Below are 44,436 nucleotides of genomic sequence, written 5' to 3' on the forward strand. Positions count from 1 at the left end.
GCGGCGGGGGCGCAGGCGGCCGGCGGCGGGGCGCCCCCCCCCCCCCCCCCCCCCCCCCCCCCCCCCCCCCCCCCCCCCCCCCCCCCCCCCCCCCCCCCCCCCCCCCCCCCCCCCGGGAGTCGGGGCGGGGCCTCCCGCTAGGCGAGCCGGCTCTCGAGGATGGCGAGCTCGTCCCACATGGTGCTGGGGAGCTTGTCCCCGAACTTCTCGAACCACTCGGTGATCTGCGGGACCTCCGCGCGCCACTCGTCCCGGTCGACGGCGAGCGCCTTGCGCACCCGGTCCTCGGTCAGGTCCAGCCCGGAGACGTCGAGGGAGTCCGGCGTCGGGACGTGGCCGACCGGGGTCTCCTCGGCGGCGGCGGTGCCCTCGATGCGCTCGACGACCCACTTGAGGACCCGGCTGTTCTCGCCGAAGCCCGGCCACAGGAAGCCGCCGTCCTCGTCGCGGCGGAACCAGTTCACGTAGAAGATCCGCGGCAGCTTGGTGGCGTCGTGGGCCTTGCCGGTCTCGACCCAGTGCCGGAAGTAGTCGCCGGCGTTGTAGCCGATGAACGGCAGCATGGCGAACGGGTCGCGGCGCACGACCCCGACCGCGCCGGTGGCCGCCGCCGTCGTCTCCGACGACAGCGTGGCGCCCATGAAGACGCCGTGGTTCCAGTCACGCGCCTCGGTGACCAGCGGGATCGTGGTCTTGCGGCGGCCGCCGAAGAGGATGGCCGAGATCGGCACGCCCCGCGGGTCCTCGTACTCCGGGGCGAGGATCGGGCACTGGGTGATCGGCGTGCAGAACCGCGAGTTCGGGTGCGAGGAGGGCTCGTCGGAGTCCGGCGTCCAGTCCTGCTTCTTCCAGCTGGTCAGGTGGGCCGGGGGCTCCTCGGTCATGCCCTCCCACCAGACGTCGCCGTCGTCGGTGAGCGCGACGTTGGTGAACACCGAGTTGCCCCGGTCGATGGTGCGCATCGCGTTGGGGTTGGTGTCCCAGCCGGTGCCGGGCGCGACGCCGAACAGGCCGTACTCGGGGTTGAGCGCGTAGAGCCGGCCGTCCTCGCCGAACCGCATCCAGGCGATGTCGTCGCCGAGGGTCTCGACCTGCCAGCCGGGGATGGTCGGCTCGAGCATCGCCAGGTTGGTCTTGCCGCAGGCGCTCGGGAAGGCGGCCGCGATGTAGTACGTGCGCTGCTGGGGGCTGGTCAGCTTCAGGATGAGCATGTGCTCGGCGAGCCAGCCCTCGTCACGGGCCATCGCCGAGGCGATCCGCAGCGAGTAGCACTTCTTGCCCAGCAGGGCGTTGCCGCCGTAGCCCGAGCCGTAGGACCAGATGGCCCGCTCCTCGGGGAAGTGCACGATGTACTTGGTCTGGCTGCAGGGCCAGGGCACGTCCTCCTGGCCCGGCTCCAGCGGCGCGCCGAGGGAGTGCATGGCCGGCACGAACGGCCGGTCGGTGCCCATCGCCTCGAGGATCCGGCTGCCGATCCGGGCCATGACCCGCATGGAGACGACGACGTACTCGGAGTCGGTGAGCTCGACGCCGAACATGGGGTTCTCGGCCTCGACCGGGCCCATGCAGAACGGGATGACGTACATCGTGCGGCCACGCATCGAGCCCCGGTAGAGCTCGGTCATGATCGCCTTCATCTCGTCGGGGGCCATCCAGTTGTTGGTCGGCCCCGCGTCGGCCTCGTCGACCGAGCAGATGAACGTGCGGTCCTCGACGCGCGCGACGTCGCTGGGGTCGGAGGCGCACCAGAAGGAGTTGGGCTTGCGCTCCAGCCGGGTGAAGGTGCCGGCGTCGACCAGCCGCTGGGTCAGCCGCTCCCACTCCTCGTCACTGCCGTCGACCCACACGACCCGGTCCGGGGTGGTCAGCTCCGCCATCTCCTGCACCCAGGCCAGCAGCCGGGCGTGGGTGGTGGGGGCGTTCTCGAGACCGGGGGTGGCCACGGAAGTCACGGCGTCTCCATCCTGTGGGGCGCACGCCGGGTGCGGGGACACCGGCGCCGGTGCGAGCTGCGTCCCGGGGCGGCGGTGCGGGTCCGGCCGTCCGGGTCGGGTCAGCGTACAAGCGGTGATTGCTCTTCGTAATGGTGAGAGGTGTTACGTCTAGGACGTCTACCCCGGGGTCGGGCGGTGACCGGGAACACCGCAGGTGAGCGCGGTGTTGGCGCCGTGACGTGACCAGTCTCACGAGCGGCTCCGCGCCGTCCCCGGCCCTCCTCACGCCCCTGACCCTGCGCGGCGTGACCCTCCCGAACCGGCTCGTCGTCGCCCCGATGTGCCAGTACTCGGTGACCGACGGGCTGGTCGGCGACTACCACCTCGTGCACCTCGGCCGGTTCGCGCTCGGCGGCTTCGGCGCCGTCCTCGTCGAGGCGACGGCGGTGACGCCCGCGGGGCGGATCAGCCACGGTGACGTGGGCCTGTGGTCCGACGCGCACGTGCCGGGCCTGGCCCGGGTCGCCGCCTTCCTGCGCGCCTCCGGAGCCGTCGCGGGCATCCAGCTGGCCCACGCCGGCGCCAAGGCCAGCAGCCGGCGCCCGTGGGAGGGCGACGGCCCGCTGACGGCGGCCGACGCCCGGCCGGGCGAGGAACCATGGCCGACCGTCTCGGCCAGCCCCGTGCCCGCCGGTCCCGGCCGGCCGGTGCCGCACGAGCTCACCGTCGGGGAGCTGGCGGAGGTGCGCGAGGCGTTCGTCGCGGCCACCCGCCGGTCGCTCGCGGCCGGGTTCGACGTCGTCGAGGTGCACGCCGCGCACGGCTACCTGCTGCACCAGTTCCTCTCCCCGCTGTCCAACCGGCGCACCGACGACTACGGCGGCTCGCGCGAGGCCCGGTGGCGCTTCCCGCTGGAGGTGGTCGAGGCGGTCCGCGCCGCCTGGCCCGCGGACCGGCCCCTGTTCGTGCGGGTCTCGGCCGTCGACGGCACCGCGGACGGGATCACGCTCGAGGACACCGTCGCCTTCGCCCGGGAGGTCCGGGCCCGCGGCGTCGACGTCGTCGACGTCTCCGGCGGTGGCCTGGGCGGCTGGGAGCACCCGCTCGGCTACGGCTACCAGGTGCCCTTCGCCGCCGGCGTCCGCGAGGGAGCCGCGGTCCCCACGATGGCCGTGGGGCTGATCGTCGACGCCCGGCAGGCCGAGGCCGTCGTCGCCGGGGGCCTGGCCGACCTGGTGGCCGTCGGACGGGAGGCGCAGGAGGACCCCAACTTCGCCGTCCACGCCGCGCGCGACCTCACCGGCGCCTACGACGCCTACCCGGTGCAGGCGAGCGAGCGGCTGGACCGGCGCAACGCCTTCCTCGGCCGGCTGGGCCCGTGGACCGGCCCGGCACCGGTGCAGGTCCCCGAGCGGGCCCGGTGACGGGTCGCCGTCGGGCGCTGCTCGCGACCTCCGCCGTCCAGCTGGGGGCGGGCCTGCCCGGCACGATCCTGTCGCTGCGCCGCCGGCACCCGTTCTCCACACCCGTGCTCGCCGGCTCCCCGGCGACGGTCGGCCGCGACGCCTGGTGGGCCGGGACGGCGCTCGGCCCGCCGGCCTGGACCCTGGCGGTCCACGCGCGGGCGCTGGCCCGACTGGCCGCGCGCGACGACCTGCGCGCCCGCCGGGTGCTGGTCGCCACCGGCGCCGCCCTCGTGCCCGGCTACCTGGCCGAGCGGCTCGTGCGCCGGCGGCTGACCCCGGCCGGCGCCGACCCGGTCGAGACCGGGGTGGTCGCCGTCGGGCTCGCCGCGGCCGCCGCGATGGCCGTGCTCGGCGTTCAGCCCTCCGGGGTGCGGCCGTAGTCGGGGCCGGTGCGGGCCAGGAAGGTGTCCCAGTCGCCGGGCGCCGGGCGGCCACCGGCCTCGGCGTCGAACTTGTCGAGGTACCAGTGCCAGCCGAGGGCGAAGTCGGTGACGTCGGCGCCGGCGGCGAAGACCTGCACGAAGTGCAGCGTGGTGCGGCCGCTCTCGACGACGAGGGCCAGCTCCACCCGCCAGTCGGCCTGGTCGACCCACTCGACGACCAGCCGGCGCGGCGGGTCGCACTCGGCGATCCGCACCGGCTCGCCGACCGGCTCGGCCTCGTGCGTCATCGTCAGCGTCCCGCGGCCGCCGGGGCTCCGCTCGCCCTCGTAGGTGCCGAACCAGCGGGCCAGCCGGTCGGGCTCGGTGAGCGCCGCCCAGACGGCGTCGGGACCGTCGGACCAGGAGCGGCGGAACTCCAGCCGGAGACGCCCGTCGGGGAGCTCGGTGACCGCGCCGCGGCGGCCGGTCGGCGGGTCGGCGGGGGTCTGGAGGTCGGTCACGGGGCGTCTCCGTCCGTCGGGGGGTGGGCCCGGGCCCGGCGGCCACGGGTCATCTCGGTGTCGAGGGCGTCCAACCGCTGGGCCCAGAGGTCGCGGTAGGACCCCAGCCAGTCGTCGAGCTCCCGCAGCGGGCGCGGGTCCAGCGCGTAGAGCCGCCGGCGTCCCTCGACCCGGCTGCTCACCAGCCCGGCCTCGCGCAGCACGCGCAGGTGCCGGCTCACCGCCGGGCGGCTGACCGCGAACCGGCCGGCCAGCTCCCCGGCGGGCAGCTCGCCGTCCCGGAGCAGCGCGAGCAGCCGCCGCCGGGTCGGGTCCGCGAGAGCTGCGAGCGCCTCCACGGCGGATGTGTAACACAAGAGTTACGCATCAGGCCAGGGATTGCCGTCCTCGACCGGAGGGCAGGGAGGTCGCATGAGCGTCACCGACCCCGACGTCCCGGACCCGATGAACGACCCCCGGACGACGCAGGCCGACCCCGGCACCTACGGCCAGGGCGCCGACCTCGCCTCGGCCGGGGACGACCCGGTGTCGGCCGGGCAGGACGAGCCGGCCGCCGACGACCCGGAGACGACGGCCGGCCGCACCCTGGCCGACGACGCCGGCGGGGGCGACGTCGCGGGAGGCGCGTTCTCCAACGCGCCGTGACGGACCGGCTCGTTTCGGCCGGGAGGAGCGGGGAACCCGTCCGGACGCCCATCCCCCGACGACGAGGAGGACACCATGGCCACCGGTGAGACCGGATTCGAGGACGTCACCTTCGACCTGATCTCCGTGCAGTACCACTCGCTGAAGGCCGGGCACGACTACGGCCAGTACGTCCGGGACGCCGAGAACGCGGGCCTCGACGACATCGCCGCGTTCTTCCGCGAGGTCATGGAGCAGGACTCGGCGCGCGCCCGGCGCTGCCACGAGCTGCTCCGCAAGATCTCCGGCACCGAGCAGGGCGGCCCGGCCACCCAGTGAGACAGCGGAGGCCCTCCACCCGCGCGGGTGGAGGGCCTCCGTCGTGTCCGACGCGTCAGACGGCGCAGCTGTCGCCCTCGCAGCCCTCGGCGGCGGGGACGGTGGTCAGCGGGTGGGCGTCGGCCCAGGCCCGCTCGAGCAGCTGCAGCAGCAGGTCGGCCGGCTGCGCGCCGGCGGCGCCGTAACGGCGGTCGACGACGAAGAACGGGACGCCGGTGGCCCCCAGCGCCTGCGCGGTGCGGGCGTCCTCGAGCACGGCGGGCCGGTACCGGTGGTCGGCCAGCGCGGCGCGGACCTCGGCCTCGTCGAGCCCCGTCTCGACGGCCAGCGCGGCCAGCGAGTCGACGTCGAAGACCGGGCGGGCCTGCTCGAAGTAGGCGTGCAGCAGCCGCTCCTTCACCTCGCCCTGCCGGCCCCGCTCGGCGGCCAGGTGCAGCAGCTCGTGGGCCAGCAGCGTGTTGCCGCCGACGCCCTCCTCCAGGCGGTAGTGCAGCCCCTCACCGGCGGCGGTCTCCTCGACGTGGCGCATCATCGCCCGCATCTCCTCGACCGGGCGGCCGTACTTGGCGGCCAGCGCCGGGAGGGTCGCGTGGGTCTCGCCCTCGGGGACCGACGGGTCGAGCTGGAAGGAGCGCCACACCACCTCGACCTGGTCGCGGTGCGGGAACCGCTCGAGCGCGGCCTCCAGCCGGCGCTTGCCGATGTAGCACCACGGACAGACGACGTCGGACCAGACCTCGATGCGCACGGCCGGCTCAACCGCGGGCCGGGCGGGGTCATTCCGGACGGTGCGCCTCCGCACGGGCGCGGCCGTCGCCGGGCGTGGGGTCGAGGAAGACGAACCGCACCCCGCTGTGCCGTGCGACGAGGCGCCGCTCGGCCTCGTCGGAGGCCCGCTCGACGTCGGCGACGGTCGCGGTGTCGGCGAAGTCGACCTTGGCCATGACGGCCAGCCGGCCCGGCCCGATGACCGTGGTCAGGAAGACCGGGACGTCGTCGACCTGCGGCAGTCCGAGGAGCTCCTCGCGGAGCTCGTCCTGCAGCCGGCGCGGGATCGACTGGCCGATGAGCAGGGAGACGTTGGCCCGGGCCAGCGAGCCGGCGACAAGCAGCAGGAGGACGCCGATGAGGATCGCCGCGACGCCGTCCCAGACCGGGTCGCCGGTCACCTGCTCGAGGACGAGCCCCAGCGCGGCGAGCACCAGGCCGACCAGCGCGGCGCTGTCCTCGAAGGTCACGGCCTTGACCGTGGTGTCGGTGGTCGCGGCCAGGTAGCGCCGCGGCGTCGTCCCCCACCGGCGCGCCGCGCCGCGCACCTGGCGGACGGCCTTGAGCCAGGAGGCGCCCTCGAGCACGAACGACACCGCCAGGACGACGTACGCCACCAGCGGGGAGCCCTGCTCCTCGCCCTCGACGATGGTCTCGACGCCCTGGTAGAGGGAGAAGCCGGCGCCGAGGGTGAACGTGGCCAGGCAGGCGAGCAGCGCCCAGAAGTAGGTCTCCCGGCCGTAGCCGACCGGGTGGCGGGGGTCGGGCGGCTTGTCACCGCGCTTGAGCGCGACGAACAGCAGCACCTCGGTGACCGTGTCGGCCATCGAGTGTGCCGCCTCGGACAGCATGGCCGAGGAGTGGCTGATCAGGCCGCCGACCAGCTTGGCGACGGCGATGCCCAGGTTGGCCAGGCCCGCGACGACCACGGTGCCGGTGGACTCCCCGCCCGGGTCGCCCTCGGCGGCCGAGGCCAGGGCGTGGTCACGGGTGGGGACCGGCTCGCTCATGCCCGCGTCGGTGCCCCCCGGTTGCCCCGTGCAACCACCACGCGTCCTCGTGCTCTGCCCCCGGTCCGGGGCAGAGCACGAGGAGTGACGGGGACTAGCGGATGCCGACGAGGTCGACGACGAAGACGAGCGTCGCGCCGGGCTTGATCACGCCGCCCGCGCCGCGGTCGCCGTAGGCCTTGTGCGGCGGGATGGTCAGCCGCCGGCGGCCGCCCACGCGCATGCCCTGGATGCCCTCGTCCCAGCCCTGGATGACCATGCCGACGCCGAGGCGGAACTCCAGCGGGTCGCCGCGGTCCCAGGAGGCGTCGAACTGCTCGCCGCCGTCGTGGGTGACGCCGACGTAGTGCGCGCTGACGAGGTCGCCGGCCTTGGCCTCGGGGCCGTCACCCACCACGAGGTCCTCGGCCACCATGTCGTCGGGCGCGGGCCCGGTCGGCGGCTCGACGTCGGGGCGGCTCAGGGGCTGGGCCATCGGTTCTCCTCGGGTCGGTGCCGGGATGGTCCCGACGATCCGGTCCATCCAAACAGCGGTGTCCGCCGCCCGCCCCGCCGGGCCGACCGGGTGCGGCGCCGCGGCGGCCGTGCTGGGGTGGTCGGGTGGATCCCGACCAGCCGCCGTGGTGGACGCGCGCCGTCGTGTACCAGGTCTACCCCCGCTCCTTCCAGGACTCCGACGGCGACGGCATCGGCGACCTCGGCGGGGTGCTGCAGCGGGTCGACCACCTGGCCGACCTCGGCGTCGACGTCGTCTGGCTGTCCCCGGTCTACCCCTCGCCGCAGGCCGACAACGGCTACGACATCAGCGACTACCAGGACGTGGACCCGGTGTTCGGCACGCTGGCCCAGCTCGACGAGCTGGTCGCCGCGCTGCACGGGCGCGGGATGAAGCTGCTCATGGACCTGGTGGTCAACCACACCAGCGACGAGCACCCCTGGTTCGTCGAGAGCCGCTCGTCGCCGGACTCGCCCAAGCGGGACTGGTACTGGTGGCGACCGCCGCGGGAGGGGATGGCGGCCGGGCAGCCGGGCGCCGAGCCGACGAACTGGCACGGCTTCTTCTCCGGCTCCACGTGGGAGCTCGACGAGGCCAGCGGCGAGTACTACCTGCACCTGTTCGACCGCAAGCAGCCCGACCTCAACTGGGAGAACCCCGAGGTCCGGCAGGCGGTCTACGCGATGATGCGGTGGTGGCTCGACCGCGGGGTCGACGGGTTCCGCATGGACGTCATCAACCTGGTCAGCAAGGACGTCGGCCCCGACGGCCGGCTGCACGACGGCCCGCCGCTGCCGGGACTGCCCTACGGCGACGCGACGCCGTCGGTGGTGTGCGGGCCGCGCATCCACGAGTTCCTGCAGGAGATGCACCGCGAGGTGTTCACCGGCCGCCGCGAGCAGCTGCTCCTGGTCGGTGAGACACCCGGCGCGACGGTCGAGGACGCGCTGCTGTTCACCGACCCGGCGCGCGAGGAGCTGGACATGGTCTTCCAGTTCGAGCACGTCGGACTGGACTTCGAGGGCTCGAAGTTCTCCCCGCGGCCGCTGCGGATGCGCGACCTCAAGGCCTCGCTCGGCCGCTGGCAGACCGGCCTGGCCGACGTCGGGTGGAACTCCCTCTACTGGGACAACCACGACCAGCCGCGCGCGGTCTCCCGCTTCGGCGACGACTCGCCCGGGGCCCGCCGGGACTCCGCCACCTGCCTGGCCACGCTGCTGCACCTGCACCGGGGGACGCCCTACGTCTACCAGGGCGAGGAGTTCGGGATGGCCAACGCCCCGTTCGCCACGATCGAGGACTTCCGCGACGTCGAGTCGCTCAACCACTTCGCGCAGGCCGTCGCGCACGGGGAGGACCCGGACGCCGTGCTCGCCGCGCTGCGCCGGATGAGCCGCGACAACGCGCGCACGCCGGTGCAGTGGGACGACTCCCCGAACGCCGGGTTCACCACCGGCACGCCCTGGCTGCCGGTCAACCCCGACCACGTCGAGTGGAACGCCGCGGCGCAGCGGGACGACCCGGCGTCGGTGCTGGCCCACCACCGGGCGCTGATCGCGCTCCGGCACGAGGACCCGGTCGTGGCGCTGGGCGACTTCACCATGCTGCTGCCCGAGCACGACCAGGTGTACGCGTTCACCCGCTGCCTCGACGGGGAGACGCTGCTGGTCGTCTGCAACCTCGGCGGCGCCCCGCAGCCCCTGGGCGACCTGCTGCCCGAGGCCGTGTCCGCCGGGGTCGTCCTCGGCAACCTGCCCGAGGACGACCCCGCGGTGCTCAGGCCCTGGGAGGCCCGAGTCCTGCGCCTTCCGGCTCGCCGACCGACTCGCTGACCGGCTCGCTGCCCGCCGGTTCCCCGGCGGGCAGGTCGAGCGGGTGGGCCAGCTCGTCGACGTGCAGCCGCCAGGCGAGGACCGCGGCGACGGCGAGCACCGGCGGCACCAGCCCGGCCAGCAGGAAGGTGCCGGTCAGCCCGACCGCCTCGCTGACCGGCCCGGCCAGCGCCATCGACAGCGGCATGAACGCCAGCGAGACGAAGAAGTCGAGGCTGGACACCCGTCCCAGCAGCGCCGGGGGGACCCGCCGCTGCAGCAGCGTGCCCCAGATGACCGTGGCCGACTCGAACGCAGCCCCCAGCACCGTGGCCGCCGCGATCATGACCCACAGCGACGAGGTCCAGCCGAAGACGACCAGCGGCAGGCAGCCCGCGCCCCAGAGCAGGTTCATCACCGTCAGGTAGCGCCGCGGCAGCGGGAACGAGGCGACGACGGCCGACCCGACCGCGCCGCCGATCCCGAACGCGGCCAGCACCAGCGCGTGCTCGGCGGGCCCGCCGCCGGCCTGGTCGCGGACGGCGAAGGGCACCAGCACCTCGAACGGGCCGATCACCACGAGGACCATCAGCGAGGCGAACAGCAGCGTCGCCAGCAGCCACGGCGTGCGGACCATGTAGCCCACGCCCTGGCGGACGTCGGCGAGCAGGCCCGAGCCGATCTCCTCGCGGCGCACCGGCAGCGTGGGGAGCGCCGCCACGCAGACGGCCGCGGCGGCCGAGGTGAGCGCCGTGGCGAGCAGGGCGACCCCCGGGGAGAACGCGCCGACCAGCAGGCCGCCGGCCGCCGGCCCGGCCGCCATCGCCAGCGCGGGACGGACGACGCCCTCGAGACCGTTGGCGGCCAGCAGGTCCGCCGGCGGCACGACACCGGGGACGAGCGCGGAGTAGGCGGGGTAGTACAGCCCGGTGGCCACGCCGCCGGCCAGCGAGGCGGCGGCGAGCGGACCGAGCGCGAGGGTGCCGGTCAGCGAGAGGACGGCGACCAGCCCGACCGCCACCGTCTGCAGCAGCGCGACGCCGAGCAGGATCCGCCGCTGCGGCACCCGGTCGGCCAGTGCGCCGCCGAGCAACGTGCTGGCCAGCATCCCGCCGGCCGACAGCGCGGTGGCCACCGACAGCGCCGCGGGGCCGCCGCCGAGGTCGACGACCTGCCAGACCAGCGCCACGGTCCACAGCCCCTGGGCGAGCAGCGACAACCCCATCGAGGCGGCCAGCAGCCGGTAGGAGCGGTGCCGCAGGGGCGCGAGTGCGCGCGGCAGGCCGGACATGTCGGTTCCTCCTCGGGGGGGCGGCGCACCGTCGGCGCCGTCGGCCCATGCTCGCCGACGACACCGACAGGAGCAGCCGGATTTCCTGAGGAGCGCACGAGCGGTCGGCGGGTAGGGTCCCGGCCCCGTGGGCGGGGTCGTGGAGGCGGTGTTCCCGGCGCGGATGGGGATCCCGTTCCGCTGGCTGGTGGCCTCCTCCTGGGCGGGCAACCTCGGTGACGGGATCGCGCTGGCCGCCGGGCCGCTGCTGGTGGCCGGGCTCACCCAGGACCCGCTGCTGGTCGCGCTGGGTGCCCTGCTGCAGCAGCTCCCGTGGCTGCTGTTCGGCCTGCACGCCGGCGTGCTCGCCGACCGGGTGGACCGGCGCCGGCTGCTCGTCGCGGTCGACTGCGCCCGCGCCGTCGTGCTCGCCGTCCTGAGCCTCGCCCTGGCCACCGGCGACGTCGGCCTGCCCGTCGTCCTGGCCACGCTGTTCGTCCTGGGGACCGCCGAGGTCTTCGCCGACACCACCGGCGGCACGCTGCTGCCGATGGTGGTGCCGCGCGCGGACCTGGGCACCGGCAACGCCCGGCTGATGGCCGGCACGCTGACGATGGACCAGTTCGCCGGCCCCGCCCTGGGCGGCCTGCTGTTCGCCGCCGGCACCGCCTGGCCCTTCCTCACCCAGGCGGTGTGCGTCGCGCTGGGGGCGGTGCTGGTCTCGCGGATGCGGCTGCCGGCGCGGACGCCGGTGGAGCGGCACCCGCCGGTCCACCGGTCGATCGCCGAGGGCCTGCGCTGGACCTGGCACGACCCGGCCGTCCGCACGCTGACGCTGACCATCGTGCTGTTCAACGTCACCTGGGGCGCGGCGTGGTCGGTGCTGGTGCTGTGGGCCGACCAGCGGCTGGGCCTCGGCGCGGCCGGGTACGGCCTGCTCACCACCGTCGGCGCGCTCGGCGGCATGGTCGGGACGGCGTCCTACGGCTGGCTCGAGCGGCACGTCCGGCTGGCCACGCTCATGCGGGTGGGCCTGGCCCTCGAGACGCTGACCCACCTCGTGCTGGCCCTCACCACCACCGTGTGGGTGGCGCTGGCGGTGCTGTTCGTCTTCGGGGTGCACGCCTTCGTCTGGGGGACGACCTCGCGCACGGTGCGGATGCGGGCGGTGCCGATGGAGCTGCAGGGCCGGGTGGGCAGCCTCTACGCGATGGGCGTGTTCGGCGGCATCGTGGCCGGTCAGGGCGTCGGCGGGGTGGTGGCCCGGGTCTGGGGCGTGACCGGGCCGTTCTGGTTCGCCTTCGCGGGGTCGGCGGTGCTGCTGGCCCTGGTCTGGCGGGAACTCGGGCACGTCGCCCACGCCGACGAGGCCGCACTCGCGGCCGGCTGAGGCCCCCGCCGCCCGCTCGTGCTCTGCACACGGCTGTGTGCAGAGCACGAGCGTCCGCGGGACGAGGAGGTCAGGCGGCGGCGAAGACCAGGCGGAAGCCGCCGTCGACCGTCTCGACCTGCCAGAACACGTCCCCGGCGCTCCCGGAGACCGCGGGCTCGCCGAGGCCGGTCTCGGTGCGCTCGGCGCCCGGCGCGGCCGACTCGTAGTGCGCGAGGACCTCCTCGGCGCCGAGGTCCGAGGCGTAGTTGGCGTATTCCTGCCCGCCGTCCGCCGTCCCGCCGGTCTCGCACAGGGTGGCCCCGGCCGGCGGCTCCGGGAAGTCGGCGGGGACGGACTCGACGTCGGCGATGTCGGCGTCCCCGGTGACGGTCAGCGGGAAGGCCGCGGTGCACTCCTCGGGCACGTCGGCGCCCACGGCGTCGCCCGCCGCGGCGGCGGTGTCCTCCCCGGCGGCGGCCACGTCGTCGTCCCCGCTGCAGGCCGAGAGCAGCAGGGCGGTGCCGAGCAGGGCCCCGGCGAGGGCGCGGGGGGCGGTCGGGCGGGTGCGGTACACGGTTCTCCTCGGGCGTCGTCGGGCCCCGTGCGGCTGCCCGGGACCGGCCCGCCGCGCCGCCCGGGAGGGCGGTCCGGCGGCGGGCCGCGCGGGAAGGTAGCCGAGCGGATGCGCCCCGTCACCGGATCCGTGCGCGCCGAGCCCGGTCGACGAGCAGGTCGCACTTCACAGGTACTTCACACATCTCACAACAGCCTGATAGGAAGACGGCATGGGCGTCCCGGACCGGCTCGACGTCACCCTGCGGCTGGTGCGCAACGCCGGCCGGGTGCCCCTGGCCGACCTCGCGGCCCGTCTCGGCGTCTCGGAGATGACCGTCCGCCGCGACCTCGACGCGCTGCAGGCCCGGGGGCTGGTCGAGCGGGTGCGCGGTGGCGCGGTCGCCGTCGCCGGACCCGAGAGCGCGGCCGGGTTCGCCGCGCGGGCCGGCTGGCAGGCCGGGCTCAAGGAGCGCATCGGCCGGGCCGCGGCCGCGCTGGTCGAGCCAGGCTCCACCGTGCTGCTCGACGCCGGGACGACGACGGTGCACGTCGCGCGGGCGCTGGCCGCCCGCGCCGCCGCGGGCGAGGGCCCGTTCACCGCCGCCGTCGTGAGCCTGCCGGTGGCCGAGGCGCTCGCCGACCGGCCGGGGGTGCGGCTGCTCGTCGTCGGCGGGGAGTCGCGGCCGGGCGAGCGCAGCCTGTCCGGGCCGCTGACCGCCGCGGTGCTGCGGCAGCTCACCTTCGACCTGTTCGTCATGTCGATCGGGGCCGTGAGCGCGCAGGCCGGCTGGTCGGAGTTCACCCTCGAGGACGCCGCGGTCAAGCAGGTGGGGCTGGCGCAGGCGCGCGCCACCCTCGTCGTCGCCGACGCCGCCAAGCTCGGCGTGCGCGCGTTCGCCTCGGTGGCGCCGCTGGACGCCGTCGGCCGGCTGGTCACCGACGCCAGCGCCCGCGACCCGCAGCTCAGCCCCGCGGCGCAGGACACCCTCGCCGCGCTCGACGACGCCGGCGTGGAGGTCGACTTCTCGTGACGCAGCCCCTGATGATCCTGGTCGCCGGCCCCTACCGCGGGGGCACCGGCGACGACCCGGAGGAGATCGCGGCCAACCACCGCGCCATCCAGCGGGCCTGCCTGGAGCTGTTCCGCGCCGGCCACCTCGCCGTCAACGGGGAGGACCTCGCGCTGCCGCTGGCCGAGCTCGCGGGCTCGACCCGGGTGGGCGACGCCGCCTTCGACGAGGTGTTCCACCCGATGGGCCGGCGGCTGGTCGCCCGCGTCGACGCCGTGCTGCGGCTACCCGGCGCCTCGGCCGGGTCCGACGAGATGGTCGCGCTGGCCCGCGCCCGCGGCGCCGCGGTCTACACCAGCCTCGAGGAGGTGCCGGCGGTGACCCGGTGACCCCGGCCGGTCCGGTCAGCGAGCGCCGCGCTCCCGGGCCAGCGCGACGTAGTGCTCGACCAGCGAGGCGTCGTCGACCGCTCCGGGGTTGACCGCCTTCTCCGGTGGCACGCCCTGGAACAGCCGCTTGAGCGGCACCTCCAGCCGCTTGCCGGTGCGGGTGTGCGGGACGCCGGGGACGACGACGATCTCGTCGGGCACGTGCCGCGGGCTGGCCGAGGTCCGGATCGCGGCGCGGATGCGCCCGGCGAGGTCGTCGGTGAGCTCGGCGCCGGGCGTCAGCTGCACGAACAGCGGCATCCAGTAGCCGCCGTCGCGCTGCTCGACGCCGAGGACGACGCAGTCGGCGACCTCGGGGAAGCCCTCGACGGCGGCGTAGATGTCGGCGGTGCCCATGCGCACGCCGCCGCGGTTGAGCGTGGAGTCCGAGCGGCCGGTGATGACGCAGGTGCCGCGCTCGGTGACCTCCATCCAGTCGCCGTGCCGCCACACGCCCGGCCACGGCTCGAAGTAGGCCTCGCGGTAGCGGCTGCCGTCGGGGTCGTTCCAGAAGTGCAGCGGCATCGTGGGCATCGGCTCGGTGATGACCAGCTCGCCGAGCTCGCCGACGACGGGCCGGCCGTCCTCGTCCCACGCCGCCGCGGCGACGCCGAGCATCGGCCGCTGCAGCTCCCCGGCGGTGACCGGGAGCAGCAGGGTGCTGCCGATGAACCCGGTCGCGACGTCGGTGCCGCCCGACACCGAGGCGAGGAAGACGTCGCTGCCCACCGCGTCGTACACCCAGTGGAACGCCGACTCCGGCAGCGGTGAGCCGGTCGACCCGATCGTCCGCAGCGCCGAGAGGTCGTGGGTCTCCCCCGGCCGGACGCCGGCCTTCTCGCAGGCGACGAGGTACCCGGCGCTGGTGCCGAGGTAGGTGATGCCGGTGCGCGCGGCGAGGGCGAACTGGGCGTCGACCGAGGGGTACGCCGGGGCGCCGTCGTGGACGACCACGGTGGCGCCGCGCAGCAGCGCCGAGGTGGCGATGTTCCACATGATCCAGGCGGTGGAGGCGTACCAGTAGAAGCGGTCGCCCGGGCCGACGTCGCCGTGCAGGCCCAGCTGCTTGTGCTGCTCGAGCACGACCCCGCCGTGCCCGTGCACGATGCCCTTCGGCAGGCCCGTGGTGCCCGAGGAGTAGACGATCCACAGCGGGGCGTCGAACGGCAGCGCCTCGAACTCCGGCTCCTGCACCTCGGCGACGACGTCGGCCCAGGCCAGCGCGTCGTCGGGCAGTTCGCCGGGGAACAGCCGGGGGACGGCGACCGTCGTCCGCACGCTGGGCAGGGCCGCGCGCAGCTCCGCGACGACGTCGCGCCGGTCGTAGGACCTGCCGTTGAACCGGTACCCGTCGACGGCGACCAGCACGGTCGGCTCGATCTGGGCGAACCGGTCGAGGACGGCGCGGGTGCCGAAGTCCGGTGCGCACGAGGACCACACCGCGCCGATCGACGCGGCGCCGAGGAACGCGACGACCGCCTCGGGGACGTTGGGCAGGTACCCGGCGACGCGGTCCCCGCGCCGCACCCCGAGCCGGCGCAGGGTGGCGGCGAACGCGCCGACCCGGCCGCGCAGGTCGGCCCAGGAGACCTCGACCGGCTCGGCGTCCTCGGCCACCGCGACCAGCGCCGGATGCGCGTCGGTGGCGTGCCGCAGCGCCTGCTCGGCGTAGTTCAGCGTGGCGCCGGGGAACCAGACCGCGCCGGGCATGCTCCGGTGGGGGAGCACCCGGTCGTCGGGGACGCCGGGCAGCACCCCGGACCAGGCGGCGACGTCGGCCCAGAACTGGTCGAGGTGTCCGACCGACCAGCGCCAGATCGCGTCGTAGTCCGTCGGGTCGAGGTCGAGCCCGCGGCGCGCGGCCACCTCGCGGGCGAACCCCGCCAGCCGGGTCGCCTCCCGGGACTCCTGCGTCGGCTGCCACAGGACGGCGGGGCCGGTCGCGGCGCCGGGAGTGTCGAGGGTCACGCCGGGACTCTGCCACCGCCGGGCGCCCATCGGGTGACCGGGGCGGTGCCCCGGTGGACCGGACGGTCACGTCCCGTCGGCCCGGTTCCCCTGATCGGGCGACTCCCGTTTCGCGGTGACCCTGGGTTGCAATCCATGTGCTGATTGTCACGACGGCACGGCGGGGGAGGTGCGATGGCCGGACGACCCGGACCGGGAGGCCGTCGCGCCCGCCTGCGCCGGTGGAGCGGCCGCGTGCTGGTCCTGGCCGGCGTCGGTGCCGGCGTGTGGCTGGCCGGCCAGACGGCCGCCGCCGCGGACGACGTCGTCCCCGCGCCCGCCTCGGTACAGCAGCTCCTGGGTGGGGCGACGGCGCCGCTGCCCGAGGTCCTGCCCCCGGTCGTGCCGCCGGTCGTCGAGACGGTGACCGAGACGGTGGCGCCGGTCGTCGCGCCCGTGACCGGCGCGCTCGCCCCGGTGACCGACGCGCTCGACCCGGTGCTCGCGCCCGTGGGCGAGGCCCTCGCACCGGTCACTGAGGCCCTGGCGCCCGTCACCGACGTCCTGGCCCCGGTCACCGACGTCCTGGCCCCGGTCACCGACGCGGTCGCGCCCGTTCCCGAGGTCCTCGAGCCGGTGACCGGGGGGCTGCCGCCCGTCCCCGGTCAGGGCGACGTGCCGCCGCCCGGCGCCGCTCCCGCGGCCTCCCCCGCACCGACCGCGCCGCCGTCCGCCGCCGCGCCGGTGGACGCCTCCGCCCCGGCGGCCCCGGGCGCCGTGGCCCCGAGCCCGGGGTCGCCGGACGCCGGGCCGACGGCGACCCCCGCCGGCCCGGCCGTCCCCGCGCCGTCCGCGCCCGCCGCCGCCGTCGTCCCCGCGCAGCCGCTGCCCGTCCCGCCGGTCGCCCCGGCCGCGCCGGTGGTCCCGGCCGTGCCGGCGCCGGCGGGCACGGCGGCGTCCGGGGCCGGCGCCGACCGCGACCAGCCCTCCGCCGACCTCGCCGAGGCCGCCCGCGCCGCGCTCGTCCGCGCGGCCGGTGCCGTCTCCGCCGGCGCCCGCGAGGCCGCGGCCGCCGACCCGGTCGACCCCGCCACCTCTCCCGACTGAGTGCTGCGCCGCCGGCTCCCCCGCCGGCCGAGCGCACGACCCCCGCCGTCCCGTCCGGGACCGGGGTCCCCAGCACCCAGTCAGGAGACCTCTCATGGACCGATGGGCCACCCGTGCCCTGCGCGTGGCGTTGCTGACCGGCGGCCTGCTGGCCGTCGGGACCGGCGTCGCCTCGGCGTCCGACGACCTCGACGTGACCGTGCCGGTCACCGTCACCGACAACGCGGTGGGCGTCCTCGGCGACGTCCCCGTCGACGGCGGCCTCGAGCTGCCCGCCGTCTCGGCCGAGCTCACCGCCGACCTCGGCCCCGCCACCGTCTCGGTGCCCGTGACGATCGGCGGCAACGACGCCGCGGTCGCCGGCGGCGAGGTCGCCCAGGCGCCGGCCGCGCCCCCGCCCGCCGGACCGGCCGACGTCGCCGTCCCGGTCACCGTGACGGGCAACGCCGTCGGCGTCCTCGGCGACGCGTCGGCCACCGGCACCGCCCCGGCGGCGCCGCCGGCCGCGGTGGCCGTGCCCGTGACCGTCTGCGGCACCGGCGCCGGCGTGCTCGGCGACGCGGCCGGCCAGTGCACCCCGGCCGGCGGCGGCACGACCGGGACCGACGGTCCGGCCGGTGACCTGCTCGACGTCGCCGTGCCGGTCACCGTCTGCGGCACCGGCGTGGGCGTGCTCGGCGACGCCGCCGCGGACTGCGCCCTGCCGGGCGGCAGCGGGTCCGGGGACGGCGCGGGTGACGGCGCCCTCGTCGACGTCGACGTGCCCGTGACCGTGTGCGGCACCGTCGTCGGCCTGCTCGGCGACGCGTCGGCCGACTGCGCCCCGCCGGCGGACGGCGCCGGCACCGGTGGTGGTGACGGCACCGGCGGCGGTGACGGGACCGGCATCGACGTCCCGGTGACCGTCTGCGGCGTGGGGCTCGGCCTGCTCGGCGACGCGTCGGCCGACTGCTCGCCGTCCGCCGGCCCGACGCCACCGGCCGGTCCGCAGCAGCCGGGTCTCCAGCCGGGTCACCCGCACGCCGGCGGCCAGGCCGGGGACCGGCCCGCCGACCGGGCGCCCTCCCGGCCGGCCGCCTGGACCGGCTCCCGGAGCGGTACCTGGCCCGGCGCGTGGACCGGCCCGTGGACCGGCCCGTGGACGGGCTCCTGGACCGGCCCGTGGACCGGGACCTGGTCGGCCGCGTCGTCCGGCGCGTGGTCCGACTCCGGTAGCGCGGCGGCCGGGGACTCCGGCACCGCCGGCGGGCGCCTGGCCTACACCGGCACCGACACCACCGGGGTGCTGGGCAAGGGCCTGCTGGCCCTGCTGCTGGGCGCGGTGCTGACCCTGTCCGCCCGGCGCCGGCCGGTGACCGGCTGACCAACCGCGGGCCCGGCCGACCGCACCGTCGGCCGGGCCCGCGGCACGCCCGCTCTGCCACCATCCGCCCATGACCGAGCCGGAGACCGAGCGCAACGTGCTGGGTGGGGAACTCGAGCCCTGCGGGACCGAGCCGCTGACCGGCTTCTTCCGCGACGGGACCTGCCGCAGCGGGCCGGAGGACCTCGGGAGCCACACGGTGTGCGCCGTGGTGTCGCGGGAGTTCCTCGCCCTGCAGCGCGAGCTCGGCAACGACCTCACCACGCCGCGCCCGGAGTACGGGTTCCCGGGCCTGCGCCCCGGTGACCGCTGGTGCGTCGTCGCGGTGCGCTGGCTGCAGGCCTACCGCGCCGGGGCGGCGGCCGGCGTGGTGCTGGCGGCCACCAACGCGCGGGCGCTGGAGGTGGTACCGCTGTCGGCGCTGCGCCAGCACGCCGTCGACGTCCCCGACGACGTCCGCGGTCTGGACTGAGGGGATGATCGGCGGGGCGCCCGCACCCCGTCCCGCACCGAGGAGCCCCCGTGACCGACCTGCTCGACCTGCCCGTCGCGACCCTGCAGGGCGAGGACACCACGCTCGGCGAGCTGACCGGCCGCCGCCCGGCGCTGCTGGTCAACGTGGCCAGCCGGTGCGGCCTGACCCCGCAGTACACCCAGCTCGAGCAGCTGCAGCGCGAGTACGGCCCCCGCGGGTTCACCGTCGTCGGCCTGCCCTGCAACCAGTTCGCCGGACAGGAGCCGGGCACCGCCGAGGAGATCGCCGGCTTCTGCTCGGCCACCTACGGCGTCACGTTCCCCATGACGGACAAGATCGAGGTCAACGGGGAGGGAGCGCACCCGGTGTACCAGCGGCTGGCCACGGCCGCCGACGCGAACGGCGAGGCCGGCCCGGTGCAGTGGAACTTCGAGAAGTTCCTGGTCGACGCCGACGGCGCGGTCGTCGCGCGGTTCCGGCCGACGACCGACCCGGGCGCACCCGAGGTCCGCACCGCGATCGAGGCCCTCCTGCCGAGCTGAGGCCCCGCGGGGCGCAGCCGATGTCGCGATGAAGGCACGGGACCGCGGCGGCAGGTGCAGCATGGAGCCGTGGCCGACCTGCACTTCTACTTCGACCCCGTCTGCCCCTTCGCCTGGCTGACCAGCAGGTGGGTGCGCCTGGTCGCCGCGCAGCGCGCCTACGACGTCGACTGGCGGCTGATCTCGCTGCGGCTGCTCAACGCGCACGTCGACTACGCCGCGCACTTCCCGCCCGAGTACGAGGAGGGCCACACCGCGGGCCTGCGGCTGCTGCGGGTGTTCGCGCAGACGCGCGAGCAGCACGGGCGGGCGGCGGTCGGCGTCCTCTACGAGCACCTCGGGCAGCGGGTGTTCGAGACCGAGCCCGACCGTCCCGGCACCGCGGCCCGGCGCGGCACCGCCGCCTACCTGGAGCCGGTCCTCGACCGGGCCGGGCTGCCGCGGGACCTGGCCGCCGCGCTCGACGACGACCGCTGGGACGGCGTGCTGCAGGCCGAGACCGACGAGGCACTGAGCCTGACCGGCCGCGACGTCGGCACGCCGATCCTGCACTTCGAGCCGCCGGACGGCATCGCGTTCTTCGGCCCGGTGATCAGCCGGGTGCCCGCGGAGGACCGCGCGGCGGAGCTGTGGGACCACGTGGTGGGCCTGGCCCGCTTCCCGGGCTTCGCCGAGCTCAAGCGCAGCCTGCGCGAGCGGCCGCAGCTGCCCGCGGCGGGCGTGGCACCCGGCCAGGTCGGGGTGGAGGAGGAGTGGCGCGCAGGGAGCCGCCGGCTGGACGGGTGAGCACACCGTCCGGCCACGGACTAAGGTGAGCCTCACCTAGCCCCCGCCGTCCGGAGCTCGCCGGTGCCCGTCCCCAGCGCCACCCGCCCCCCTGCGGCGACCCCGGGGACCGTCGGGCGCCCGGCCCGCGCCACCCGCACCCGGCGCCGCGTGCTCGGCGTCCTCGTCCTGGCCGGGCTGGTCGTCGTCGCCTGTGCGGCGAGCATCGCGATCGGCACCCGCCCGCTGGGCCTGGGCACCGTCTGGACCGCGCTCACCGACCGCTCGCTGGGCACCGAGGAGGCAGTGATCGTCTGGGACCTGCGGGTCCCGCGGACGGCGCTGGGCCTCATGGTCGGCGCCGCGCTCGGCGTCTCCGGCGCGCTGATGCAGGGCCACACCCGCAACCCGCTGGGCGACCCCGGCCTGCTGGGCATCACCGCCGGGGCCTCGTTCGCCGTCGTCCTGGCGATCACGCTGCTGGGCGTCGGGACGCCGTCGGGCTACGTGTGGTTCGCCTTCGCCGGGGCCCTGGCCGGCACGGTCGCCGTGTTCGTGCTCGGCTCGGCGGGCAAGGGCGGGGCCACCCCGGTCACCCTCGCGCTGGCCGGGGCGGCGCTGTCCGCGCTGCTGTTCGCGCTGGTCCGGGCACTGCTGGTCAGCGACTCCGACTCCCTCGACGCCTTCCGGTTCTGGGTGGTCGGCGCGCTGGCCGGCCGCGGTGCCGACGTCGCCTGGCAGGTGGCGCCGTTCATCGCCGCCGGCCTGGTGCTCGCGCTGCTCAACGCGCCCGCCCTGGACCTGCTCGGCATGGGCGAGGACGTCGCCCGCGGCCTGGGCCAGCGGGTGTGGCTGGCCCGCGGGCTCGGGCTGGCCGCGGTCACCCTGCTGGCCGGCGCGGCCACCGCCGCCTGCGGCCCGATCGCCTTCGTCGGGCTGGTGGTGCCGCACGTGGTCCGGGCGTTCACCGGGCCGGCGCACCGGTGGCTGGTGCCCTGCTCCGGCCTGCTGGGCGCGGTGCTGCTGCTCTCCGCCGACGTCGTCGGCCGGGTGGTGGCCCGCCCCGGTGAGCTGCAGGTGGGCATCGTGCTCGCGCTCGTCGGCAGCCCGTTCTTCGTGGCGCTGGTCCGCCGCCGCCGGACGGCGACACTGTGAGGGCCGAGCCGTGACCGCCTCCGTCGACGCCGTCCGGCAGACGACGCCGCCCGAGCCCGGCGGGCGCCCGGCCGGCCGCGCGGTCACGGTGCGGATCGGGCCGGTCTCGGCGCGGTTCCGCTGGCGCTCGGTCGTCGTCCCGCTGGCCGCGCTCGCCGTCGTCGTGCTGCTGGCGGCGGCCAGCCTGGGCCGCGGCGACTACCCCCTCGGCATCGGTGACGTGCTGCGGACGCTGGTGGGCGCCGGCGTGGAGAGCCACCGGTTCATCGTGCTGGAGCTGCGTGCCCCGCGGACGCTGGTCGGGGTGCTGGTGGGCCTGGCGCTGGGCCTGGCCGGGGCGCTGTTCCAGACCTTCGCCCGCAACCCGCTGGCCTCCCCCGACGTCCTCGGCATCACCCAGGGCGCCTCGGTCGGCGCGGTCGCGGCGATCGTGCTCGGCGGCAGCGGCTCGGCCGGCGCGCTGCTCGGCGGCCTCGGGGTGCCGCTGGCCGCGCTGCTCGGTGCGCTGGTCGCGGGTGCCCTGCTGTTCGTCCTCGCCTGGCGCGCCGGGCTCGACGGCTTCCGCCTCGTGCTGGTGGGCATCGCGCTGTGGACCGCCGGCCAGGCGCTCACCGACTGGCTGCTCACCCGCGCGGAGATCTACGACGCCGCGGCCGCGTACGTGTGGATCACCGGCTCGCTCAACGCCCGCACCTGGGACCAGGCCGCGCAGCTGGCGCTCTCCCTCGCGGTGCTGGTCCCCCTCGCGCTGGCCGCCGGGCGCGTCCTGGGCGTCCTGCAGTTCGGCGACGACACCGCCCGCGGTCTCGGCGTCCGGCTGGCCAGGGCACAGGCGGCGGTGGTCGTCGTCGCGGTCCTGCTGGTCGCGGCGGCGGTGGCCGCGGCCGGTCCGATCGCGTTCGTGGCGCTCGTCGTGCCGCAGATCGCCGTCCGGCTGACCGGGGGCTCGCGGCCGCCGCTGCTGGCCTCGGGCCTGCTCGGCGCCGCGCTGGTCACCGGCGCCGACCTGCTCACCCGCACCGTCCTGCCCGAGGCGCTCCCGGTCGGCATCCTCACCGCCGCCGTCGGCGCGCCCTACCTCCTCTGGCTGCTCGTCCGCGGGAGGCGGACCCCCGCATGACCACCTCCACCTCCGAGGCGCCCGTGCACGTGCCCACCCCCGTCCCCCCGGTCCGCCTGGCCGCCGAGGACCTGCGCCTGGCCTACGACGACCGGGTGGTCGTCGACGGGCTCGACCTCACCCTCACCGACGGCTCGTTCACCGCGATCGTCGGCCCCAACGGCTGCGGCAAGTCCACGCTGCTGCGCGCGCTGGGCCGGTTGCTGCGCCCGGCGGCCGGCCGGGTGCTGCTCGACGGCCGGTCGATCGCGAGGACGCCGACCCGCGAGGTGGCCCGCGTCCTCGGCCTGCTGCCGCAGACGCCGGTGGCGCCGGCCGGCCTGACCGTGGCCGACCTGGTCGCCCGCGGCCGGCACCCGCACCAGAGCTGGCTGCAGCAGTGGTCGCGCGAGGACGAGGCCGTCGTCGCCGAGGCGCTGGCCTGGACCGACATGGCCGACCTCGGCGACCGCCCGGTCGACGAGCTCTCCGGCGGGCAGCGGCAGCGGGCCTGGATCTCCATGGCGCTGGCGCAGCAGACCGACCTGCTCCTGCTCGACGAGCCGACGACCTACCTGGACCTCTCCCACCAGATCGACGTGCTGGAGCTGGTGTCCCGGCTGCACGCCGAGCGGGGCCGCACGGTGGTCGTCGTGCTGCACGACCTCAACCTCGCCGCCCGGTACGCGCAGCGGCTGGTGGCCATGCGCGACGGCGTCCTGGTCGCGTCGGGCACGCCGCACGAGGTGCTGACCGAGCAGCTGCTGGCCGACGTCTTCGACCTCGAGGCCCGCGTGGTGCCCGACCCGGTGACCGGCACGCCGATGGTGGTCCCGGTCCGCCGCCTCCGCTGACCCCGCGGGGGGTTGACCGGGGATCAGGGTCCCTGATCCCCGGGCGTCCTCCCTCTCGTCCCACCGTGGGGGAGGACGCTCCACGATCAGGGACCCTGATCGTGGAACGGCATCCCGTCAGGACTCCGAGCGGCCCTCGCGCCAGTAGCCCATGAACGCCACCGCGCGCCGGTCGACGCCGAGGTCGGCGACCAGGTGCCGGCGCAGCCGCTTGACCACCCCGGCCTCACCGGCCAGCCACGCGTAGCAGCCCGCGCCCGCCTCCGGGTCCTCGGGGACCTCCCACAGCGGCTCGGCATCGAGGTCGACGTCCTCCGGGGCGGCGCCCGGCGCCGCGGCGACGCCGAGGTCGACCAGCGCGGCGTGGACGGCGGGGACGAGCAGCTCGCCGCGCGGGCGGTCGGCGCGGGCCAGCCAGCGCACGCTCACTCCCTCGGGCAGCCGCAGGTCCTGCACGTCGCCGGCCTGCGGCACCTCCAGGACGGCGACGGCGCGCCGCCCGGTCGGCAGGGACTCCAGGATCGCGCCGACCGCGGGGACGGCGGTCTCGTCGCCGGCCAGCAGCAGGCAGCGCGCGGTCGCGGGCGGCGCCCACTCGACCCCCCAGGCGCGGCCGCGACCGGGCCGATCCGGGCCCATGAGCACGACCGGGTCGCCCGGCGCGGCGTGCGCGGCCCAGGTCGCGGCCGGGCCGGCGTGCCCGTCGTCGACGCCGTGCAGGACGACGTCGAGGTCGACCTCGGCCACCTCCGGCCGCGCCGCGCGCACGGTGTAGGTGCGCAGCACCGGCCGGCGCTCCTCCGGCAGCGCGCACCAGGCGGGGTACCACTCGGAGCCGGCGGCGTGCAGCTCGGCCAGCGCGCTCGGGTCGGGGGCGAGGACGAGCTTGACCCGCTGGTCGTCACCGGCCACGCCGAACCCGCCCAGCCGCGGCCCGGTGAGGGTGACCCGGACCATCGACGGGCCCAGCGGGCGCACCCGCGCGACGACCGTCTCGAAGAACAGCCACTGCGGCAGCGCGGCGGCCGGGGCCTCGGTCGTCGCGGTCTCGGTCGTGGTCACTGCGGTCTCCGCTCTCCCGGTCGGACGGCCCGGGCGGACCGCGAGTAAGGCAAGGCTAACCTCTCCGCTGCCCGCAGGGGAGTCCCCCTGCCCGACCTGCGAGGAGACCCCGTGTCCCGACCCCCGCGCGCGCTCGGCGCCGCCCTGGCGCTCACCGCGCTGCTCGCCGCGAGCGCCTGCTCGACCGCCGAGGACACCCAGGCGGCCGCCTCGTCCGGGCCGGGCTGGTCGTTCACCGACGACGTCGGCACCACCGTCGAGCTCGACGCGCGGCCCGAGCGGGTCGCCGGCCTCAACTACGTCGCGTCGTCGCTGTGGAACCTCGGCATCGAGCCGGTGGCGACCTTCGGCCAGACCTCGGCCGCCGACGACGTGCAGTTCGAGGGGCGCGACCTGTCCGGGGTGGAGATCGTCGGCGAGAGCTACGGCGCGATCGACCTCGAGGCGCTGGCCGCCGCCGATCCCGACGTCGTCGTGACCACGGTCTACCCGGTGGACTCCGAGGGGACGCTGGACGGGACCCAGCCGCTGTACGGGTTCGAGTCGCTGGAGCAGCAGGAGCAGGTCGCGCGGATCGCCCCGGTGATCGCGATCGCCTGGCGCGGGTCGGCCGCCGACGTCATCGAGCGCACCGCCGAGCTGGCCGGGGCGCTCGGAGCCGACCTGGACGGCCCGGAGGCCAGCGCGGCCCGGCAGGCCTACGAGCAGGCGTCGGCCGTACTCACCGAGGCCGCCTCCTCCGGCGTCACCGTGCTGCCGGTGGCGGCCTACCCCGACGAGGGCTTCTACATGGCCAAGGCCGCCGACGACCCGTCGCTGCGCCTCTACCGGGACCTCGGCGTCCGGTTCGTCGACCCGGGCGGCGAGGGGTACTTCTGGCAGACGGCGGGCTGGGAGAGCGTGCCGCAGCACCCCAGCGACGTCCTGCTGTACTCGCTGCGCGGCGCGATGACGCCCGAGCAGATGTCCGGCCAGCCCACCTACCGGCTGCTGCCGGCCGTGCAGGCCGGACAGGTGCACCCGTGGGAGTACATCGGCATGGACCACGCCGCCCAGGCCCGCTACATGGAACGGCTGGCCGGCTGGCTGCGCGACGCCCGGAAGGTGACCTAGGAGGGCAGCGGCGCCGGCGTCTCCGGGAGGGGCGCCGGCGCCGGACGGGCGCGGGCGCGGGCGGTCTGGGCGAGCGCGATGCCGCCGAGGACGACCAGCCCGCCGAGGACCTGCCAGCCGGTGAGCACCTGCTCCAGCCACAGCCACGCGACCAGCGAGGCGAACACCGGCTCGATCGTGGCCACCAGCCCGGCGGTCGTGGGCGGCAGGTGCCGCAGCGCGGCGATCGACAGCCAGAACGGCGTGATCGCCCCCAGGACGACGATCCACAGCACCAGCACCCACAGCGGCAGCGCCACCGCACCCAGCGAGACCGGCACCCGGTCGGCGAGGACGGCGGGGTCGAAGGGCGTCCACGGCGCGGCGACCGCCCAGAACAACGCCGCGGTCACGAAGCTCCAGCAGGTCAGCGCCACCGGGTCGCGCTCGGCCGTGCCGCGCTCGCCCAGCAGGTAGTAGGTGGCCAGGCAGACCGCCGCGGCCAGGCCCGCGACGACGCCGAGCAGGTCCAGCGAGCCCCCGCCCTGCCACACCTGCGCGACCAGCACCAGGCCGCCCAGTGACAGCGTCAGCGCCAGCCAGATGCGCGGGCGCACCGGCTCCTTCCGCACCAGCCGCACCCACAGCGCGATCCAGACCGGCGCGGTCATCTCGAAGACCAGCGCGATACCGACCGGCAGCCGCCCGATGGCGACGTAGTACAGGAACTGCGTCAGGGCGACGCCGACCACGCCGAACGCGGCGACCAGCGGCACCTCGCGCCAGGTCAGCCGCAGCCGCCGCGGCGCGAGGACCGCGAGCGCGACCAGCAGCCCGGCCGCCGCACCGGCGCAGCGCATCGCCGTCAGCCAGGTCGGCGGGACGCCGGCCCGCAGCGCCAGCGTGGACACCGTGCCGTTGACGGCGAACAGGCCCGCCGCGGCGAGGGTGAGCAGGTAGCCGACGGCGGGCCGGCGGATGGGCGGCACCCGTCCGACTGTAGCGGGCGTAGCGGCAAACGCCGCCTACCGGGGGGTCACTGTCCCTGAGCCGGGTCCATCCACATGACCTCCCAGACGTGGCCGTCGGGGTCGGTGAAGCTCGAGCCGTACAGGAAGCCGTGGTCCTGGGCCGGCATCCAGCGCCCGCCACCGGCGCCGAGGGCCTTCTCCACCAGCTGGTCGACCTCCTCGCGGCTCTCGCAGGAGAGCGCGTACAGCGCCGCCGTCGCCGCCCGCGGGTCGGCGACCTGCGTCCCGTCGGGGACGAAGCCGCGCATCTTCTCGCGGGTCATCAGCTGGAGGAAGATCGTGTCGCTGACGACCACCGAGGCCGACGAGTCGTCGGAGAACTGCTCGTTGATCGAGAAGCCGAGCACGGTGTAGAAGGCGCGGCTGGCCGCCACGTCGGCGACCGGCAGGTTGAGGAAGACCATGCGCACGGGGCACTCCGTCCGTCGGGGGCCCGGCGGGCCCGTCGCGAGGGGAGACGGCCCGGTGCCGCGGAACTCATCGCGCGCGTGGCGCCCGGGGACGCCGGGCACCCTCGACGGCGTGAGCGAACCCCGGCCGCCCTGGTCCCGCCGCCGTCGCCGGCTGCTCACCTGGCTCGCGCTCGGCGCGGCGGCCGGCGGCCTGGGCGCGGTCACGCTGCCCGCGGAGGCCGGGGTGACGGCGGCCTACCTGGGCGCGTTGTGCGCGCTGCTGCTCGTCATGGCGGCGGTGCTCTTCTTCGCGGTCCCCGGGCCGGACACGGTCGGCACGCTGCTGCGCTCCACGCCGCTGGCCGGCGCGGTGTGCGTCGTGGCCGCCCTGCTGGCGCTGTCGACCGAGGGTCAGTCGCTGCGCTGGCTGTGGGGGACCGCCGCGGGCGCGGCCGCCGTGTGGGTCGCCACGGCGGCGTGGCTGACCCGCCGCAGCTGACCGGGCGGCACCCGGCGAGACTGCCCGGCGTGGACCTGCCCCCCGCCTTCTACCTCAACGACGGCGACGGGTTCGCCGCCACCGCGCTGACCATCGGGCCGTGGGACCCGGGCCTGCAGCACGCCGGCCCGCCCGCCGCGCTGCTGGCGCGCGAGGTCGAGCGCACCGGCGGGATCGACGGCGGCCAGCCGGTGCGGCTGGCCTTCGACGTCCTCGGCCCGGTGCCGGTGGGCCCGGTGCGGGTGGGCGCGCGGGTGCTGCGCCCGGGCCGCCGGATCGAGCTGGTCGAGGCGACGCTTCAGGCCGGCGGGCGGCCGGTGATGCGGCTGACCGCCTGGCGGATGCGCGCCCGCGACTCCGCCGCCGCCGCGCACCCGCCGCAGCGGTTCCCGGTCGGGCCGCAGGACGGCCGGCCCGCGGCGTTCTCGGTCTTCCGCCAGGAGGTCGCCTACCACCGGTCGCTGGAGTGGCGCGAGGCCGGCGGCTCGATCAGAGGGACCGGCCCGGCCGCGACGTGGACCCGGCCGCTGTGCGCCCTCGTCGACGGCGAGCCGATCACGCCGCTGCAGCACCTGCTGGTGATGACCGACGCGGCCAGCGGCATCTCCGCGGCGCTGGACTGGTCGCAGGCCACCTTCGCCAACGTCGACCTCGTCGTCGCGCTGTTCCGGCAGCCGGCCGGGCAGTGGCTGGCGATGGACGCCGTCACCACGCTGGGGCCCACCGGGATCGGGCAGTGCGCGGCCGACCTCTACGACACGGAGGGGCGGGTCGGCCGCTCGGTCGCCTCGCTGTTCGTCGAGCCGCGCTGAGCGGCCCGCCCGGGCGGACCGGTTGGATGGGGGCAGGACGCGACACGGACGGAGGACCTGACCGCCATGGGGCCGCTGACCGACCTGCTCGACTGGCTCGCCGGCCGCGGCCTGGAGATCGTGCTGATCATCCTCGGCTCGGTGCTGATCGCCCGCTTCATCACCTGGGTGGGCACGCGGATCACCGACCGCATCGACGCGCGCTCCACCGACGGCGACGTGCTGGTCCGCTCGGAGGCCGCCAAGCACCGGCACTCGCTGACCCAGGTGATCACCTGGGCGCTGATCGTCATGGTCTACGCGGTGGCGGTCTTCTACGTGCTCGCCCGCCTCGGCGTCCCGGTCACCGGGCTGGTGGCGCCGGCCACCGTGCTCGGCGTCGGGCTGGGCTTCGGCGCGCAGCGCATCGTCGGCGACGTCCTGGCCGGGTTCTTCCTCATCACCGAGCGGCAGTACGGCTTCGGCGACGTCGTCTCGATCCAGGTGGTCGGCGGCGGTGACCCGGCCGAGGGCACGGTCGAGGACGTCACGCTGCGGATCACCCGGCTGCGCTCGGCCGACGGCGAGGTGGTCACCCTCCCGAACGGGCAGATCGTCAAGGTCGTCAACCTCTCCCGCGACTGGGCGCGCGCGGTGGTCGACGTCCCCGTGCCGACCAGCGCCGACGTCACCCGGGTCAACGAGATCCTCCACGAGGTCGGCCGGGAGGCCTTCGCCGACGCCGGGCTGCGCCGGCTGCTGCTCGACGAGCCCAGCGTCATGGGCGTGGAGAGCATCGACCTCGAGCAGGTCAACGTGCGGGTGGTGGCGCGGACCCTGCCCGGGCGGCAGTTCGACGTGGGCCGCGACCTGCGCGAGCGGATCGTGCTGGCCTTCGCCCGCGCCGGGCTGACGCTGACGCCGAGTCCCGAGCCGGCTGCCCTGCCCGTTCGCCCCGCGCCGGCGGCGAAGCCGTGACCGTCCCCGGCGCCCCCCGCCCCGCCGAGCCCACCGGCGGACCCGGCTCCGGCGGCGACCCGGCCGCCCGCGGCCGCTTCGGCCTGTCCGTCCTGCGCCGCACGCCCGGCCACATCGGACGGGCCCGCACCTCGACCGTGGTGCTGGTCCTGCTCTTCCTCGGCCTGGGCCTGCTCTACCTCTACGTGCGGCCCGCCCCGGCCGGCACCGACCCGGCGGGCACCACGACGGTGACCACGCCCGCCCCCGCGCCGGCCGGCACCACGCCGCCCGCCACCGAGGCCCCCACCACCGAGGCCCCCACCACCGAGGCGCCCACCACCGAGGCGCCCACCACCGCGGACCCAACCAGCGAGGCGCCGGCGACCACGCCGGAGGAGACCGCCCCGCCGACGACGGAGCCCCCGGCCGGCACGACCGGGGAGACGCCGTCCGAGCCGGTCCCGACGACCACCCGCGGGCCGGCGACGACGCCCGGGTCGGGACCGACGACCGTCTCCCCGCCCGGCTGACCCGGACGGGCGGAGGATGAGCGGCATGGTCCTGGGACTGCGCCGGCCGGTCGTGCAGGCACCGATGGCCGGCGGGCCCTCCACGCCCGCGCTCGCGGCTGCGGTGTCCGAAGGGGGCGGGCTGGGCTGCCTCGCTGCCGGGTACCGGACGCCGTCGGCGGTGCGCGAGGAGGTGCACGCCGTCCGGGCGCTGACCGGGCAGCGGTTCGCGGTCAACGTCTTCCTGCCCGGACCGCCGGCCGACGCCGACGCCGTGCGCCGCTACGCCGAGCGGCTCCGGCCCGAGGCCCGGCGCTGGGGCGTCGACCTGGGCGAGCCCCGGGCCGACGACGACGCCTGGGAGGACAAGGTCGCCCTGCTCGCCGAGGAGCGGGTGCCGGTGGTCTCGTTCACCTTCGGCCTGCCCCGCCCGGACGTGGTCGCCGCGCTGCACGCCGCCGGGTCCACCGTGCTCGTCACCGTCACCACCCCCGAGGAGGCGGTCGCGGCCCGCGACGGCGGCGCCGACGCGCTGGTCGTGCAGGGCATCGAGGCCGGCGGGCACCGGGGCGGACCGTCCGACCGGGACGGCGAGGGCGAGTACGGGCTGCTGCCGCTGCTCCGCCTCGTCGCCCGGGCCGTCGACCTGCCGCTGGTCGCCGCCGGCGGGATCCCCGACGGCGCCGCCGTCGCCGCGGTCCTGGTGGCCGGGGCGGAGGCCGCGCAACTGGGCACGGCGTTCCTCCGCTGCCCCGAGGCGGGCACCGCCCCGGCGCACCGCGAGGCGCTCACCACCTCCGGGCGCACGGCGCTGACCCGCGCCTTCAGCGGCCGGCGCGCCCGCGGGCTGGTCAACCGCTTCCTCACCGAGCACTCCCCCGCCGCCCCGGCGGCCTACCCCCAGGTCCACCACCTGACCTCGCCGCTGCGCGCGGCGGCCCGGCGGGCCGGCGACCCCGGGGGGCAGAGCATGTGGGCCGGGCAGGCGCACCGCCTGGCCGAGGCCGTCCCCGCCGCCGAGCTGGTGCGGCGCCTCGACGACGACGCCCGGGCCGCGCTCGCCCGCGTGCACCCCGGGAACGACCGCCGCTGACCTGGGCTATCGTCGGGGCAGGCTCACGAGAGGCAGCGCGAAGCACCTGGCTTGCTGCCCGGCAACCTCTTCCTCCGTCTGAGGTGCTCCCAGGGGAAGAGCCGGCCGTGCGGCGCCCGCTGCCCGGCAAGGACGGAGCACCTGTGCGCCGCAGGTCCTCCGGAGCGAGAGGAGACGGCGCGTGACCGACCCGAAGAGCTGGAGCTTCGAGACCCGGCAGATCCACGCCGGCACCAGCCCCGACCCCACGACGGGCGCCCGGGCGCTGCCCATCTACGCCACCACCAGCTACCAGTTCCGCGACACCCAGCACGCCGCGGACCTGTTCGCGCTGGCCGAGCTGGGCAACATCTACACGCGGATCATGAACCCCACGCAGGACGCGCTCGAGCAGCGCGTGGCCTCCCTCGAGGGCGGGGTCGCGGCGCTCGCGGTGGCCAGCGGCCAGGCGGCGGAGACCCTCGCACTGCTCAACGTCGCCGAGGCCGGCAGCCACGTCGTCGCCTCCGCCTCGCTCTACGGCGGCACGTACAACCTGCTGCACCACTCGCTGCCCAAGCTCGGCGTCGAGGTCTCCTTCGTGGAGGACCCCGACGACCCGCAGAACTGGCAGGCGCTCGTCCGCGAGAACACCAAGGCGTTCTACGGCGAGTCGATCGGCAACCCCAAGGGCGACGTCCTCGACATCGCCGCGGTCGCCGAGGTGGCCCACCGCAACGGCGTGCCGCTGATCGTCGACAACACCATCGCCACGCCCTACCTGGTGCGCCCGCTCGAGCACGGCGCCGACGTCGTCGTCCACTCGGCCACCAAGTACCTCGGCGGCCACGGCACCGCGATCGCCGGGCTCATCGTCGACGGCGGCGGCTTCGACTGGACCAGCGGGAAGTTCCCCGGCTTCACCACGCCGGACCCGACCTACCACGGCGTCGTCTACGCCGACCTCGGCGCCCCGGCCTACGCGCTCAAGGCCCGGGTGCAGCTGCTGCGCGACCTCGGCCCGGCGATCAGCCCGTTCAACGCCTGGCTGGTCGTCCAGGGCATCGAGACGCTGTCGCTGCGGATGGAGCGGCACGTGGCCAACGCCCAGCGGGTGGCCGAGTTCCTCGAGGCCCACGACGAGGTGGAGTCGGTGCACTACGCCGGCCTGCCGTCCTCGCCGTGGTACGCCGCCCACCAGCGCTACGCCCCGAAGGGCGCCGGGGCGGTGCTCGCCTTCGAGATCCGCGGCGGGATCGAGGCCGGCCGGCGGTTCGTCGAGGGCCTGGAGCTGCACAGCCACGTCGCCAACATCGGCGACGTGCGCAGCCTGGTCATCCACCCGGCGTCCACGACGCACTCGCAGCTGACCGCGGAGGAGCAGCTGACCACCGGCGTCACGCCCGGTCTGGTGCGGCTGGCCGCCGGCCTGGAGGGCATCGAGGACATCCTGGCCGACCTCGAGGCCGGGTTCCGCAGCGCCAAGGGGGCCTGACGTGACGGGGGTGAGGGACGCCCCGGCGTCCCTCACCCCGCCGCACACCGGCGGGTGGCGCGACGGCGACCCCACCGGGGACCGGCTGTTCCTCGACCTGGACGGCCCGGTCCGGCTGGAGCGCGGCGGGGTGCTGCCCGGCGTCCGGGTCGCCTACGAGACGTGGGGGACGCTCGCGCCCGACGGCGGCAACGCGGTGCTGGTCGAGCACGCGCTGACCGGCGACAGCCACGTCACCGGCCCCGCCGGACCCGGCCACCCGACGCCGGGCTGGTGGGCGCCGCTGGTCGGGCCGGGCGCGCCGCTGGACACCGACCGGCTCTTCGTCGTCTGCGCCAACGTGCTCGGCGGCTGCCAGGGCACCACCGGGCCGTCGTCGACGGCGCCCGACGGCCGCCCGTGGGGATCGCGGTTCCCCGAGGTGACCGTCGCTGACCAGGTGCTGGTCGAGGCCGCGCTGGCCGACGCGCTCGGCGTCCGCCGGTGGGCCGCCGTCGTCGGCGGGTCGATGGGCGGCATGCGGGCGCTGGAGTGGGCGGTCGCGCTGCCCGACCGGGTGGCCGGGCTGTTCTTCCTCGCCTCGGGTGCCGCGGTCACCGCCGACCAGCTGGGCACCCAGACCACCCAGCAGGCCGCCATCCGCGCCGACCCCGCGTGGGCGGGCGGTGACCACCTCCCGGGTCCGGGACCGGTCGCGGGCCTCGGTGTCGCGCGGCGGATCGCGCACCTCACCTACCGCAGCGCGTTCGAGCTCGAGGAGCGGTTCGGCGCCACGGTCCAGGACGACGGCCGCTTCGCCGTCGCCTCCTACCTCGACCACCACGCCGACAAGCTCGCCCGCCGCTTCGACGCCGGCAGCTACGTGGTGCTCACCGAGGCGATGAACACCTGGGACGTCGGCCGCGGCCGCGGCGGCGTGGAGGCGGCGCTGGCCCGCGTGACGGCCCGCGCCGTCGTGGCCGGGGTCGACAGCGACCGGCTCTACCCGCTGGGGCTGCAGCAGCGGGTGGCCGACGCGCTCGGGGTGCCGCTGCGGGTGCTGTCCTCGCCGTACGGGCACGACGGCTTCCTCGTCGAGGCCGACGCCGTCGGCGCGCTGGTGCGCGAGCTGCTGGGCACCTGAGGTCCCGCTTCCCCTCCCCCGGGGGGGGGGGGGGGGGGGGGGGGGGGGGGGGGGGGGGGGGGGGGGGGGGGGGGGGGGGGGGGGGGGGGGGGGGGGGGGGGGGGGGGGGGGGGGGGCGGGGCGGAGCCCCCCCGGCGCCCCCCCCCCCCCCCCCCCCCCCCCCCCCCCCCCCCCCCCCGCTCACGGGGGCCCGGACGGGCGAGATCACGGGATCTCGGCAGACTGGCGCGCGTGACCGACCTCGAGGAGCTGCGCGCCACCTGCGACCGGGCGCTGTCCGGACACGGGCCGGTGCGGGCCGCGGAGCTGCTGGCCACCGTCCCCGCCGACACCGCGGTCGACCGGTACGGGAGCGGCGGCGTCGTCGCCGAGCTCGAGGACGAGGTGGCCGCCCTGCTGGACAAGCCCGCGGCGGTGTACCTGCCCAGCGGCACGATGGCGCAGCAGGCGGCGCTGCGGGTGCACGCCGGGCGCACCCTGCGGCGCACCGTCGTCGCCCATCCCCAGTGCCACCTGTTCCAGCACGAGGGCGGGGCGCTCGAGCGGCTGCACGGGTTGGTCCCGCGGCCGGTCGGCGACCGCAACCGGCTGCTGCTGCGCGCCGACCTCGACGCCGTCGCCGAGCCCCCGGCCGCGCTGGTGGTGGAGCTGCCCCAGCGGGACCTCGGCGGGCAGCTGCCGCCGTGGGACGACGTCGTGGAGCAGACGGCGTGGGCGCACGACGTGCACTCCGTGGCCCACCTCGACGGCGCCCGGCTGTGGGAGGCCGCCGCGGGCTACGGGATGCCGCCGGCCGACCTCGCCGCCCCCTTCGACACCGTCTACGTCAGCTTCTACAAGGGCCTCGGCGCGCTGGCAGGGTGCTGCCTGGCCGGGCCGGCCGACGCCGTCGCCGAGGTGCGCGAGTGGCGGCACCGGCTCGGCGGCACGCTGTTCGGTCTGTGGCCCGGCGCGGCCTCGGCGCTGAGCTGCCTGCGGCAGCGGCTGCCGCTGATGCCGGCCTACCTGGAGCGGGCGCACGAGGTGGCGCGCTGCGTGCGCGACCTGCCCGGCGTGCGGGTGGTGCCCGACCCGCCGCAGACGCCGATGCTGCACCTGCTGCTCGAGACGACGCCCGAGGCCTTCCGGGACGCCGCCCGCGAGCTCGCCGAGGAGGGGCTGTGGACCTGGCCCGCGCCGGCGGCCACCGGCGACCCGGCGGTGCTGCGGGTGGAGCTCGCCGTCGGCGACGCGACGATGGCGCTGCCGCTGGAGGAGGTGCGCGCCGCCGTCGCGCACCTGGTGAGGTGATGGAACGGCCCCCTGCGCAGGGGGCCCTCCGCTAGTCCGCGGCGTCGCCCGGGATGTGCCCGGCCGGGGGCAGCGGGCGGCGCACCACCGGCCGCACCTTCCGCGCCGCGGGCAGCCGCTCGGTGTAGCTCTGCGCGTTGAGCCGGATGTGGGTCAGGTCGTCGTCGGTGGCCTGCCGGATGACCTTCGCCGGGACGCCGGCCACCAGCGAGCCGGGCGGCACCTCGGTGCCCTGGGTGACGACGGCGCCCGCGGCCACGATCGAGCCGGAGCCGATGTGCGCGCCGTTCATGACGATGCTGCCCATGCCGACCAGGACGTCGTCGTCGACGCGCGCGCCGTGCAGCACGACCCGGTGGCCGACGGTCACGCCGCGGCCGATGACCAGCGGGAAGCCGGGGTCGGAGTGCAGCGTGCTGCCGTCCTGGACGTTCGAGCCCTCGCCGATCTCGATGACCTCGTGGTCGGCGCGCGCGACCGCGCCGTACCAGATGCTCGAGCGTGGGCCCATCGTCACCGCGCCGACCACCACCGCCGTCGGCGCGACGAACGCCTCGTCGTCGATGGCCGGTGCGCCGAAGTCCAGCTGAGCGATGTAGTTGTCCGCCACGGCCCCACCCCAGCACACCCGACCCCTGGACGGCACCCGGGACCGCGGCCAGGATCGGCGCCCGTGACCGTGCCGACCGACCTGCCCGTGCTGGCCTTCCCCGACCAGGCCGCCTTCGAGGAGTGGCTGGAGGCCGAGCACGCCACCGCGCCCGGCCTGTACGTGAAGCTGGCGAGGAAGGGCGCCGGCGTCCCGTCGCTGACCTACGCCGAGCTGGTCGAGTCGGTGCTCTGCTACGGGTGGATCGACGGCCGGTCCAACCGCTTCGACGAGCGGTCCTATCTGATCCGCGTGACGCCGCGGCGGCCGCGCAGCGTGTGGTCGCAGAGGAACGTCGAGGCCGTCGCCCGGCTGGTCGAGGCCGGCCGGATGCGCCCGGCGGGGCTGGCCCAGGTGGCGGCCGCGCAGGCCGACGGCCGCTGGGAGCGCGCCTACGCCGGCCCGGCCACCGTCACCGTCCCCGACGACCTGGCCGCCGCGCTCGACGCCGAGCCCGCCGCCCGGGCGGCCTTCGACGCCCTCGACTCGCAGAACCGCTTCGCCGTCCTGTTCCGGGTGCACACCGCCGCCACCGCGGCCACGCGGGCCCGGCGGGTGGCCGCGGCCGTGCAGATGCTCGCCGAGGGCCGCCGGCCGAACTGAGGGCGAGGTGCTGGAACGGCCCCCGTCCAGGGGCCCACCCTGAGCGTGCGAAGGGTGGGGAGGACGGGGGTCCTCCGTCAGGCGACGCGGACGGCGCCGCGGTACCCCGCCTGGTCGACGCTGGTCACCGCGACCGGCTGACCGAAGGTGCGGGCGTGCACCATCTTGCCGTCGCCGATGTAGAGGCCCACGTGGCTGACCGGCGAGTAGAAGTAGACGATGTCGCCGGGCAGCAGCTCGGCCCGCGACACCGGCGTCCCCATCGTCGACTGCGCCCGGCTCGAGTGCGGCAGGGAGATCCCGGCGGCGGCGTAGGCGTACTGGGTCAGCCCGGAGCAGTCGAAGCCGTCGGGACCGGAGGAGCCCCACACGTAGGGGTCGCCGAGCTGGGCGAGGGCCGTCTCGACGGCGGTGGCGGCCGCGGGACCGGGTGCTCCGGCCGTGGCCGCGGCGGCCGACGGCGCGGCCAGGACCGGCCCGGCCAGCGCGGCGGTGACCCGCGCCTGCTCGGCCGCCGACAGCCGCGCGAAGTCGGCCTCGTACTGGTCGATCTGCTCCTGCACCTGGGCCTGCTGCTCCTGCAGCGTGCGCAGCGACGCGGTGGCCTCGGCGGCGGCGACCTCCGCCGCGGCGCGGGTCTCGGCCGCACGGGCCTGCGCGGCGGCCACCTCGGTGAGGACGCCGTCGGTGTGGTCGGCGATGAGGTCGATCATCGTCATCTGCGCGACCAGGTCGTCGGCGGAGTCGCTGCCGAGGAACGCGGCCACCCGGGACCGGGTGGTGCCGGTGTAGCCGCTCTGGGCGATGGCGCGGATCGCCGGCTCGTAGCGGGCCAGCGTGGCCTCGGCCTCGTCGGCGGTGCGGTCGGCGTCGGCGGCGGCCTGCTGCTGGGCGGTGACGGCGAGCTCGGCCTGGTGCACCTGCTCGTCGAGCGTGGTCAGCTGCCGGCCGGCCTCCTCCACCAGCCGCTCGGCCTCCGCCGCGGTCGACGGCGCGGCGGCGGCCGACCCGGGCACGAGCACGAGGGCCACCAGGCCGGTGGCGGCCAGGACCGCACCCGTCCAGCGGCGTCCCGTCGTCCGGTTGCGCTGCACGATCGGCCTCCCCCTGCCGCCTCGCCGGGCGGCCCGCTCTGGTCGGTACGGACCGTAGGGAGGTGGTGAGCGGAGCGTGTGCAGGGCGCGCGGTGATCGGGACGGGCGGGACCCCGTGCGTCCCGTTCGTCCCACCCGCCCCGTACGTCGCGGGGAGGGCCGGTCCTGTCAGGGGGCGATGCTGCGGCGCCGGTCGGGAGCGAGCGGGACGAGGGCGTCGGCGACCGCGCCGGTGACGAAGGAGTAGAGCGCCTTGCCGGCGAGGTCGACGACCTGGTCGCGGCGGGACCACGTCCACGGCGGGTCGCCGACGCCGGTGGCGTTCTCGAGGGTCTGGTCGGTGGCCAGCCGGACCGAGGTGTGCCAGGCCGAGGCGCGCCAGCCGCGCAGCCCGCTGGCCGACCAGACGCCGCGCAGCGCGCCGACGGCGGCACCGGTGCCCCAGTGCATGAGGTGGTTGCGGACGAACGGGCGCGCCGACCCGGGCAGACGGCGCCGCGTGGCCAGCGCGGTCAGCGTGCGCCCGGGCACGTAGGAGTCCGGCCTCCGGGTCACCTGCTGCTCGGCCTTCTCGGCCAGGGTCATCGCCGCGGTGCCGGCCAGTCCGGCCAGGGCACCGCGCACAGCCGCTCGTCCCAGCATGCGGCGCCGGTACCCGTGTGGACGTCCCCGAAAGACCGGCGGTGGTGACGTGCCGGAACGGCCACCCTCCAGGGTCCCGCGCCGAGCAGGTGAGGTGCTGGACCGGCCCCTCTGCAGGGTCCCACCGCGAGCGTGCGAGCGGTGGGGGCAGAGGGGTCCTTCGATCAGCCGGCCAGGGGCTCCTGGGCGTCGAGGCCGGACACCCGCTGCAGGTCGCGCAGGACGGCCGACAGCTCGTCCGCGGTCCACGGCTCGCAGCAGTCGCAGCCGTCCTCGTCGAAGCAGCGCAGGCCCAGCGTGCCGCCGGCCTGGTCCTCGTCGATGGACAGGTGCCCGCCCTGCGGCGAGCGGTGGCAGGCGCAGGCGGAGGCGCACAGACCGATGCCCCACCCGGACACGACGACCGTCCGGCCGTCGTCCCAGATCTGGCCCACCTGGAACACGGAGGGCTTCTGCGTGCGGGTCATCGGGTGCTCCCCTCGACACCCCCGGGATCCCGGAGGCCTGCTGCGGTTGCGCCGAAAAGTAATCCGCGAACCGTGTTTGAGGGCATCACCCCTGCGGTATGACACGCCGTTTCGTCGTCGTGCGTCACAGGCGCCTCACGCGTGGGCCGGCGTCTCAGACGTCGGTGACCCGCAGCCCCGCGTGCGCCCTGTACCGCCGGTTGACGCTGATCAGGTTGGCCGTGAGCGCCTCCACCTGGCGGGCGTTGCGCAGCCGGCCGGCGTAGATCCCGCGCATGCCCGGCACCAGACCGGCCAGCGCCTGCACCAGGTCGGTGGCCTCGCGGTCGTCCCCGAGCACCAGGACGTCGGTGTCGACCTCGGCCACCTCCGGGTTCTCGAGGAGGACGGCGCTCACGTGGTGGAACGCGGCGACGACGCGGCTGTCCGGGAGCAGCGCCGCGGCCTGCTGCGCGGCCGAGCCCTCCTCGACCGGGATCGCGTAGGCGCCCTGCTTGTCGAAGCCGAGCGGGTTGACGCAGTCGACCACGATCTTCCCGGTGAGCTCCTCGCGCACGGCGGTCAGCAGGTGCTCGTGCCCCTCCCAGGGCACCGCCACGACGACGACGTCGCCGGCCCGGGCCGCGCCGTGGTTGTCGGCGCCTGCGACCTCGCCGCCGGTGGCGCCCGCGAGGTCGGCGGCGGTGGCGGCGGCCCGCCCCGGGTCCCGGCTGCCGAGGACCACCCGCACGCCCGCGGCGGCGAACCGCCGGGCCAGGCCGCGCCCCTGCGGGCCGGTGCCTCCCAGCACCGCCACGGTCAGGCCCTCGGGCACGCCGGCCCCGCTCGCCTCGGTCACTGGACGCCTCCTCGCCGCGCTCCACGGCGGAGCGCCCGGGGCCGGACGCTAGCCGACGCCGCGCGGGGGCCCGCCGGTCACAGGTCCTGCGCCAGTTCCCGCAGTTGCTCGACGGTGCGCAGCCGGCCGGCGCGGTCGGGCTGGACGAGGGAGGTGACGAGCGTGGTGACGCCGGCGTCGCGGAGTGCGGCCAGCCGCTCGGCCACCCATGCCCGGGGACCCACCAGCGAGGTGGCCGCGACCAGCTCCGCGGGGACCGCCGCGGCCGCCTCCTCCCGGCGGCCGGAGAGGTAGAGGTCCTGCACGGTGGCCGCGGCCTCGGCGTAGCCGTAGCGGACGGCGAGCTCGTGGTAGAAGTTCTTGCCGCGGGCGCCCATCCCGCCGACGTAGAGCGCGAGGTCGGCCCGGGAGCGCTCGCGCAGGTCGCCGAGGTCCTCGCCGATCGCGCAGGGGACGCCGACGCGGACGTCGAGCGGGCCCAGGGCCGGGTCCCGCCGTGCCGTGCCGGCGGCGAGCGCGGCGCCCCAGGTCTCGGCCGCCCGCTCGGGGACGAGGAAGATCGGCTCCCAGCCCTCCGCGATCTCGGCGGTGAGCTCGACGTTCTTCGGCCCGATGGCGGCGATCGTGATCGGGATCCGCTCGCGCACGGGGACGTTGACGAGCTTCAGGGGCTTGCCGAGGCCGGTGCCCTGGTCCGGCGGCAGGGGGATCGTGTACCGGCGCCCGGCGTACACGACCCGTTCCCGGCGCCAGACCATCCGGCAGATCTCGACGATCTCGCGCTGCCGGGCCAGCGGCGCGTCGTAGCGGACGCCGTGGAACCCCTCGACCACCTGCGGCCCGCTGGCCCCCAGGCCCAGGGTGAAGCGGCCGCCGGAGACCATGTCCAAGCCGGCCGCGGTCATCGCGGTCAGGGTCGGCGTGCGGGTGAAGGCCTGCAGGATGCCGCTGGTCAGCTCCATCCGCTCGGTGACCGCGGCGAGGTACCCGAGCTGGCTGACGGCGTCGAAGCTGTAGGCCTCGGCGACCGAGACGAGCTGCAGGCCGGCGCGTTCGAGCTCGCCGATCTCCTCCGCGACCTGCCGGAAGCCGCCGTCGTACCGGATCCGCATGCCGACGCGCACGTCGCGCCTCCTGGTGCCCCGCCCGTCGTGACCGGCGTCACCCTACGGGCGTGCGCTCGCCCGGCACCCTGCGCTGCCGGGGTTCCTCGCGCGGTGCGGGCGCTGCGGCACCGGCAACGCACGAGGAACGCCGGCAAGGCCGCGCCCGTGAGCAGTCCTGCAACCGGCCCGCGTCAGCTGGCCGGCGACACCGAGCTCATGTTGAAGTCCGGCACGCGCACCGGGGGCATCGCCGCGCGGGTGAACCAGTCGTTCCACTCCCGCGGCAGCGTGCGCTCGGTGCGGCCGACCTGGGTGATCCGCGCCAGCAGGTCCACCGGCGACTCGTTCCACCGGAAGTTGTTCACCGCGCCGGTCACCTCCCCGCCCTCGACGAGGAACACGCCGTCGCGGGTGAGCCCGGTCAGCAGGAGCGTCTGCGGGTCGACCTCGCGGATGTACCAGAGCGTGGTCAGCAGCAGCCCGCGGTCGGTGGCGGCCACCATCTCGTCCTGGGTGGCCGTGCCCTCCGGCGACTCGAGGACGAGGTTGTCGACGGCGGCGACGGCCGGCGCGGTGGTCTTCAGCGCCCACGCCCGCGGCCGCACCAGGTTGGTGAGGACGCCGTCGCGGATCCAGTCGACGGCCGGCGTCGCCATGCCGTTGTCGAACACGCTGGCCGACCCCGACGAGGCGCCGACCACCTGGAAGGGCGCCGCCTCCAGCCCCGGGGCGTGCGGGTCGCTGCGCAGGGTCAGCGGCAGCGCGGCCAGCCGGTCGCCGATCCGGTTGCCGCCGCCCTTGCGGGCGAACACGTTGCGGCCCTCGTCGGCGTCGCGGGCCTCCATCGTCCAGTAGGCGTAGAGCATCAGGTCGCTCACCGCCGACGGCGGCAGCACCGTCTCGTAGCGCCCGGCGGGCAGGTCGACGCGGCGCTGCGCCCAGCCGAGCTTGCGCTCGACGTCGGCGGCGAGGCCGGCCACCGAGACGTCGCGGAAGTCGCGGGTCCCCACGCCGGACCACACCGAGCGGGCGTAGTCGGTGCTCTTGCCGTTGAGCTCCACCCGGCCGGTGGGCTGGTCGTGACGCAGCCGCAGGCCGGTGGAGGTGCCCAGGTAGGTGGTGGTCATGGCGTGCTCGGCGTAGCCGAACAGCAGGTCGCCGCGGTCGCGGGCGGCGCCGAACGCCTCGCCCAGCGCGGGCGCGAACTCGGCGAACACCTCGATGGAGGTCTCGGCGGGGTCGGCGTCCCAGTCCCCGCTGCCCGCCGGGGCCTCGGTGACCAGCGGGACGGCGTCCTCGGCCGGCCCGGCGTCGCGGGCGGCCTGCTCGCTCGCGGCCACCAGCTCGGCGACGTCGGGCGTGCCGGTCCGGGCGACGGTGCCCGTGGCCATGCCCTGGCCGCCGTCGACGAACGACACGACGACGACCTGGCGCGAGCGCATCGCCCCGTTCGTGGTCAGGCTGTTCGACGCCCACCGCAGGTTCGCCTCGGTGCTCTCCACGACGAAGACGACGCACCCGTCGGCGGTCGACGCCGCCAGCGCCTTCTCGACCAGCTGCTGTGCGGTCAGCTGGCTGCTCATCGCCCGCCCTCCTGGACCGTGTTGAGGATGGTGACGCCCTCGAAGAGCGCCGCCGGGCAGCCGTGGCTGACCGGCGCGACCTGCCCGGGCTGGGCCTTGCCGCAGTTGAACGCCCCGCCGAGGCGGTAGGTGGAGGGGCCGCCGACGGCGCGCATCGAGCCCCAGAAGTCCGTGGTCGTCGCCTGGTAGGCGACGTCGCGCAGCTGCCCGGCGAGCCGCCCGCCCTCGATGCGGTAGAAGCGCTGGCCGGTGAACTGGAAGTTGTAGCGCTGCATGTCGATCGACCAGCTCTTGTCGCCGACGACGTAGATGCCGCGCTCGACCCCGCCGATCAGGCCCTCGAGGTCGGGGCCGTCCGCGGCCGGCTGCAGCGAGACGTTGGCCATCCGCTGCACCGGCACGTGCCGCGGCGAGTCGGCGAACGCGCAGCCGTTGGAGCGCGCCATCCCGCCCAGCCGCGCGGTGTTGCGGTCGACCTGGTAGCCGACCAGCACGCCGTCGCGGACGATGTCCCACCGCTGCGCCTCGACGCCCTCGTCGTCCCACCCGATCGTCGACAGCCCGTGCTCGACGGTGCGGTCGCCGGTGACGTGCATGAGCTCCGAGCCGTAGCGCAGGCTGCCCAGCCCGTCGACGGTGGCGAAGGAGGTGCCGGCGTAGGCGGCCTCGTAGCCCAGCGCCCGGTCCAGCTCGGTGGCGTGCCCGACCGACTCGTGGATGGTCAGCCACAGGTTGGACGGGTCGACGACGAGGTCGTGGCGGCCCGGCTCCACCGACGGCGCCTTGGTCTTCTCCCGCAGCAGCTCGGGGATCTCCGCCAGCTCGCCGTCCCAGTCGTAGCGGCCGTCGGTCAGGTACTCCCAGCCGCGGCCCACCGGCGGGGCGAGTGTCCGCATGCTCTCGAACGCGCCCGTCGTCCGGTCGACGGTCAGGGCGGTGAACTCCGGGGAGATGCGCACCCGCTGCTGCCGGGTGCGGGTGCCGGTGGTGTCGGCGTAGTACTTCTGCTCCTTGACGTGCGTGCAGCCCGACTGGACGTGCTCGACGCCGTCGGCGGCCAGCAGCCGCTCCGACAGCTCGGTCAGCAGGGCGGTCTTCTCCGCGTCGGGGACGTCGAAGGGGTCGACGTCGTAGGCCGACACCCAGGTCCCCTCGTGCCGGGGCTCGGGCGCGAGCTCCACCCGGTCGGTGGCGAGGGCCGCGGACACCTCCGCGACGGCGACCGCCTGCTCGGCCAGCCGGACCGCCTCGGCCGCGGTCAGGACGACGCCCGCGGCGAACCCCCAGGTGCCCTCGTGCACCACGCGGACGGCCAGCCCGAGGTCCTCGCCGGTGGCCAGCGCCTCCAGCCGCGCGTCGCGCAGGGTGATCGACTGGGTGCGGATCCGCTCCACCCGCAGGTCGGCGTGCTCGCAGCCGAGGTCGACCGCCCGGGTCAGCGCCGCCTCGGTGAGCGCCGAGAGCGGGAGCGCCAGGAAGGACTCGTCCACGTCGCGGGAGGCAGCCACCTCCTGTGTCTACCAGCCGGGCGCCCCTCCGCCGTCCACCGGCCGACCGCTCGGGACGTACCGGGCGAGGAGGACGGTCGCGATCCCCGCCAGCGCCATCAGCGCCAGGGCGGGGGACAGGCCGACGAGCCCGGCGAGGGCGCCGATGGCCGGTGCGCCGGTGAACGACCCGACGTAGCCGATGGTGGTGACGGTCGCGATCGCGGCCGGCGGGGGCGTGCTCCGACCCGTCGCGCGGGACCGCGCGTCGGGGGCGGCGCCGAGGACGGTGGGCGCCAGCGGCGCGACCCCCAGGCCGAGCACCACCCAGCCGGCCAGCGCGACGGCGCCGGTGGGGGCGAGGACGACGAGGACTGTCCCGAGGACGACGACGGCGCCACAGCCGCGCACCAGCCGGGCACGGGACCAGCGGAGCAGGACCCGGTCGGTGACGGCGCGGCCGAGCACCAGCGTGGCGGTGAACGCCAGGAACCCGCCGGCAGCCGCTCCGGGCGCCGCGCCGTGATCGGCCTCCAGCGAGACGGCGACCCAGTTGGTCGCGGCGCCGTCGACGAGGAACGCGCAGAACGCGATCGCGCCGACGAGCAGCAGCTGCCCCGACGGGCGGAACCGGCTGCGGCCGCGCGGCGGGGGAGCGGCGGCGGGCAGCATCGGCGCCGTCCCCACCAGCCCCGCGACCAGTCCCGTGGCGGCGACGGCCGCGAGGTGGGCCGTCAGCGGCACGTCCGCCGCGGCGGCCGCGGTGGCCCCGGCGGCGCCCGCGAGCAGGCCCAGCCCCTGCGCGGCCTGCAGCCCGGACAGCAGCGGCCGGCCGGCCCGGCGCTCCAGTTCGACGCCCTGCACGTTCAGGGCGACGTCCAGCACGCTGTTCGCCGCGGCCCAGACCGCCAGGCCGCAGGTCAGCAGCAGGAGGTCGGGGGCGAGCGCCGCCACCAGGACGCCGGGTGCGTAGACCACGAACCCGACCTGGGCGGCGCGGCGACCGCCCCACCGGGTGGCCAGGGCGCCGCCGAGGGACAGCCCGAGCACCGCGCCGCCCTCGACGCCGAGGACGGCCACGGCCAGCTCGCCGGCGGAGAGGTCGAGCCGTCCCTGGACGGCGGGGATGCGCCCGAACCAGCTCGCCGAGACCAGCCCGGTCACCACGAACGCCACCAGCGCGCCGGCGCGCGCCCGACGCAGCCGGCCGGCGGCGGCCACGGCGGCCTGCTGCTGCACGGGACCTGCGGTACCCGGATCGGCGCGCCGCGCACGGACCCGCGAGTCCCCCTCGGTGCCCTTCCGCCGAAGTGCACCGACCCCGGCCCCGGGGTAGCACCCGCGCCCTCAAAGCCGACCCCGGCACTGACGACCCCAG

47 protein-coding genes and 1 riboswitch are annotated in these 44,436 nt (G+C 76.3%); of the genes, 26 read left to right on the plus strand and 21 right to left on the minus strand.

Annotation, left to right across the window (positions count from 1 at the left end; translation table 11 throughout):
* Window positions 1–137: 137 nt before the first annotated feature.
* Window positions 138–1,952, minus strand: coding sequence for a phosphoenolpyruvate carboxykinase (GTP) (locus ACI79O_RS20110; RefSeq protein ID WP_456878092.1), 1,815 nt, complete (start codon window positions 1,950–1,952; stop codon window positions 138–140).
* Between the two features lie 221 nt (window positions 1,953–2,173).
* On the opposite strand from ACI79O_RS20110, the gene ACI79O_RS20115 reads away from it, so the two are divergent.
* A complete protein-coding gene (locus tag ACI79O_RS20115; protein ID WP_456915008.1) occupies window positions 2,174–3,358 on the plus strand; it encodes an NADH:flavin oxidoreductase/NADH oxidase in 1,185 nt (394 codons plus the stop codon).
* The gene (locus ACI79O_RS20120) at window positions 3,355–3,780 is read left to right on the plus strand and encodes a hypothetical protein (RefSeq protein ID WP_456915009.1); all 426 of its coding nucleotides are present in this window, start codon (window positions 3,355–3,357) and stop codon (window positions 3,778–3,780) included. The genes ACI79O_RS20115 and ACI79O_RS20120 overlap by 4 nt, the downstream gene beginning before the upstream one ends.
* Here the strand turns inward: ACI79O_RS20120 and ACI79O_RS20125 are convergent.
* Both ACI79O_RS20125 and ACI79O_RS20130 read right to left on the minus strand, forming a co-directional pair.
* Window positions 3,756–4,283: an SRPBCC domain-containing protein gene (locus tag ACI79O_RS20125; RefSeq protein WP_456915010.1), complete on the minus strand. Its 528-nt coding sequence runs from the start codon at window positions 4,281–4,283 to the stop codon at window positions 3,756–3,758. The genes ACI79O_RS20120 and ACI79O_RS20125 overlap by 25 nt on opposite strands.
* Complete coding sequence (locus ACI79O_RS20130; protein ID WP_456915011.1) at window positions 4,280–4,621, minus strand: ArsR/SmtB family transcription factor; 342 nt, start codon at window positions 4,619–4,621, stop codon at window positions 4,280–4,282. Before ACI79O_RS20130 ends, ACI79O_RS20125 begins: the two co-directional genes overlap by 4 nt.
* Before the next feature lie 73 nt (window positions 4,622–4,694).
* Between ACI79O_RS20130 and ACI79O_RS20135 the strand changes: the two genes are divergently transcribed.
* Both ACI79O_RS20135 and ACI79O_RS20140 read left to right on the plus strand, forming a co-directional pair.
* Window positions 4,695–4,928 (plus strand): hypothetical protein, encoded by a 234-nt coding sequence (locus ACI79O_RS20135; RefSeq protein WP_456892725.1) that lies wholly within the window; start codon window positions 4,695–4,697, stop codon window positions 4,926–4,928.
* A gap of 75 nt (window positions 4,929–5,003) precedes the next feature.
* Complete coding sequence (locus ACI79O_RS20140; RefSeq protein WP_456878098.1) at window positions 5,004–5,246, plus strand: acyl carrier protein; 243 nt, start codon at window positions 5,004–5,006, stop codon at window positions 5,244–5,246.
* Window positions 5,247–5,301: 55 nt separating this feature from the next.
* On the opposite strand, the gene ACI79O_RS20145 is transcribed toward ACI79O_RS20140, so the two are convergent.
* From ACI79O_RS20145 to ACI79O_RS20155, 3 genes are all read right to left on the minus strand, one after another.
* Window positions 5,302–5,994, minus strand: coding sequence for a DsbA family oxidoreductase (locus ACI79O_RS20145; protein ID WP_456915012.1), 693 nt, complete (start codon window positions 5,992–5,994; stop codon window positions 5,302–5,304).
* A 28-nt stretch (window positions 5,995–6,022) separates the two neighbouring features.
* The gene (locus ACI79O_RS20150) at window positions 6,023–7,024 is read right to left on the minus strand and encodes a cation diffusion facilitator family transporter (protein ID WP_456915013.1); all 1,002 of its coding nucleotides are present in this window, start codon (window positions 7,022–7,024) and stop codon (window positions 6,023–6,025) included.
* Window positions 7,025–7,118: 94 nt separating this feature from the next.
* The gene (locus ACI79O_RS20155) at window positions 7,119–7,499 is read right to left on the minus strand and encodes an FKBP-type peptidyl-prolyl cis-trans isomerase (protein ID WP_456915014.1); all 381 of its coding nucleotides are present in this window, start codon (window positions 7,497–7,499) and stop codon (window positions 7,119–7,121) included.
* 125 nt (window positions 7,500–7,624) lie between these two features.
* Between ACI79O_RS20155 and ACI79O_RS20160 the strand changes: the two genes are divergently transcribed.
* On the plus strand, window positions 7,625–9,352 hold the full coding sequence (locus ACI79O_RS20160) for a glycoside hydrolase family 13 protein (RefSeq protein WP_456915015.1): 1,728 nt from the start codon (window positions 7,625–7,627) through the stop codon (window positions 9,350–9,352).
* Here ACI79O_RS20160 and ACI79O_RS20165 read toward each other — a convergent pair.
* Window positions 9,297–10,622 (minus strand): MFS transporter, encoded by a 1,326-nt coding sequence (locus ACI79O_RS20165; RefSeq protein ID WP_456915016.1) that lies wholly within the window; start codon window positions 10,620–10,622, stop codon window positions 9,297–9,299. The genes ACI79O_RS20160 and ACI79O_RS20165 overlap by 56 nt on opposite strands.
* Window positions 10,623–10,749: 127 nt before the next feature.
* Here ACI79O_RS20165 and ACI79O_RS20170 point away from each other — a divergent pair, with 127 nt between their 5' ends.
* Window positions 10,750–11,991 carry an MFS transporter gene (locus ACI79O_RS20170; RefSeq protein ID WP_456915017.1) on the plus strand — a complete coding sequence of 414 codons (1,242 nt, stop codon included), beginning with the start codon at window positions 10,750–10,752 and terminating at the stop codon, window positions 11,989–11,991.
* A 70-nt stretch (window positions 11,992–12,061) separates the two neighbouring features.
* On the opposite strand, the gene ACI79O_RS20175 is transcribed toward ACI79O_RS20170, so the two are convergent.
* Window positions 12,062–12,547, minus strand: coding sequence for a hypothetical protein (locus tag ACI79O_RS20175; RefSeq protein WP_456892739.1), 486 nt, complete (start codon window positions 12,545–12,547; stop codon window positions 12,062–12,064).
* A 211-nt stretch (window positions 12,548–12,758) separates the two neighbouring features.
* Here ACI79O_RS20175 and ACI79O_RS20180 point away from each other — a divergent pair, with 211 nt between their 5' ends.
* Complete coding sequence (locus tag ACI79O_RS20180; RefSeq protein WP_456892740.1) at window positions 12,759–13,559, plus strand: DeoR/GlpR family DNA-binding transcription regulator; 801 nt, start codon at window positions 12,759–12,761, stop codon at window positions 13,557–13,559.
* Window positions 13,556–13,927, plus strand: a complete 372-nt coding sequence (locus ACI79O_RS20185) for a DUF4406 domain-containing protein (RefSeq protein WP_456892742.1) — start codon at window positions 13,556–13,558, stop codon at window positions 13,925–13,927. The genes ACI79O_RS20180 and ACI79O_RS20185 overlap by 4 nt, the downstream gene beginning before the upstream one ends.
* A 15-nt stretch (window positions 13,928–13,942) precedes the next feature.
* Here the strand turns inward: ACI79O_RS20185 and ACI79O_RS20190 are convergent, their stop codons facing one another.
* Complete coding sequence (locus ACI79O_RS20190; RefSeq protein ID WP_456915018.1) at window positions 13,943–15,934, minus strand: acetoacetate--CoA ligase; 1,992 nt, start codon at window positions 15,932–15,934, stop codon at window positions 13,943–13,945.
* Between the two features lie 234 nt (window positions 15,935–16,168).
* Here ACI79O_RS20190 and ACI79O_RS20195 point away from each other — a divergent pair, with 234 nt between their 5' ends.
* From ACI79O_RS20195 to ACI79O_RS20230, 8 genes are all read left to right on the plus strand, one after another.
* The gene (locus ACI79O_RS20195; protein WP_456915019.1) at window positions 16,169–17,020 is read left to right on the plus strand and encodes a hypothetical protein; all 852 of its coding nucleotides are present in this window, start codon (window positions 16,169–16,171) and stop codon (window positions 17,018–17,020) included.
* A 94-nt stretch (window positions 17,021–17,114) separates the two neighbouring features.
* On the plus strand, window positions 17,115–18,383 hold the full coding sequence (locus ACI79O_RS20200; RefSeq protein WP_456915020.1) for a hypothetical protein: 1,269 nt from the start codon (window positions 17,115–17,117) through the stop codon (window positions 18,381–18,383).
* 70 nt (window positions 18,384–18,453) lie between these two features.
* On the plus strand, window positions 18,454–18,855 hold the full coding sequence (locus tag ACI79O_RS20205) for a DUF2237 family protein (protein WP_456877445.1): 402 nt from the start codon (window positions 18,454–18,456) through the stop codon (window positions 18,853–18,855).
* 50 nt (window positions 18,856–18,905) lie between these two features.
* Window positions 18,906–19,400 (plus strand): glutathione peroxidase, encoded by a 495-nt coding sequence (locus tag ACI79O_RS20210; RefSeq protein ID WP_456892750.1) that lies wholly within the window; start codon window positions 18,906–18,908, stop codon window positions 19,398–19,400.
* A 69-nt stretch (window positions 19,401–19,469) separates the two neighbouring features.
* A complete protein-coding gene (locus ACI79O_RS20215) occupies window positions 19,470–20,186 on the plus strand; it encodes a mycothiol-dependent nitroreductase Rv2466c family protein (protein WP_456915021.1) in 717 nt (238 codons plus the stop codon).
* A gap of 63 nt (window positions 20,187–20,249) precedes the next feature.
* Window positions 20,250–21,320, plus strand: a complete 1,071-nt coding sequence (locus ACI79O_RS20220) for a FecCD family ABC transporter permease (RefSeq protein WP_456915022.1) — start codon at window positions 20,250–20,252, stop codon at window positions 21,318–21,320.
* 10 nt (window positions 21,321–21,330) lie between these two features.
* A complete protein-coding gene (locus ACI79O_RS20225) occupies window positions 21,331–22,440 on the plus strand; it encodes a FecCD family ABC transporter permease (RefSeq protein ID WP_456915023.1) in 1,110 nt (369 codons plus the stop codon).
* Window positions 22,437–23,273, plus strand: coding sequence for an ABC transporter ATP-binding protein (locus ACI79O_RS20230; protein WP_456892758.1), 837 nt, complete (start codon window positions 22,437–22,439; stop codon window positions 23,271–23,273). The genes ACI79O_RS20225 and ACI79O_RS20230 overlap by 4 nt, the downstream gene beginning before the upstream one ends.
* 117 nt (window positions 23,274–23,390) lie before the next feature.
* On the opposite strand, the gene ACI79O_RS20235 is transcribed toward ACI79O_RS20230, so the two are convergent.
* On the minus strand, window positions 23,391–24,335 hold the full coding sequence (locus ACI79O_RS20235) for a siderophore-interacting protein (RefSeq protein ID WP_456892760.1): 945 nt from the start codon (window positions 24,333–24,335) through the stop codon (window positions 23,391–23,393).
* 111 nt (window positions 24,336–24,446) lie between these two features.
* Here ACI79O_RS20235 and ACI79O_RS20240 point away from each other — a divergent pair, with 111 nt between their 5' ends.
* Window positions 24,447–25,448, plus strand: coding sequence for an ABC transporter substrate-binding protein (locus tag ACI79O_RS20240; protein ID WP_456915024.1), 1,002 nt, complete (start codon window positions 24,447–24,449; stop codon window positions 25,446–25,448).
* On the opposite strand, the gene ACI79O_RS20245 is transcribed toward ACI79O_RS20240, so the two are convergent.
* A complete protein-coding gene (locus tag ACI79O_RS20245) occupies window positions 25,445–26,416 on the minus strand; it encodes an EamA family transporter (RefSeq protein ID WP_456915025.1) in 972 nt (323 codons plus the stop codon). The two genes, ACI79O_RS20240 and ACI79O_RS20245, sit on opposite strands and share 4 nt — an antisense overlap.
* Window positions 26,417–26,463: 47 nt before the next feature.
* Window positions 26,464–26,862: a VOC family protein gene (locus ACI79O_RS20250; protein ID WP_456892778.1), complete on the minus strand. Its 399-nt coding sequence runs from the start codon at window positions 26,860–26,862 to the stop codon at window positions 26,464–26,466.
* Between the two features lie 118 nt (window positions 26,863–26,980).
* Here ACI79O_RS20250 and ACI79O_RS20255 point away from each other — a divergent pair, with 118 nt between their 5' ends.
* The 8 genes from ACI79O_RS20255 (at window position 26,981) to ACI79O_RS20290 (ending at window position 34,589) form a co-directional block, all read left to right on the plus strand.
* The gene (locus tag ACI79O_RS20255) at window positions 26,981–27,349 is read left to right on the plus strand and encodes a hypothetical protein (protein WP_456915026.1); all 369 of its coding nucleotides are present in this window, start codon (window positions 26,981–26,983) and stop codon (window positions 27,347–27,349) included.
* 29 nt (window positions 27,350–27,378) lie between these two features.
* Window positions 27,379–28,161: a thioesterase family protein gene (locus ACI79O_RS20260; protein WP_456915027.1), complete on the plus strand. Its 783-nt coding sequence runs from the start codon at window positions 27,379–27,381 to the stop codon at window positions 28,159–28,161.
* Between the two features lie 66 nt (window positions 28,162–28,227).
* A complete protein-coding gene (locus ACI79O_RS20265) occupies window positions 28,228–29,118 on the plus strand; it encodes a mechanosensitive ion channel family protein (RefSeq protein ID WP_456892769.1) in 891 nt (296 codons plus the stop codon).
* Window positions 29,115–29,630 (plus strand): hypothetical protein, encoded by a 516-nt coding sequence (locus ACI79O_RS20270; protein WP_456915028.1) that lies wholly within the window; start codon window positions 29,115–29,117, stop codon window positions 29,628–29,630. The genes ACI79O_RS20265 and ACI79O_RS20270 overlap by 4 nt, the downstream gene beginning before the upstream one ends.
* Before the next feature lie 25 nt (window positions 29,631–29,655).
* Entirely contained in the window at window positions 29,656–30,702 is a 1,047-nt protein-coding gene (locus ACI79O_RS20275) for a nitronate monooxygenase (RefSeq protein WP_456892773.1), read from the plus strand.
* A gap of 21 nt (window positions 30,703–30,723) precedes the next feature.
* A riboswitch (SAM riboswitch) is annotated at window positions 30,724–30,841 on the plus strand.
* Window positions 30,842–30,883: 42 nt separating this feature from the next.
* The gene (locus tag ACI79O_RS20280; protein WP_456892775.1) at window positions 30,884–32,176 is read left to right on the plus strand and encodes a bifunctional o-acetylhomoserine/o-acetylserine sulfhydrylase; all 1,293 of its coding nucleotides are present in this window, start codon (window positions 30,884–30,886) and stop codon (window positions 32,174–32,176) included.
* A 1-nt stretch (window position 32,177) separates the two neighbouring features.
* Complete coding sequence (gene metX, locus ACI79O_RS20285; RefSeq protein WP_456892777.1) at window positions 32,178–33,299, plus strand: homoserine O-acetyltransferase MetX; 1,122 nt, start codon at window positions 32,178–32,180, stop codon at window positions 33,297–33,299.
* Window positions 33,300–33,530: 231 nt separating this feature from the next.
* A complete protein-coding gene (locus ACI79O_RS20290; RefSeq protein WP_456893410.1) occupies window positions 33,531–34,589 on the plus strand; it encodes a threonine aldolase family protein in 1,059 nt (352 codons plus the stop codon).
* A 31-nt stretch (window positions 34,590–34,620) separates the two neighbouring features.
* Here the strand turns inward: ACI79O_RS20290 and ACI79O_RS20295 are convergent, their stop codons facing one another.
* Window positions 34,621–35,199, minus strand: coding sequence for a gamma carbonic anhydrase family protein (locus ACI79O_RS20295; protein WP_456876939.1), 579 nt, complete (start codon window positions 35,197–35,199; stop codon window positions 34,621–34,623).
* A 63-nt stretch (window positions 35,200–35,262) separates the two neighbouring features.
* Here ACI79O_RS20295 and ACI79O_RS20300 point away from each other — a divergent pair, with 63 nt between their 5' ends.
* Entirely contained in the window at window positions 35,263–35,841 is a 579-nt protein-coding gene (locus tag ACI79O_RS20300) for a YdeI/OmpD-associated family protein (protein WP_456915029.1), read from the plus strand.
* 77 nt (window positions 35,842–35,918) lie between these two features.
* Here the strand turns inward: ACI79O_RS20300 and ACI79O_RS20305 are convergent, their stop codons facing one another.
* The 8 genes from ACI79O_RS20305 to ACI79O_RS20340 all read right to left on the minus strand — a co-directional run bounded on the left by ACI79O_RS20305 (window position 35,919) and on the right by ACI79O_RS20340 (window position 44,297).
* Window positions 35,919–36,935, minus strand: coding sequence for a C40 family peptidase (locus ACI79O_RS20305; protein WP_456893414.1), 1,017 nt, complete (start codon window positions 36,933–36,935; stop codon window positions 35,919–35,921).
* Between the two features lie 168 nt (window positions 36,936–37,103).
* Entirely contained in the window at window positions 37,104–37,559 is a 456-nt protein-coding gene (locus tag ACI79O_RS20310) for a hypothetical protein (protein WP_456893416.1), read from the minus strand.
* Between the two features lie 182 nt (window positions 37,560–37,741).
* Window positions 37,742–38,044, minus strand: a complete 303-nt coding sequence (locus tag ACI79O_RS20315) for a hypothetical protein (RefSeq protein ID WP_456876943.1) — start codon at window positions 38,042–38,044, stop codon at window positions 37,742–37,744.
* A gap of 154 nt (window positions 38,045–38,198) precedes the next feature.
* Entirely contained in the window at window positions 38,199–38,882 is a 684-nt protein-coding gene (gene npdG / locus ACI79O_RS20320) for an NADPH-dependent F420 reductase (RefSeq protein WP_456893418.1), read from the minus strand.
* A gap of 77 nt (window positions 38,883–38,959) precedes the next feature.
* A complete protein-coding gene (locus tag ACI79O_RS20325) occupies window positions 38,960–40,006 on the minus strand; it encodes an LLM class F420-dependent oxidoreductase (RefSeq protein ID WP_456915030.1) in 1,047 nt (348 codons plus the stop codon).
* Between the two features lie 173 nt (window positions 40,007–40,179).
* A complete protein-coding gene (locus tag ACI79O_RS20330) occupies window positions 40,180–41,571 on the minus strand; it encodes a metallopeptidase TldD-related protein (RefSeq protein ID WP_456915031.1) in 1,392 nt (463 codons plus the stop codon).
* Window positions 41,568–43,079 (minus strand): TldD/PmbA family protein, encoded by a 1,512-nt coding sequence (locus ACI79O_RS20335; RefSeq protein WP_456915032.1) that lies wholly within the window; start codon window positions 43,077–43,079, stop codon window positions 41,568–41,570. The genes ACI79O_RS20330 and ACI79O_RS20335 overlap by 4 nt, the downstream gene beginning before the upstream one ends.
* Before the next feature lie 9 nt (window positions 43,080–43,088).
* Window positions 43,089–44,297 (minus strand): hypothetical protein, encoded by a 1,209-nt coding sequence (locus ACI79O_RS20340; protein WP_456915034.1) that lies wholly within the window; start codon window positions 44,295–44,297, stop codon window positions 43,089–43,091.
* Between the last annotated feature and the right edge of the window lie 139 nt (window positions 44,298–44,436).

It is taken from the genome of Geodermatophilus sp. SYSU D00696, from assembly GCF_054050235.1.

Bases quoted from the DNA above. Each gene is read 5' to 3' on its own strand.
- ACI79O_RS20135 (WP_456892725.1), top strand. From the start codon at position 4,695: ATGAGCGTCACCGACCCCGACGTCCCGGACCCGATGAACGACCCCCGG.
- ACI79O_RS20140 (WP_456878098.1), top strand. From the start codon at position 5,004: ATGGCCACCGGTGAGACCGGATTCGAGGACGTCACCTTCGACCTGATC.
- ACI79O_RS20150 (WP_456915013.1), bottom strand. From the start codon at position 7,024: ATGAGCGAGCCGGTCCCCACCCGTGACCACGCCCTGGCCTCGGCCGCC.
- ACI79O_RS20155 (WP_456915014.1), bottom strand. From the start codon at position 7,499: ATGGCCCAGCCCCTGAGCCGCCCCGACGTCGAGCCGCCGACCGGGCCC.
- ACI79O_RS20165 (WP_456915016.1), bottom strand. From the start codon at position 10,622: ATGTCCGGCCTGCCGCGCGCACTCGCGCCCCTGCGGCACCGCTCCTAC.
- ACI79O_RS20180 (WP_456892740.1), top strand. From the start codon at position 12,759: ATGGGCGTCCCGGACCGGCTCGACGTCACCCTGCGGCTGGTGCGCAAC.
- ACI79O_RS20200 (WP_456915020.1), top strand. From the start codon at position 17,115: ATGGACCGATGGGCCACCCGTGCCCTGCGCGTGGCGTTGCTGACCGGC.
- ACI79O_RS20205 (WP_456877445.1), top strand. From the start codon at position 18,454: ATGACCGAGCCGGAGACCGAGCGCAACGTGCTGGGTGGGGAACTCGAG.
- ACI79O_RS20230 (WP_456892758.1), top strand. From the start codon at position 22,437: ATGACCACCTCCACCTCCGAGGCGCCCGTGCACGTGCCCACCCCCGTC.
- ACI79O_RS20250 (WP_456892778.1), bottom strand. From the start codon at position 26,862: ATGGTCTTCCTCAACCTGCCGGTCGCCGACGTGGCGGCCAGCCGCGCC.
- ACI79O_RS20265 (WP_456892769.1), top strand. From the start codon at position 28,228: ATGGGGCCGCTGACCGACCTGCTCGACTGGCTCGCCGGCCGCGGCCTG.
- ACI79O_RS20275 (WP_456892773.1), top strand. From the start codon at position 29,656: ATGGTCCTGGGACTGCGCCGGCCGGTCGTGCAGGCACCGATGGCCGGC.
- ACI79O_RS20315 (WP_456876943.1), bottom strand. From the start codon at position 38,044: ATGACCCGCACGCAGAAGCCCTCCGTGTTCCAGGTGGGCCAGATCTGG.
- ACI79O_RS20330 (WP_456915031.1), bottom strand. From the start codon at position 41,571: ATGAGCAGCCAGCTGACCGCACAGCAGCTGGTCGAGAAGGCGCTGGCG.